Here is a 57,671-nt window from a genome sequence, read left to right on the forward strand (position 1 = left end):
CAACAAAAATTTTAAAATAGGTAATATTAATATTAATTATTTAGAAAATGAAATAATACAATCCATTATTTAAACAAATATAACATACCGCTATATTTAAATTTTGCGGTATGTTTAAAAAAATAAAAAACTTAAAATTTAATAAAATTAAAAAAATATAAAATAATAATAATTATTATACTGATTAAAATCTATTTTTTTATGAAATATATCAATAATTTAACATTGTTTGTAATTACTTTTATATTTATTATTTTTTTAATTATTATACTTTAATTATAATTTAATTTTATTAATATTATTGAAAACCTAAAAATAATAATTATAATTATTATTATATAATCAAAATTTTTATAAAACAACACTTATATAATTCTTATATCAAATTTCTTATTAACTTTATACAATAAAATATTTATAATACAAAATACATTGTTTAAAACAATAATATTTTATATAACGTTTTTAAATAAAATATTATAAACTAAATAATTTTATAATTTTTAAAATATTAAAATTTTTTAAAACATATAAAATATATTTAAAAATTATAAAAAATTTCATAAAATACAAACTAAATTAAGAGCCAACAGAATCATGTTTGAAAAAAACGTAAACTTCAAATTATTAATTAATGCAAATATTGCTTCACAAAACCAAATAACTAAAAAACCACTACGTGATTCAGTTAAACAAGCATTAAAAAACTATTTTTCTCAATCAAGTAATCAAAATATAAAAAATTTATATGAATTAGTTTTAACTGAAATAGAACAACCTTTATTAGATATGGTCATGCAATACTCTAGAGGTAATCAAACAAAAGCAGCATTAATTATGGGTATAAATAGAGGAACATTACGTAAAAAATTAAAAAAATATGGTATGAATTAAAATATTTCTATTAAAAAGTTTTTATATTATACGTTAATAACATTATTAAAAATTAATATTAATTTTTAATAAAAATTATTCACATACAAAACTATCAATTAAATTACACAAAGCATTATATGAGTTAAATAATAAAATAATTATCAAAATTAATAAAACAATCAATTTATAAAAAAATATATTTAATATATTATAACATTAATAAATTAAATTATATATAAAATTAATTATATATTTTAAATAAATTTTTAAAATTTTTTAAAAAACAATAATTTTATATCATAAATATAATAAATGTTTTATTAGACTAAAATAAATTTATATAAAAAAATAAAAAAATAATATAAATTAATAAGTTATCATTGTATTTTATTAATTAATTTTCAAATTATATTATTTTATATTTAGTATAAAATAATATATGACATAAAAAAATAAATGTTATAAAAATATGAAATATTTAACAAATATATGTATAAAATTAAGGAATTAACAAGTGAAAGTAACAATTTTAGGTGCAGCAGGTGGAATAGGTCAAGCATTATCCCTTCTTCTTAAAAATAAATTACCATCAAATTCAGAACTTTCTTTATACGATATATCACCAATAACACCAGGTATTGCAATGGATTTAAACCATATCCCAACTAATATAAAAGTTACTGGTTTTTCTAATGGAAACATAAAAAATGCATTACAAAATAGTAATGTTGTTTTTATATCAGCTGGTATTCCTCGTAAACAAAATATGAATCGTAATGATTTATTATATATCAATTCAAATATTATAAAAAACCTCGTAAAAAAAATTGCTGAAATATCTCCAAAAGCAATAATTTGTATTATAACAAATCCTATAAATATAACAGTAGTTATAGCTGCTGAAACTCTTAAAAAAGCAGGTGTTTATGATAAAAAAAAATTATTAGGAGTAACTACATTAGATATTATGCGTTCAAACACTTTTGTATCTAATTTAAAAAATAAAAACGTAAAAAAAATAGATGTTTTAGTTATAGGAGGACATTCAAGTTCTACTATTTTACCTTTGTTATCACAAATAAATAAAATTAATTTTACTAAAAAAGAAATTATTTTATTAACTAAACAAATAAAAAATGCTGGAAATGAAGTAATAAAAGCAAAAGCTGGCAATTGTTCAGCTACATTATCAATGGGGCAAGCAGCTACACGTCTTTGTTTATCCATTATTCGAGGTTTATATGGTGAAAAAAATATTTCTGAATGTATATATACAGAAAGCGAATTAGGATATTCTCGTTTTTTTGCTCAACCAGTTATTTTTGGTAAAAATGGAATTGAAAAATATTTACCAATTGGAAAATTAAGTTTATTTGAAGAAAAAATATTAGTAGAAATCATTGATTCATTAAAAAATGATATAAAATTAGGCGAAAATTTTTTTAAAAATTAATTTTTTAGTTACATATAAATAATTATATTTATAACATATCTAAACTATTTTATTTTTAAAAAAATCTTTTTAAAAAAGATCTTATATTTTTTTAAATGAACTACAATTATAATAATATAAAAAAAATAAATTAACGAAAATTTAATTTATTAATAAATAATAAATTTTAAAATTCTATTTTTTTACAATTATATATTTTTATCTATTAAATTTTATTATCCAGTAAATAATACAATAAATAGATAATATTTAAAATATTTTAATAGAATTCTTAATAATAATTTTAAATTACAAATAATTAAAAAATTAACATAATATAAATATACTTAATTCTAATTCAAATAATTATATAAAAATATATTTAAAAATAATTAAAATACATTATAAAAAAACAAAAATACTATTCAATAATTAAATCATAAAAAAATATTTGTTTACTAAATAACATATTTATAGAATATAAATTCTTATATTTTATTTTACCTTTTATTTAAAATTTTTATTACTTAATTTAAAAAAATAACTTTTAAAATATTTTCTAATTAAAAATCAACATTTCATAACAATATATGCTAAATCTATTAAAGCTGTTTTATAAATTGAATCATCAATTATATTTAATGATTCTATAGCTTTTTGACTTTCGTTTTTTGCTTTTAAATAAGTATATTCTAAAGAACCATATTTTTTCATAATTTTAAGTATTTTTTTTAAAAAACGACGATTTTTACCATATTTAATTATTTCTCGAATAAATTCAGATTCTTTTTTACTGCTATAATTTAAAGCATGTAATAATGGCAAAGTCATTTTACCTTCATTAAGATCATCACCAATATTTTTACCTATATGTATACAATTAGAACCATAATCTAAAAGATCATCAATTAATTGAAAAGCTGTGCCAATATAACGTCCATAATTTTGTAAAGCTTTTTCTTGTTCTGGTTGAGCATTTGCTAAAATTGCAGAAGAATGAGAAGTAGCTTCAAATAAACACGCCGTTTTATTATAAATAATTTGCATATATTCTTTTTCAGAAATATTAGGATTATTACAACTCATTAATTGTAAAACTTCACCTTTTGCTACTATATTTGCAGCTCCTGACATTAATTTTAAAACTGACATAGAATTAAGATCTATCATCATTTTAAACGATAATGTATAAATAAAATCTCCAACTAAAATACTTGAAGCGTTACCAAAAATTATATTAGCTGTTTTTTTACCACGTCTTATACAAGATTCATCTACAACATCATCATGTAATAAAGTTGCTGTATGAATAAATTCAATTAAAGCAGCAATTTTAATATGCTTATTTCCAGTATATCCTAACGATTTTCCTACTAAAATAGCAATTATTGGACGAATTCGTTTCCCGCCGCTATTAACAATATAATTTCCTAATTGTTTTATTAATAAAATATCAGAATTCAATTTATTGAAAATGATTTTATTTACAGCTAACATATCATCACTTATTAACTTTATAATATAATCTAAATCTTGAAACTTATTCATAAATCAATTTTATTTACTTTTATATATAAAACAAAATAATAAACATAAATTATTGTAATATGATATCATTAATAATAAAATTATTAAACGATATATTAAAATAATATATTTATATTAAAATATTAATATATAAAAAAATTAATTTTTCTAAAATAAAACACATTATATACTTGTATTATTATACTTATCTCGTAATATATTATTTTATTAAAAAAATCTAAATTTATTTTTAATTAAAATATTAAATATACAAAATGGAGTTTTATTATGTATGCAGTTTTTCAAAATGGCGGTAAACAATATAAAATTGAAAAAGAACAAACTATCCGACTGGAAAAACTAAATATCACAGTAGGAACAATTGTTGATTTTAAAAATGTTTTAATGATATACAACGGATCTGAATGTCAATTAGGAACTCCTATAATTAATAATGCAAAAATAAAAGCAGAAATAATAGCACATGGTCGTAATAAAAAAATAAAAATTATTAAATTTAATCGACGTAAACATAGTCGAAAACAACAAGGACATCGACAGTATTTTACTGATGTTAAAATAATTGATATTATTAAAAAATAAAATAGGAAAAACAAATGGCTCATAAAAAAGCAGGTGGGTCTACTCGTAATGGACGTGATTCAAACGCGAAACGTCTTGGTGTTAAACGATTCGGAGGTGAAAAAATATTATCAGGTAATATTATTGTTAGACAACGAGGAACAAAATTTCATGCTGGAAAAAATGTAGGTTGCGGTAGAGACCACACTTTATATGCATTAACTAACGGGATAATAAAATTTAAAACAAAAGGTTTAAAAAAAAGAAAATATGTAATAATTAAAACTTAATAACTATTTAAAAACATATAAAATTTATCATTTTTTTTTATTAAAAAAAATTTTAAAATATAACAAATTAAATAATTATGAAATTTATAGATGAAGCAGAAATATTAGTAATAGCTGGTAATGGCGGAAATGGTTGTATTAGTTTCAGACGTGAGAAATATGTGCCAAAAGGTGGTCCAGACGGTGGAGATGGTGGTGATGGCGGCGATGTTTATTTGCAAGCTAACAAAGATCTTAATACATTAATTGATTGTTGTTTTGAAAAAATATTTCGTGCTGACAATGGACAAAATGGACATAGTTGTAAATGTACTGGAAAACGAGGAAAAGATATTACAATTAAAATTCCTATAGGAACACGTGTAAAAAATATTGATACAAATGAAATAATTTGTGATATGACAAAACATAATCAACATCATATGATAGCAAAAGGTGGTTCTCATGGAATAGGTAATACCCGTTTCAAAACATCTACTAATCAAACTCCAAGAAAATGTACTATTGGAAAAAAAGGTGAAAAAAGAAAAATTTTACTAGAATTAATACTATTAGCTGATGTTGGAACACTTGGAATGCCAAACGCTGGGAAATCCACTTTTGTTAGTTCTATTTCTTCTTCTAAACCAAAAATTGCAGATTATCCATTTACAACATTAACACCTAGTTTAGCTGTAGTATCAGTAAATCATAAACAAAGTTTTGTTATAGCAGATATTCCAGGATTAATAAAAGGAGCGGCAGAAGGTGCTGGTATTGGCATTCGTTTTTTAAAACATTTAGAACGCTGTCATTTATTATTACATTTAGTTGACATTGCACCAATTGATAATTCAATTCCAATTGATAATATAAAAACAATTTTAAAAGAACTAAAAAAATATAATAAAAAATTAACAACTAAAACACAATGGTTAATATTTAATAAAATAGATTTGTTACCTAAAGATGAATATCAAAAACAAATTGAAAAAATAATAAAAGAAATCAACTGGACAAATAAATACTATATGATATCTGCTATTAACAATAAAGGTGTTAAAAAATTATGTGTAGATATAATGAATTTTATTATTAAAAGTAAATCTACAAAATTACAAACAAAAGATGATAATAACGACAAAAACAAAATTGATTTTTTATGGTAAATTATTTAATTTTAAAAACGTAAAATTATCTTATTAAAAATAAATATTTAAAAAACAAAAAAAAATAATTTTGCTTATAAAAAAACATTAATACAAAAAAATAATTTTTATAAATAATCAAATTTCAATTTAAAATATTAATTTTTTAACAAAATTAACTATTAACGATTGTAATCGTATATTAAAAACTAGTATAATATAAAAAAATCAAAAAATATTTTTCATTTTTATTTAAATTACAATATATTTCAATAAAGAACATTATTTTAAATATTTCAAATTTTTAAATATATTATACAAAATAATTTACTCTTTAACATATATATAATTATTTTTAAAAATACAAATTTATAATGTTTATTTTTATCGTAAATATATGTTTTATTTATTAAAAAATAAAGGTATTTATTAATGAAATATATCCCAATGACAATATTAGGTGCTGATAAATTAAAAAAAGAATTAAACTATTTAAAACATATTAAACGTAAGGAAATTATAATATCAATTTCTGAAGCACGCGAACATGGTGATTTAAAAGAAAATGCTGAATATCATGCAGCTCGCGAACAACAAAGTTTTTGTGAAAACAAAATTCAAAACATTGAAAGTAAACTATCAAAAGCTCAAATAATTGATATAACAAAAATTACAAATAATGGACATGTAATTTTTGGTACGACAGTTACAATATTAAATTTAAAAACAAATGAAAAACTAATTTATCGTATTGTTGGTGATGATGAAGCAGATATAAAAATAAATTTAATTTCTATAAATTCACCAATTGCTCGAGGTTTAATAAGAAAAAAAATAAACGATGTAGTATTGATTAAAACTCCTAGAGAAAACATTAAATTTAAAATATTAAATGTTGAACATATATAATTATTTTTTTTGATTAAATATATTAACAGTCTTATGTTAATATTAAAAAAACAATTCGTATTATTTCAATATAAAAATAATTTATGTTATATAAAATTTAATTTAAAAATAAAATAAATACCAATTTATTTTTTAAAAAATTCTATAATTTTTATTTAAAGTATTGAAAATTAATATTTTATCACCAGTTTACTTATAACATATTTGAATAAATGAATAAAAAAAAACATTCAGCAAGTTCAAATCGTTGGCTGAAAAGACATCAAAACGATATATATTTTAAAGAAGCAAAAAAAAAAAATTACGCTCACGTGCATGGTTTAAATTAAAAGAAATTCAACAAAATTACAACATTTTTAAACCAGGAATGACAATTATTGATCTAGGATCTACACCTGGAAGTTGGTCAAAATATGTAATAAACAAATTAAATAATAATTGTAGTATAATTGCGTGTGATCTTTTACCAATGAAACCAATTATTGGAGTCAATTTTTTACAAGGAGATTTTCGTGATAAAATAACTTTAACTAAAATATTATCACTAATAGACAATAAAAAAGCGGACGTAATTATGTCTGATATGTTACCTAATATGAGTGGAATAGCTTCTATTGATATTCCTGCTTCTATACATTTATCAAATTTAGCGCTAAATATGTGTCATATTACTTTAAAACCTAAAGGAAACTTTATAGTAAAAATATTAAATGGCGATGGATTTCAAGAATACTTTAAAAATGTAAATAATGTTTTTATAAAAACATATATTCATAAACCAAAATCTTCTAGAAAACAATCGCGAGAACAATATATTATAGCAACAGGATTAAAAATATAGTTTTTTTAACACTATTCATTACAATTGTAATATGAGGTTAATTCTTTGAATGACATGGCGAAAAACCTGATACTCTGGTTAGTAATCGCGATTATTTTAATGTCATTGTTTCAAAACTTTGGAACTAGCGATTCAAATAATCGAAAAGTAGATTACTCAACATTTATCAATGAGTTATCTCAAGATCAGATACGCGAAGTTCGAATTACTGGTCGTGAATTAAATATAAAAAAAGTTGATAACAGCAAATATATAACTTATCTTCCAATGCATGATGAAAAACTGTTAGATACATTGATAAATAAACGTGTAACTGTAATTGGTGAACCACCAGAAGAACCTAGTTTATTAACATCTATTTTTATTTCTTGGTTTCCAATGCTTTTATTAATTGGTGTATGGATTTTTTTTATGCGACAAATACAAGGAAGTGGAGGAAAAGGTGCAATGTCATTTGGTAAAAGTAAAGCTAAAATGCTTTCAGAAAATCAAATTAAAACAACTTTTGCTGATGTCGCAGGATGTGATGAAGCAAAAGAAGAAGTTATAGAAATTGTAGAATTTTTAAAAGAACCAAATCGCTTTCAAAAACTTGGTGGAAAAATTCCAAAAGGAATTTTAATGATTGGGTTACCTGGCACAGGTAAAACACTATTAGCAAAAGCTATAGCAGGTGAAGCAAAAGTACCATTTTTTACTATTTCAGGTTCTGATTTTGTTGAAATGTTTGTTGGAGTTGGTGCATCTCGTGTTCGAGATATGTTTGAACAAGCAAAAAAATCTGCTCCATGTATAATTTTTATTGATGAAATAGATGCAGTTGGACGTCAACGTGGAATAGGTTTAGGAGGAGGACACGATGAACGCGAACAAACATTAAATCAAATGCTAGTTGAAATGGATGGATTTGAAGGAAATGAAGGTATCATAGTTATTGCAGCAACTAATCGTGCTGATGTACTTGATCCGGCTTTATTACGACCTGGGCGTTTTGATCGCCAAGTTATTGTTAACTTACCAGATGTTCGTGGACGCGAACAAATTCTAAAAGTACATATGCGAAATGTGCCAATAGATCCTAATGTAGACATTTTTATTCTTGCTAGAGCAACTCCAGGTTTTTCAGGTGCAGAATTAGCAAACTTAGTAAATGAAGCTGCATTATTTGCAGCACGTGATAATAAACATACTGTATCAATGATTGAATTAGAAAAAGCCAGAGATAAAGTTTGGATGGGAGCAGAACGACGTTCGCTTATGATGACTGAAGAACAAAAAGAATCAACAGCTTACCATGAAAGCGGCCATATGATAATAGGACATTTAATGCCTGAACATGATCCTGTTCATAAAGTTACTATAGTTCCACGAGGACAAGCACTTGGTGTTGCACTTTTTTTACCTGAAAATGATAATGTTAGTCGTAGTAGATTAAAACTTGAAAGTATTATTGCTACAGCATATGCAGGTAGAATTGCTGAAGAATTAATTTATGGAAAATATAAAATCACTACAGGTGCTTCCTCAGATATTCAATTTGCTACAAATACAGCTCGTAATATGGTTACACAATGGGGGTTTTCTGATCGTTTAGGACCAATGCAATATTCTAAAGAAGAATGCAATGGACTATTAAATCAATCTTCAGGAGCATGTTCAAATATTTCAGATGAAACAGCTCGTATTGTTGATGGAGAAATTAAAATTATTCTTGATCGTTGCTATCAAATTGCATATAAAACTTTAAAAGAAAATATTGATATCTTACATGCAACTAAAGAAGCTTTATTAAAATATGAAACTATTAACATATCGCAAATTGATGATTTGATGAATCGTCGCAAAGTACGAGATCCTATTGGATGGAATAACAATAATAAAAACTAATAATAAAACCTATTATATTTAATACAAAAGAATATTTTTATAAATAAAATATCAAAATTTAATAAATCAAAACAATAGAATAAAAAACAAAGTAATAATATTAATCAATTAACATTAATAAAAATTAAAATAACTTATTTTAAAAACTAAAAAATGCAAATTAATTCCAAAGGACGAATACTTGATTTATCAATACCTCGTGTTATGGGTATTTTAAATATTACACCAGATTCTTTTTCAGACGGCGGGAAATACCTTAATCACAATGCTGCATTAAATCACGCATCCAAAATGATTAATGAAGGAGCTTCTATTATTGACATAGGAGGGGAATCAACAAGACCAGGTTACAAAAAAATTTCTATTAATGAAGAATTAGATAGAATATTACCTATTATTGAATTAATACACAATCGTTTTGACATATGAATTTCTGTAGATACATATAAAGCTAAAGTTATGGAAGAAGCAGCAAAAATTGGTATTCATATGATTAATGATATTTATTCTTTACATGAAAAAAATACACTAAAAACAGCAATTCAAATAAATCTACCTATTTGCATTATGCATATAAATAAATATCAAAAATTTTTTTTAAAAACAAAAAAAAATAAAAATTCAATTTTTGATATTAAATTTTTTTTTAAAAAAGAAATAAAACGTTGTGTTGATTCAGGAATTAAAAAAAATCAATTAATAATAGATCCGGGATTTGGTTTTCAAAAAACATTAAATGATAACTATAATATTTTATCAAATTTAAAAAAACTTCATAAATTTAAATTACCAATTTTAGTAGGAATGTCACGTAAAACTATGATTGGAAATCTATTAAATATTCCACCTAATAAAAGACTTATTGGAAGTATAACTTGTTCAGTAATAGCTGCAATGCAAGGAATACATATAATACGTGCTCATGATGTAAAAGAAACAATAGAAGCTATAAAAATAGTTCAAAAAACACTTATAAAAAAAAACGGAATACAATATGTATAGTAGAAAATTTTTTGGAACTGATGGTATTCGTGGTAAAGTTGGTAAAAAACCAATAACTCCAGAATTTATTTTAAAATTAGGTTGAGCAGCAGGAAAGTTACTTACTAAACATGGTTCACGTAAAATTATTATAGGTAAAGATACACGATTTTCTTGTTATATGTTAGAAACATCACTAGAAGCTGGATTGTTATCTGCTGGTGTATCTACTATATTTACAGGAATAATACCAACTCCTGCTATTGCTTATTTAACACGTGTATTGAATGTTGATGCTGGTATTGTAATTTCTGCTTCTCATAATCCTTATTATGATAATGGAATAAAATTTTTTTCAGTAAATGGAACAAAATTACCAGATAAAATTGAAAAAGCAATTGAATTAGAAATGGAAAAACAAATTACATGTGTTGAATCTTCTGAACTAGGACGTTCAGATCATATTACAGATGCTACTGGTCGATATATAGAATTTTGCAAGAGTACTTTTTCAAATAAATTAAACCTCTCTAATTTAAAACTTGTGATTGATTGTGCGAACGGGGCCACATACAATATAGCCCCAAACGTATTTCGCGAACTAGGAGCTGAAGTTGTAACAATTAACTGCGAACCAAATGGTTTTAATATTAATAAAACAACAGATATTAGTTTATTACAACAAAAAGTTTTAGAAGAAAAAGCAAATGTTGGTCTATCTTTTGATGGTGATGGAGATCGTGTTATAATGGTTGATCATCTATGTAAAAAAATAGATGGAGATCAAATTGCATATATAATTATTCGTGAATCATTACGTCAAAATAAATTAAAAGGAGGTATGGTTGGTACTTTAATGAGTAATATTGGATTAGAAATTGCTTTAAAAAAATTAGGAATTCCTTTTGAACGTTCAAAAGTAGGTGATCGATATATTTTTAAAAAATTACAAGAAAAAAAATGGCGTATAGGAGCTGAAAACTCAGGACATGTAATTTTATTAGATAAAACAACTACTGGAGACGGTATAATAGCTGGGTTACAAGTACTTAATGCTATTGTAAAAAATAATACTAGTTTGAATGAATTATGTAATGAAATAAAATTATTACCACAAATATTAGTTAACGTTAATTTTAAAGGTAAAAATAATCCTTTAAAAAATAATTCAATAATTACAACATGTATTAAAATAGAAAAAGAATTTAACGGAAAAGGTCGTGTTTTATTAAGAAAATCAGGCACTGAACCAGTAATTCGAATAATGGTAGAAGGAGAAAATAAAAGTGTAATATCAGCATTAGCTTATCGTATCGCTAATATGATTGAAAATTTCATATAATATAACAAAAATATTTTTTATTTCTAAAAACATATTTTTTTTAAAAATAAGCTTGATTATTTAATTAGTTTTACTTATTATATAATTAATTTTTGTAAACATTTAGGAAGATTTAAATGTACACATTTTTTTTAATTGCTTACTTATTAATAGCAATTTGTTTAATTAGTTTGATAATGTTACAACAAGGTAAAAATAGCGATATGTGCTCATCTGGAGCAATTTCATCAACAACTTTATTTGGATCATCAGGTTCAGATAATTTTATTACAAAAACAACAGGAATATTAGCAACTATATTTTTTATTATTAATTTAATAATTGTAAATATAACTGCTAACGTTTTTAATGTAAAAAATAAAAAATGGGAAAATATTAGTGAATCAACAAAAAATTTTAAAAATATTAAAACATATGAAAATATTAACGATATACCTAAATAATACTACTTTTATTTAGTGCCGAGGTGGTGAAATTGGTATACACGCTACCTTGAGGTGGTGGTGCCTATAAAATGGCTTACGGGTTCAAATCCCGTTCTCGGCATAATTTTCAAAACCATTTATTTAATATTTATACATTTAATAGCGGGGTGGAGCAGTACGGTAGCTCGTCGGGCTCATAACCCGAAGGTCGTTGGTTCAAATCCAACCCCCGCAACCACTTTTTAAAATACTAGATACCATATATCTAAAAATTGTATCAAAGTATTAAACCCCGAAATTCGGGGTTTTTATTTAATAAATTTTAAAAAATATTTTATAAATATTAAAAAAAATCAAAATTATTCCAATTAAAAACTTAATTAAATTTTAATTAAACACATAGTAAATTATTACTATAAATGTATGCGTTAAAATAATATATTTTATATTAGCGATATCAAAAAGATAAAGTTTCATTTTGTGAAGTTCAATGAGGCAGTCTAAATGAACAAAGATATTATTGCTGTTATAGAATCAGTTTCTAATGAAAAATCTTTACCTCGTGAAAAAATTTTTGAAGTTTTAGAAATTGCTTTAACAACTGCAACTAAAAAAAAATATAATCAAGAAATTGATATACGTGTTAAAATTAATAGAAAATCAGGAGAATTAAACACATTTCGTTACTGGCAAATAGTTAATGAAGTAACAATACCAACTCGTGAAATAACACTTGAAGCTGCAAAATTTGAAAATTTAAATTTTCAACTTGGTGATTATGTAGAAGAAGAAATTGAATCAATTACATCTGATAGAATAACTACGCAAACAGCAAAACAAGTAATTGTTCAAAAAGTTCGAGAAGCTGAACGAGCAATGATTATAGAACAATTTAGAAATCAACGAGGAAAAATAATTACAGCTCAAATAAAAAAAATTAATCGTGAAAATATTATACTAGATCTTGGTAATAATGCTGAAGCATTATTACTTCGAGAAGATACGTTACCAAAAGAAAATTTTCGTATTAATGATAGAATACGAGGAATTTTATATGATATTCGTAACGAATCTCGAATACAACAACTTTTCATTAGTCGTTCAAAAACTGAAATGTTAATTGAATTATTTCGAATTGAAGTTCCAGAAATTGCTGAAGAACTTATTGAAATAAAAGCAGCTGCACGTGATCCAGGATCAAGAGCTAAAATTGCAGTAAAAACTAAAGATAAACGAATTGATCCAGTTGGAGCTTGTGTCGGTATGCGAGGATCTAGAGTTCAAACAATTTCAAGTGAATTATGCGGTGAAAAAATTGATATAGTACTATGGGATGAAAATCCTGCTCAATTTGTAATCAATGCAATGGCACCTGCAGATGTAAGATCTATTATCGTAGATGAAGATAAATATATAATGGATGTTGCTGTTGAAAATAATAATTTAGCTCAAGCAATTGGACGTAATGGACAAAATGTTCGTTTAGCTACTCAATTACTTAAAATACATAGAAATAACGATAAATGGGAATTAAATGTTATGACAACAGAAGAATTAAACTTAAAACAACAAACAGAAATACATTGTTCTATTAAAACTTTTACAAAATACCTTAATATCGATGAAAATTTTGCTAATAAACTTGCTGAAGAAGGATTTTCTACATTAGAAGAACTAGCATATATACCAACTACTGAACTTTTAAAAACTAAAATATTTGATGAAAAAAATGTTAAAATTATACAAGAAAAAGCAAAAGATGCCATTAATACAATAAAATTAACCCAAAAAGAAAATTTAAAAAATAATCAACCAACAAATGATTTATTAAATCTTAACGGTATGAATCATACTATTGCTTATAATTTAGCTAATCATGGAATATATACAATAGAATCTCTTGCTGAACAAAGTATTGATGATTTAACAGATATAAAAAATCTAGATAGTAATAAAGCAGGTGAACTTATCATGACAGCACGTAATATTTGCTGGTTTAGAAATGATACATAGATATTGCAACAGGAAAACGGCATGACAGAAACTATAAAATCATTAGCAACAAAAATTGATATTACAACGGATTGTTTAATAAAACAATTTGATAAAATAGGAATTAAAAAAAATAAAAACGATTCTATTTCTATAATTGAAAAAAAAACATTGTTAAATTACTTAAACAAAAAACAAGACACATCAAAACAACAAATAAAATTAACAATTCAACGAAAAACACGCAGTACATTAAACGTGCCAATTATAGGAGGAAAAAGCAAATTAATAAATATTGAAGTACGTAAAAAACGAACATATATCAATCGCATTACAGATGAAATCAAAACAGAAGAATTTAAAGAATATGAATTAAAAGAATCATCTAAAATCGAAAATGAAATAAAAGAAAAATCAATAGAAAATATAATAAAAAATAAAATAAACATAAATATTAAAGATGAAATAACAAACAAAAAAATTCACTTAGTAAATAAAAAAGAAAAAAACAAAAAAAATGAATATAACCAAAAAATAGAAAAAACACAAAAAAATAACATTCGACATATAAACAACTTAAAAAATAAAACAGAATTAAATCGTATAAATGAAAAAAATACAAAAACATTAGAAGAGCGAAATAATATACGAAATTATAATGACAAAAAACTTAATCATAACCATTATATAAATTATAATTATAATATCTTAAATGAAAATGACAAAAATGAAAAAGAAAAACGTCATCTACGTAATCGCTCTAATAAAATAATTCGTAATAAAAAGAAAAATAATAAATTTTCTGAAAAAATATATAAAAAAGAAGAACACGCTATTAGTCGTTTAATAAACAATCCAAAAGAAAAACAACGAAAAAATAATTTCTTACAACAAGTTTTTACCAAACCAGTTTCTACTATAAATAAAAATGTAATAATTGGCGAAACAATTACTATAAGAGAACTTGCTAATAAAATGGCAATAAAAAGTTCTCAAGTAATAAAAACAATGATAAAAATGGGAGCAATGGCAACTATAAATCAAATAATAGATCAAGAAACTGCACAATTAGTTGTTGAAGAAATGGGACATAATGTTATTTTACGAAAAGAAAACGAACTAGAAGAATCAATATTAAAAGATAGAGATATTGGTGTTGCAATTCAAAAACCACGTGCACCAATCGTAACAATAATGGGTCATGTTGATCATGGCAAAACATCACTTCTTGATTATATTCGTTCAACAAAAATCGCACATAAAGAAGCCGGTGGGATTACACAACATATAGGAGCATATCACGTAAAAACAAAAAAAGGGATAATCACATTTTTAGATACACCTGGACATGCAGCATTTACATCAATGCGTTCACGTGGAACTAAAGTAACAGATATAGTTGTACTAGTTGTCGCTGCTGATGACGGAGTAATGCCTCAGACAATAGAAGCTATACAGCATGCTAAAGCAGCTAATGTACCAATTATTGTAGCTATAAATAAAATTGATAAAGTAAATTCAAATCCAGATCGCATAAAAAACGAACTATCCAAATATGACATTATACCAGAATGTTGGGGTGGAAAAACTCAATTTATTGAAGTATCAGCTAAAAAAGGCATTGGAATAGATATACTACTTGATTCTATTTTAATACAAGCAAAAATATTAGAATTAAAAACAATATATACAGGTATGGCAAGAGGTGTTGTTATTGAATCTTATTTAGATAAAGGACGTGGACCTGTAGCAACAATTCTTGTTCAAGAAGGAACTTTAAATAAAGGAGATATAATTTTATGCGGTTTTGAATATGGACGTATTAGAGCTATGAGAGATGAATTTGGTAAAGATGTTAAATCAGCTGAACCTTCAATTCCAATTGAAATATTTGGATTATCAAACATACCTTCAGCCGGTGATAAAGCTTCTGTAGTACGAGATGAAAAAAAAGCACGTGAAGTAGCTTTATATAGACAAGGAAAATTTCGCGATATTAAACTAGATCGTCAACAAAAATCTAAACTAAAAAATATATTTTCTAACACAAAAGAAAACAAAATTTCCGAATTAAATATCATTTTAAAAACTGACGTTCAAGGTATTTGTGAAGCTATTAAAAATTCTTTAAAAAAATTATCAAATGATAAAGTAAAAATAAAAATAATATTTTCTGGAGTAGGTAATATTACAGAAACAGATGCAACATTAGCTATAGCATCTAATGCAATTATATTAGGATTCAATGTCAAACCTGAAACTTCTGCTAAACGTTTTATTGAAAACGAAAATATTAATTTTCAATACTATTCAGTTATTTACAATTTAATAGATGATATAAAACAATCAATGCTAGGAATGATAAAACCAGAATATAAACATAAAATAATAGGTATAGCTAAAGTAAAAAATATATTTAAATCAACAAAATCTACTACAATTGCAGGCTGCATAGTAATAGAAGGAATAATTAATCGCAATAATTTAATTCATATTTTAAGAAATGATATTATTATTCATGAAGGTGAAATTGAATCACTACGTCGTTTCAAAGATGATGTTAATGAAGTATATAATGGAACAGAATGTGGTATTGGAATAAAAAATTTTAATAATATATGTATCAATGATATTATTAAAGTTTTAAAAGTTATTGAAATAAAACATTCTATAAATAATTAATAATAACTATGGTTGGTGTAATGACAAAAAAATCTATACGTAATAAACAAATTTCACAAGAAATACAAAAAAAAATTGGAATTATTTTACAACGTAAAATAAATGATCAACGTATATATATGACTAATATTTCTAATGTTATATTATCAAAAGATATTGCATACTGCAAAGTTTTTGTGACTTTTTCAAATATTGAAAATAACAAAAACAAAACTAAAATAATTATTGAAAAAATTAAAATTATTAATAAAGCTTCTGGTTTTATACAATATTTATTATGTAAATCTATTAATTTACGTATTACACCAAAAATATTTTTTATATATGATAATTCTTTAGAAAAAATAAAAAAAATATACAATTTAATTTCAAAATCAATAGAAAAAAAATAAATAATAAAATTTATAATAAAAAATGAAAAATAGTAAAAAAAGAAATATAAACGGTACAATACTATTGGATAAACCAATTTGCATTTCTTCAAATAAAGCATTACAAAAAATTAAACAACTATTTAATGCTAAAAAAGCAGGACACACAGGAACATTAGATCCTATAGCAACCGGAATGTTACCTATTTGTTTTGGAGAAGCAACAAAATTTTCACAATTTTTACTAAATTCAAATAAAGAATATATAGTTATCGCTAAATTAGGACAACGTACAGATACATCAGATTCATATGGAAAAATTATCAATGAACGAAAAGTTAATTTCATAAAAGAAGATCTTTATTCAGCTTTAAATTCTTTTAAAGGAAAAACTTTTCAAATACCACCAATGTATTCTGCTTTAAAATATAAAGGGAAACCTATGTATAAATATGCAAAAAAAGGAATTATAATTAATAGATCCCCACGTTTAATTACAATTAATAAAATAAAATACATTCGTTTAGAAAACAATGAATTAGAATTAGAAATACATTGTTTAAAAGGAACATATATTCGTACTATTATTGATGATTTAGGAGAACTTTTAGGTTGTGGAGCACATGTAATTTATCTACGAAGAACAAAAATATATAATTATCAAAATAATCAAATGATAAAAATTGAAAAATTAATATCTTTAAAAACACAAATAAATGAAGGAAATGGTTCTTATGAATCTTTATTAGATACATTGTTATTACCAATTGATTCAGGAATAACACATCTTCCAGTTATAAAATTAAATAAAAATAATGAAAAACGATTTATATATGGCCAGTGTATATATACTAGATTTAAAAATTCATATGCTGAACAAATTATTAGAGTTTTAAATAAAGATCAAAATTTTTTAGGTATTGCTTTGATTAACAAAAACGGTGATATTTTTCCAAAACGTTTAGTAAATTACTATAAACAATAATATACATAACAATTACTTTTATTGCATTATATTTATAATATAAGTAGAATATAAAACTTAATTTTTAAAATAAATATTGGAGTTTTTTATGTCTCTAAATAATGAAGCAAAATCTAAAATTATTTCTGAATTCAGTAGGTATAAAAACGATACAGGTTCAAGTGAAGTTCAAATTGCTTTATTAACTGCAAAAATTAAACATTTAAACAATCATTTTAAAGAACATAAAAAAGATCACCATAGTCGTCGTGGATTACTTAATATGGTTGCAAAAAGACGACGTTTGCAAACTTATTTTAAAAAAAAAAATATTACAAAATACATCAATTTAATTGATCGTCTTGATATACGTCGTTAAATTATTTAATTTTTAAAATGGGGCTAAAGCCCCGTTTTATTCAAATTAATAGACTTAAATAAAATTCAAAATAAATGTTTAATATAATTCTTAATTTATCTCTTTATTACATCTGAGCTACTCATATAATAAAAAATTACATAAACTTAATATTTTTATTTAGTAAAACATATCAAATAATATATCTATATTACTAAATATATAATTATTCTAATAATCTTAATAAAGGGTAATATTGTGTTAAATCCTATTGTTTGTAAATTTAAATATGGACAACATACTGTTTCAATAGAAACAGGTATGATTGCACGTCAATCAACCGCAGCTGTTATGGTTAATATGGATGATACAGCTGTATTTGTTACTATAATGATTCAAAAAAAAATTAAAGAAAATCAAGAATTTTTCCCTTTAACAGTTAATTATCAAGAACGCAGTTATGCTGCAGGTCGAATTCCAGGAAATTTTTTTAGACGTGAAGGACGCCCATCTGAATGTGAAATTCTAACATCTCGTTTAATAGATCGCCCTTTAAGACCATTGTTTCCATCAGGTTTTTTAAATGAAGTACAAATAATTGCAACTGTAGTTTCTGTTAATCCTCAAATTAATCCAGATATTGTTTCCATTATTGGAGCATCGGCTGCATTAACAATATCTGGTATACCATTTAAAGGACCAATAGGAGCAGCACGTGTTGGATTTATAAATGATCAATATATTTTAAATCCAACATTAGATGAATTAAAATCTAGTAATCTAAACCTAATTGTTGCAGGTACAAAAAATGCTATATTGATGGTTGAATCTGAATCTAATTTATTAAGCGAAGAAAAAATTTTGGGTGCAATAATGTTTGGTCAAGAACAACAACAAATCATTATTCAAAATATAAATGAATTATCTAAAAAAATTGAAAAAGAAAAATGGGAATGGCAAGAAAAAACAATTAATAAAAACATACAAAATCGTATTATAGAATTAGCAGAAAAAAGAATAAGTAATGCATATCGTTTAACTAATAAACAAGAACGTTATGCATCAATTAATTTAATAAAAGAAGAAATAATTTCAATTGTAACATTAGAATACGAACATATTAATTTTTTTGAAATCACGGAAATTTTTAATAATTTAGAAAGAAAAATAGTTAGAACTCGTATTATTAAAGGAAAACTTCGAATTGACGGTCGCGAAAAAGATATGGTTAGAGCTCTAGATATACGAACTGGGGTACTACCTCGTACTCATGGATCAGCGTTGTTTACTCGTGGTGAAACACAAGCTTTAGTAACAGTAACTTTAGGAACTGATCGTGATGCACAAGTAATAGATCATTTAATGGGAGAATATACTGATCGATTTTTATTTCATTATAATTTTCCTCCTTATTCTGTTGGAGAAATTGGTATAATAGGTTCACCTAAACGAAGAGAAATTGGTCATGGTCGTCTAGCAAAACGCAGCATATTAGCTGTTATGCCAAAACATAATGATTTTCCATATACTGTTCGTATCGTATCTGAAATTACAGAATCTAATGGATCATCATCTATGGCTTCTGTATGTGGTGCATCATTAGCTCTTATGGATGCAGGTGTTCCAATAAAAACTGCAATTGCAGGTATTGCAATGGGATTAATAAAAGAAGGTAATGATTTCGTTGTTTTATCTGATATATTAGGTGATGAAGATCATTTAGGAGATATCGATTTTAAAGTAGCCGGTGGTCGAGAAGGAATTACCTCTTTACAAATGGATATAAAAATAGAAGGTATAACTCGTGAAATAATACAAATAGCCTTAAATCAAGCAAAAGGAGCTAGATTGCATATATTAAATACAATGGAACAAGCTATTGATAAACCAAGAAAAGAAATTTCTGAATTTGCACCTCGTATTTATACTATAAAAATAAACCCAGATAAAATAAAAGACGTAATAGGCAAAGGTGGTTCAGTAATAAGATCATTAACAGAAGAAACAAACACAATAATTGAAATAGAAGATAATGGAATAGTAAAAATAGCAGCAATTGATAGTTTTAAAGCAAAAGAAGCAATACGTCTAATTGAAAAAATTACAGCAGAAATTGAAGTTGGGCATATTTATCAAGGTAAAATTACACGAATTGTTGATTTTGGTGCTTTTGTTTCAATAAATGGGGGAAAAGAAGGTTTAGTACATATTTCACAAATTATTGATAAAAGAATAGAAAAAATAACTGATCATATAAAAACTGGACAAAATGTATCAGTTAAAGTATTAGAAATAGATCGTCAAGGTCGTATGCGTTTAAGCATAAAAGAAGCTATTACAACAAAATTTAATAATATATAAAATATTTAATAATTTAACTTAGCATAAAATCTAATTTACAATTACTAAAATTAATAATACAAGAGAAATAACACGTTGAACAATATTTATATTAAAAAAATATTTTTTTTTACTCATATTTTATTAACGTTAATTATTTTTAACATCGGCTGTAATAGTAATAAATATGATAAAAAAAAATTTTTGCAATTCCACTTCAACCTACATTACAACAAGAAATAGTATTGACTCGTATAGAACAAATTCTTACGAGTCATTCATTAAGCAATTATGAATATGGACAACTTTTATATGAACGTGGCGTAATATACGATAGTTTAGGTTTAAAAACGTTAGCACGTAATGATTTTTTAAAAGTCTTAAATATACGTCCTGATATACCAGAAATTTTTAATTTTCTTGGTATATATTTTATACAATCTGGTAATTATGAAAATGCTTATGAAGCTTTTGATTCTGCTTTAGAACTTAATCCAAACTACAGATCTGTATTAATGAATCGAGGAATAGCTTTATATTATGGAGGTAGATATAAATTAGCACAAGAAGATCTACTAAATTATTATAAAATAGATCCAAATGATCCATTTAGAAGTTTATGGCTTTATATTATAGAAAATAATATAAATAAAAAAAAAGCTAAAGATAATCTTATTTATAGATTTAATAATGCTAAAAAAGAATCATTTGGATGAAATCTTGTAGAATATTATATTGGTTATATTAATAACAACATACTAATAAACCGTTTAAAAAAAAAAATTACTAATAATGTTTTATTGGCTGAATATCTTAGTAGAATAAATTTCTACTTAGGAAAATATTATTTATATATGGAAGATAAAGATAACGCAATAATTTCATTTAAACTAAGCATAGCAAATAATGTACATTACTTTATAGAACATAGATGTTCATTATTAGAATTATCAATTCTAAATTACGAAAAAAATAATTAAAACTTGTTATATTATAACATAAAATATTTTATATAAACTTACTGATATAAATAAAAAATATGAGGCACTTACATGTCTAATAAAATCAATATTTCTTTCACTGATTTAGGAATACCTATATATATTCTAAAAGCATTGGATGATTTAGGGTATAAAACCCCATCTCCAATTCAAGAACAATGTATTCCATTATTAATGAAAGGAAAAGATGTATTAGGTATAGCGCAAACTGGAAGCGGTAAAACCGCTGCATTTGGTTTACCATTATTAAATAACATCGATATATCTGTAAAAGCTCCACAAATTTTAATTTTAGCACCAACTCGAGAATTAGCTGTACAAATTGCTGAATCAATGAGTAATTTTTCTAAATATATTAATCACATTAACGTTGTAGTATTATACGGAGGTCAAAAATACGATATTCAACTTCGTACTTTACGTCAAAAACCACAAATTGTTGTTGGTACACCAGGACGTCTTTTAGATCACTTAAAACGAGGTACATTAAAACTTGATAAATTAAAATGTATTGTAATAGATGAAGCTGATGAAATGCTTAGAATGGGTTTTATTGAAGATGTTGAAAATATAATGAATCAAATACCAAAAAAACATCAAACAGCATTATTCTCAGCAACTATGCCAGAAGCAATTAAACGTATTACACAACGCTTTATGAAAGAACCAAAAGAAATACGTATTAAATCTAATATTACAACTCGTCCAAATATAAATCAAAGTTATTGGACAGTTTATGCTATGCGTAAAAATGAAGCATTAGTTAGATTTTTAGAAATAGAAGATTTTGATGCAGCTATTATTTTTGTTAAAACTAAAAATGCAACATTAGAAGTAGCTGAATCTCTAGAACGAAATGGTTATAATAGCGCAGCATTAAATGGGGATATGAATCAAACATTACGAGAACAAACATTAGAACGCTTTAAAGACGGTCGTTTAGATATTTTAATTGCAACAGATGTAGCAGCTAGAGGTCTTGATGTTAGTCGTATAAGTTTAGTTGTTAACTATGATATTCCAATGGATGCTGAATCATATGTTCATAGAATAGGACGAACAGGACGTGCAGGACGAACAGGACGTGCATTATTATTTGTTGAAAATCGTGAACGTCGATTATTACGTAATGTTGAACGTACTATTAAAATAACAATACCTGAAGTAAAATTACCAAATGCAGAACTATTAAGCAAACATAGACAAGCAAAATTTATTAAAAAAATTCAACAACAATTAAAAAGTAAAGATTTAGATAAATATCGTAAATTATTAACAAAAATATCTACAGAAAACATTGATTTAGAAACATTAGCAGCAGCATTATTAAAAATAGCTCAAGGAAAACGAAGTTTAATTTTACCACCAGATACTCCGAAAAAAATATATAATGAATTCAATAATCGTAATGTTAGACGATATAATATTAAACGTTCTAATTTTATAGAATCTAATAAAAATAATGAACAATATTCTAATTTTAAAAAAATGGAAAAATATCGTATTGAAGTTGGTCGAGATGATGGAGTAGAAGTTCGTCATATTATTGGAGCAATTGCAAACGAAGGAGATATAAACAGTCGTTATATTGGAAATATAAAACTATTTAATAGTCATTCAATTATAGAATTACCAAAAGGTATAAAAAATCATGTTTTAATGCATTTAAATCGTACTTATATTTTAAACAAACCAATACAAATTCAATTAATTAGTAATAAAAAAACTTTTGAACATAACAAACATAATACAATTACATATAAAAACATAAACAACAAAAATTATTATTTAAATTCTACTAATAATTCTTACCGACGTAATTTTAATAGACGTAGTTCAAGATAAAACTAATAATTATTAATATGATACTTAGTATTCAAAATACTTAATATCATATTAATATCTTAAAAAATTACTTAATAATTCATATCCATATTCAGTTAAAATACTTTCAGGATGAAATTGAATACCTTCAACAGGAAATTTTTTATGACAAATTCCCATGATTTCGTCAATTTTATTATCAACTAAAGACCAAGCAGTTATTAAAAAAGAATCAGGAACAGTATCTTTTTTAATAACTAAAGAATGATATCTAATAACAGTAAATGATTTTTTAATATTTTTAAATACACCGTAATTATTGTGATTAATTAAAGATTTTTTACCATGCATTATTTTTTTTGCTTTTACTATAGTAGCGCCAAATGCTTGTCCTATTGCTTGATGACCAAGACAAATACCTAAAATAGGTATTTTCCCAGCAAAATGTTTTATTACTTCAATAGATATTCCAGCTTTATTTGGAACACATGGTCCTGGTGATATAACAATATGCGTGAATAAATTATGTTCAATATCCTTTATAGTAATATTATCATTACGTTTTACTGTAACAGATGCTCCTAATTCAGAAAAATACTGATAAAGATTATATGTAAATGAATCATAATTATCTATAATTAATAAAAACATAATATACCACTAATTTTATTATTATTTAACAAATAATATTTTATAAAAAATTAATTATTAATATATTTATTAATTATATAAAATATTAAATTTTATTAATTAAAAATTTAACTAATTCTGAATAATCTTTTCCATAATTTGTTAATTCTTCAGTAAAAAAAACATCATTACATATTTTATATTTACCATTAACAAAAAATGAAGGCACACTTTGTAAATTTAAATGTTTCGCTGCATTTTGTTGTTTTTTTATAATTGATTTAACTAAAAAACTATTAACTATATAATTATATTTTTTATTAGATACATTAACTTTAACAAAAGCGTTGATAATATCATTTTTATTTTTTATAGTTTTTGTTTTTATTATTCCTTCAAAAAAAATTGGTATCATCTTATCTTCTATTTTTAATGCAATAGCAACTGCCCATGCCTTTGTAAGCTCTTTACCTAACGGACCAAAAAAATCAACATGATACCTTTCAATTTTTATACTACTTGGCAAATTTTTTTTTATTTCTTGTGGTATTTTATAAAAACATTCAAATTCATAACAGTGAATACAATAAAAAGAAAAAAATTCAAGAATTTTTGGTATGTTATTAACATTTTTAATTTTTATATATTCATTTCCTTCTATATATTCTTTTGAATATATATTTAAAGATATTAAAACAAAAAATACAAATAATATATTCTTTTTCACAAAATAATCTCATTATATATCAAATATTTTTTATTAATTTTTTTATAAAATTAATAATCTAAAATAATTATTACAGTACAATACTTATCTATTAATTTTTTAATTTTTTTAAAAAAATTAAAAAATAATAAAAAAATCATTTATTTAATCTTAGTTAAATAATTATAAAAATTATTTTTTAACGTATTGTAACAAATTCTTCTGCAATTGTTGGATGAATTGCAATTGTATTATCAAAATCTTTTTTAGTAGCACCAATTCTTAATGCAACAACAAAACCTTGTAAAATTTCATCCATACCAAAACCAATACCATGAATACCTATAATTTTTTCATTATCATTAATGCAAACCAATTTTAATCTACAAGGTATATTTTGTAAAGTAATAGAAGTATACATAGAATTAAAGGTAGATGTATATATTTTTACATTATTAAAACCATATTTTTTAATAGCTTGAAATTCAGTAAGACCAACAGCGCAAATAGGTGGGTTAAAAAATACTACAGTTGGAACTGTATTATAATCTAAATACATATTACAACTATTATTAAATAAACGTTTTGATAAATTACGACCAGCTGTAACAGCAACAGGAGCTAGTTTAACAGTATTTGTATTATCACCAACAGCATATATATTTTTAATATTAGTATTTTGATACTTATCTACTTTTATATAACCATATTCATCAAGTTTTACACCAGTAACTTCGATATTTAAATTATTTGTCATAGGTTTTCGACCAACAGCCCAAATTAAAACATCTACTATATATTCATTATTATTTTCTAATTTTAATGTTAAAGAATTATTATCATTTTTTATAATTTCTTTTAAAATAGAATTATTATGTAAAATAATTCCTTTTATATTCATTATTTCTATTAAAGTTTTTTTTATTATTGAATCAAATGAACGCAAAGGTATATTTTTACGAATAAATAAATGAGTTTCAACACCTAATGAATTTAATATCCCAGCTATTTCAATAGCTATATAACCAGCACCAATAATGGCAACACGTTTAGGTAATTTTTTTAATTCAAAAAAACCATCAGATGTTATACCATACTCTGAACCACGTATTTCAGGTACAAATGGATAACTACCAGATGAAATTAAAATATGATCAGCACTATAAAACTCGTTATTAACTTTTAATGTATTTTTATCAATAAAACTCCCAAATCCTTTTATTATAGTTATATTATTCTTTTTAAGAATTTCATAATAACTTTGAGAAACACGATTAATATAATTATTACGTATTTTAATTAATTTTTTTAGATCAAAATTACTTTTTAATATATCAAATCCATAATTAGCAGCATAAAAATTAATAATTTCAGAAATATTTGATGCATACCACATAATTTTTTTTGGAACACATCCTAAATTAACACAAGTTCCTCCTAATTTTTTACCTTCAATTAAAGCACATTTTTTACCATATATTGATGCATATTTTATTGAACTAATACCACCACTACCACCTCCAATTACAATATAATCATAATGTCTATTCATATTTTTTTTAATCCTATATTTTATAAAATTTCTTTATATCTTGTTAAAATAAAAAAATACATTTTAATATTTATTTTTAAAATATATAAAATAAACACTTGTTTATATTTTATAAATAAACATTTTTAATATTAATTAAAATTTAATAATTAAATTTTAATTAATATTAAAAATATAAAATATTATTAAAATATTTAATTAAATTTAAAATATTTTTATATTATACATATAAAAAATATTTTTTTAAAAAAACAATATTAATATTTATTTAAAATTTAAAAAAATTATTTTTTTTAAAAACTAATACTTATTATTTTGTATTTTTATTGTTATATCCTATATTACGATTATAATTCTTTACCAATAAACCAATTTCATCATCTTGATGAAATTTAGATACATAAAGATTTTTTGTACATTTTACTATTTTTAATTCAATTGCAATTTGTCGTAACGGTCTTATAATAATTCTATTAATACACCATGTCATAACAATAACAATAATCAATGTTAATAATAAATATATAGTCATCATCAAAGCAATCATATTTAATATAAAACGATATATACAACTATGATCTATTTGTAATATTAAACAATGTTTTGATTTATTTTGAAAATCTTTAATATTATTTTGATATAATGGGATTGTAATTTCACTTGGAATATCTATAAAATACATAGCCCAATCGGGTATTTGTTTTTTTGAAAAAAAAAACAAATCAATAATATCAACATCATCAATTGTAACAATAACTTTATTTATAAAAGCATATATTTTTAATATACTTAAAAGATTTTTGGTATTGTTTAAATCTGATTTAGATAATGAATCATTTAATGGTTTTTGAATTTGATTTGCAATATTATTTAACTGTTCTATATAACTTTTTTTTTGTTGTTCTAATAAAAAATTAAATTGAATAGATAAAAAAACAGCTAATAAAAACATGGTAATAAGAAAAAAAACATTCATACTTTTTAATGTTAACGAGCGTCGGACTTTTATGTTCATTTTAATGTAACTCATGATTAGGAATATTTAAAACATAGTTGTTATAACAATTACAATTTTTTTAAAAAATATTTTCAAAAAAAATTAATTATATAAAAATATAAAATCACACTAAAATAAAAAATTATAGTTTTTAACCTTATTCAATAAAATATTGACTTATATATACAAAAATAAATATAACTGTATTATTATCTTTATTTTAAAAAATTATTTAATAAATATAAAAATAAATATTTATTAATATTATAAAATATAATACCATTTAAAACTATTTTTATATTTAAAACAATTCTATAAAAATTTTAAAAATACTTATAGTTTTTATACAAAATGAAAACAAAACCAAATTTTATAGAAAAATAAAAAATACTTTTCTATAAAATTTGGTTTTTTATTAATATACTAATTTAAAATTCAAATTTTTTTATAAAATTATATAAAATATTATAATCCATATTATTTATATCAAAAAAAAATTAACTGAGTAACTAGTAATAAAAACTTTAAAATAAAATATATTTAATTAATAATTATTACAATATATAAATATATTTAAATTAATATTAAAAAATAATAATATAAAAATAAATGAAAAATTTTAATAAAAAAACAATTTATATTAATTTAACAATACACTATAAAAACTTAACAAATTTTTTTATAAAATTTATATTTTTTATTAAAAATTTAATTTAAAATAATAAACAAAATCAAATCAGTGTATTTATATTGAATAAATTATTGTTTAAAACAAAAAATATAAAATTATATTTTTTTATAAAATATTGATAATATTTTATTTATATACATTTTATAAAACTATTAATTTTAACAAATATTTATTATGTAAATATTACAAATAAAATATATTTAATAATTTTATATAAAATTATTAAATATAATAAATATACTTATTAATAAAAATATATTTTTAATTTTAAAAAAATAAAATATTTAAAAATAATTATTTTATATGTTTATATATTAAATATATAAAAATAATTATTTTAATAAAGATATATCAGCAATTTTTAAAAATAATTCCTGTAAATAATTAAGTAAAGTTAAACGATTAATACGAATCTCTTTATTTTCATCCAATATTTTTACCTTTTCAAAAAAAATATTAATATTTTTATAAAACGATAAAAGTTCAATTAAAGATTCTTTATAATTTTTGTTTATAAAAACTAAACTTAATTTAATTTGTAATAAAATTATATTAATTGCAAATCTAACTTCTTCAGGAGAGTTCATAATAGAAATTAATATTTTATCTGATAATGATTCTTTTGATTTATTAAGTATATTAGATATACGTTTATTTGTTATAATTAATTGTTGAGAATCTTTTAAAGAACAAAAATAATCAACAGCTTTAATTCTAAGATCAAAATCATAAGGTTGTGTTAAATTACATGCTAATACAGATTGTATAATATTAATTTTATATCCTATATATTTATACCAAAACAATAATCTTGCAAACATAAAATTAATAACATCATTAACAACATTAACATTACTTAATTTATCACCATATAAATAAACAGATTTTTGAACTATTTTCAATAAATCAATAGAATAACAATTTTTAATAATAATACGTAACACACCAATAGCAGCTCTACGTAAAGCAAATGGATCATTGTCACCTTTAAAATTTTTTTTAATACCTAAAATACCAACTAAATTATCAATTTTTTCTGCAATAGAAAGTGAATCAGATACTTTTGTAGATGGCAGTTTATCATCAAAAAAACTAGGTTTATATTGTTCTTTTAAGGCTAATGCAACATCTTTATGTTCACCATCACGTAATGCATAATACATTCCTATTATACCTTGCATATTTGTATATTCAAAAACCATATTAGTTAATAAATCACATTTTGATAATATAGCAGCACGAGATACATGATCTATATTCGCATTTATTTTTTTTGCAATATAAATTGATAATAATTTTAAACGAAACGTTTTATCAAATAATGTACCTAATTTATTATAAAATAAAACAGACTTTAAATTATACAAATTATCTTTTAAATGAATTTTTTTATCCATTTTTAAAAAAAATTCAATATCGGATAAACGAGAATTCATAACTTTTTCATTTCCAATTATAATTTCTTTTGAATTAGAAGATTCAATATTTGAAACAAAAATAAAATTTGGTATTAAATAATTATTTTTGTCATAAATAAAAAAACATCTTTGATTTTTTTTAAGGTTATAAATTAATTCTTCCAAAGGAATTTCTAAAAATTTTTTTTTAAAATTACCAATTAATATAACAGGCCATTCTATTATTGATGTTATTTCATCAATTAAATCATCGTTTTTTAAATATACTTTTCCACCTAATTTTTTTGCTATTCTTTTAATTTCATATATAATAATTCTTTTTCGTTCTTCATAATCAGCAATAACTTTCCCATATTTACGTAAAATATCAGGATATTCATTAGCATCATTAATAATTAATTTAGTTTTACCCATAAAACGATGTCCAAAAATATTACGCTTACTATTAACACCTAAAATTTTACCTTTTATTAAATCTTTACCTAAAATCATAGTTATAGTACGAATAGGACGAATAAACTGAATATCTTTATTTGACCAACGCATTGATTTAACAATATTTAAATTACAAATAGATTTTTTAACAACATTAACTAATAATTCTTTAATATTTTTACTTTTTTCTATATAACGATAAACCAACCATTCTCCTTTTTCTGTAACAATACGTTCAGCTTGATTTATTGAAATATTACAACTATATGCCCAAGCTTTACCAATTTTAGTTGGTATTCCATTTGAATCAAAAGCTTGAAAAACAGCAGGACCACGTTTTTCAATTTTATGATAAAACCGTAACAAAGATAAATTTAAAATTTTTAATGCTAAACGACGAGATGTAGCAAACCATTTTACATCACCATGAATTATATTAACTTTTTTAAGTTCTATTAAAAAATTATTTTTAAAAGATTCTGCTAATATTTTTAATTCTTTAGGAGGTAATTCTTCAGTACCAATTTCTATTAAAAAAGTTTTTTTTATCATAAAATCCTTATTTTTTAAAAAGCATAGGAAAACCGAGCGATTTACGATGAGAAAGATACAATTCACCTATATTTTTGCTTAAATTACGTATTCGCAAAATATAATGTTTACGTTCAGTTATAGAAAAAACTTTACGTGCGTCAAGTAAATTAAAAATATGAGATGCTTTTAATACACGTTCATATGCTGGAAATAGTAAAGGTTTCTTTAAAAAAAGTAAATATTTAACTTCTTTTTCATATTCATCAAAACTTTTAAAAAGAAAATCAACATTTGTATGTTCAAAATTATAACAGGATTGTTCAACTTCATTATGATAATGAATATCACCATAAGTAATTTTACCAAAAACACCATCTGACCAAACAATATCATAGATATTATCAACTTTTTGAATACACATAGCAATACGCTCAAGTCCGTAAGTGATCTCACCAGAAATAGGTTTGCATTCAATACCACACATTTGTTGAAAATAAGTAAATTGAGTTATTTCCATACCATTTAATAATACTTCTCAACCTATCCCCCATGCTCCAAGCGTTGGATTTTCCCAATTATCTTCAAGAAAACATATATCATGAACATTTAAATCAATTCCTATTTTTTTTAATGAATCTATATATAAATTCTGAATGTTATCAAACGATGGTTTTATAACAACTTGAAATTGATAATATTGTTGTAAACGATTTGGATTACCACCATATCTTCCATCACTAGGCCTACGAGATACTTGAACATAAGCAACAGCAATAGGTTCAGGCCCTAAAGAATTTAAACATGTTATAGGATGAGATGTACCTGCTCCTACTTCAATATCTAACGATTGAATAATCGTACAACCTTGCTTTATCCAATAATTTTGTAAAGTTAAAATAAGACCCTGAAATGTTTTTTTATCAAATTTAAACATAACAACCTTAAAATACAAAATTCAACATATTTAATTCTACTATTTTAAAAAAATTAAGTATATTACTTTATTTAAAATTTAAAATATAACTAAAACATATTATTTATACATAAATAACTATTTTTATAACAAAAAAAATATAATGATCAACAATCATTAAAATAATTATTTAAATTTCCAATGAATTTAATTTTTAACTATTATATTTTAAAATATATCATAAATTATTTATAATTTTTATTATTAAGCTAACTTAATAATAAATTATTTAAAATAAATAAAAAATAAATATAATTTTTATTAACATAAAACTATATTTAAAATATAAATTTATTTTATAATTTAAATAAAATATTTACAATTATAAACATAATATTTTAAATAATAAAATTATATAAAATCTAAAAAATATTTATTTTATTCAAATATTAAAAATAAAAAATATTTATAATAAATTATAAATAACAATTACAATACTTTTATTATATTAATCATATAAAAATATTAAATAATATTTTACTATTATAGATAAAATGTATTTTATCTTTTTATATTATATAAAATAATTAAAAAAATTAATAAAATTAAATTACTTTTAAAATTTTTTTTATTAAATTAATCACAATTAATTTTACAAACTTATTTTAAAACAAAACTTGTTATTTTTAATTTAAAACAAATATAATATACACATGAATATAAAAAAAATAAAATATTTAATTTTATTAAATAATAATATAATATATATAAAATAGTTAAAAATAATTTAAATTAAAAAATATTTTTACCAACAATAAAAATATTTTTTAATTTAAACAAATATTTTATAAAATTAAATAATTTTGATTAATAAACAATTAATAATTTTAAACACCTTAAAAATATAACATTATAAAATATAAATTAATATAATATAAAAAATATAATTAAAACATGTAAAAAAATAAATCAAATTATTATAGAATTAATATTATGTAAAAAAATAAAAATATCAAAACAATTTTATATAATTAATAAGCATTTGTTTTAATAAATATAATTTATACATAAAACCACAAAATTTTAATATTTATTAAAATATATTTTATAAAATTTATATAATAAAAAAATTAAAAAATCGTAATTTTACATTTAAAATAAAATAAATATATTTTAAATTATTTTAATTACAAATAAAAATTTATTACAAACTATAAATATTTTATTAATTTTTTTTATTATTTTTATATATAAATATTTTTATAAATACATATTTAAAATTTAAAAAAAACTACTTATTATATTTTATAAATATTATACTAATATATAAAACTAATAAAATTACATTATTTATATTTAGAAAATATTAATATAAATATATAAATAAATAATAAAAATTAATAATTTTAGGAAAGACAATTGATAATACATAAAAATGCAGGAAATATTCCTACTCAAAACGATTTAATAAATATTGCTCAACTTATAGCAAAATATTACACAGAAAAACCAAATCCAAAAAATAAAACTCAAATTATAAAATTCGGTACATCTGGACACAGAGGAATTTCATTAAACAAAAATTTCAATGAAAATCATATTATATCCATTGCGCAATCAATAGTTAATTTAAGAAAAAAATATGGTATAACAGGTCCTTGTTATATAGGAAAAGATACTCATGCATTATCAGAAGCTGCATTTATTAGTATAATTGAAGTATTCGTGGCAAATAAAATTAAAATAATTATACAAAAAATAAATGGCTTTACTCCAACACCTGTTATTTCAAATATGATTTTAAAACACAATGAAAATAATTTAGATATTTCAGATGGTATTATAATAACAGCTTCTCATAATCCTCCTGAATATGGCGGAATAAAATACAATTATAAAAATGGTGGCCCAGCAAATATATATTTAACATCTATAATTGAAAACAACGCTAATAAATTTCTTATTAATAATCTTAATGGTATAAAACGATTAAATTTTAAAAAATCATTAAAAAATAAATATATTATAGAAAAAGACTTTGTTTTACCTTATGTTTCATCACTAAATAAAGTTATAGATATAAAATCTATTTTTGAATCTAAACTTAAAATGGCTGTTGACCCTTTAGGTGGATCTGGTATCGAATATTGGAAATATATATCAAAATATTATCAATTAAATATTGAAATACTTAATGATCAAATAGATCAAACGTTTCGATTTATACCTTTAGACTATGACGGTGTTATTCGTATGGATTGTTCATCTTACTGGACAATGAACAAACTTTTAAAAAAAAGAAATAAATTTGATTTACTATTTGCTAATGATCCTGATCATGATCGCCATGCTATTATTACACCTGAAGGTTTAATGAACCCTAACCATTATTTAACAGTAGCAATCAATTATTTATTCCATCATAGACCTTTATGGAATAAAAACATTTCAGTTGGAAAAACAATAGTATCTAGTTCTATGATAGATTATATAGTTAAAAACATAAATCGCAAACTAATAGAAGTTTCAGTAGGATTTAAATGGTTTGTTAATGGTTTGTTTTGTGGAAAAATAGGTTTTGCTGGAGAAGAAAGCGCAGGTGCTTCATTTCTTAGAATAGATGGAAAACCTTGGTCAACAGATAAAGATGGCATCATATTATGCTTATTAGCAGCTGAAATAACAGCAGTTACTGGTAAATCTCCACAACAACATTATAATGAATTATCAAAAAAATTTGGTTCACCAATATATAAACGTACACAAATAAAAATTAATAATACAAAATTAATAAAATTAAAAAAATTTTTTCTTAAAAGTTCTTTAATTAATAAATTTGCCGGAGATAAAATAATTAAATATTTTAAAATACCTCCTAGTAATAAAACATCTATCGGTGGGTTTAAAATTATTACAAATCATAGTTGGATAGCAATTAGACAATCAGAAACAGATGAAACGTTTAAAATTTATTTTGAAAGTTTCAATGGTAAAGAACATCTTAATATAATGGAAGAAGAATTTATTAATCTTATTAAAGATAATATTAATTAATATATAAAATACTATTTATATTTTTTTAATTTTTAAAATTTAAAATTAATTCATATAAAATATTAAATTAAAATTTAAATATTAATTTTTTACTAAAATAAAATATATTTGAAAATTTAATGGAAAAAAAATGAATAAAATTTATAATTTTAGCGCAGGTCCAGCAATGCTTCCTGTAGATGTTATGAAAGAAGCTAAAAAAGAATTCTGTAATTTTAATGGATTAGGAATTTCTATAATAGAAATAAGCCATCGAGAAAAAATTTTTATTAAAATAGCAACAGAAACAGAAGAAAATTTACGTGAATTATTAAATATTCCAAAAAATTACAAAGTATTATTTTGTCATGGAGGAGCTAGGACACAATTTTCTATTATACCAATGAATTTATTAGAAAAAAAAACAAAAACTGACTATATTATTAGCGGATATTGGTCTGAATATGCTGCAAAAGAAGCAAAAAAATATTGCAATGTTAATATTATAAAAATAATCGAAGAAAAAAATGGAAAACTTAGTTTAAAAAAAATAAACAAATGGAAAATAACTAACGATTCAGCATATATTCACTATTGTCCAAATGAAACAATTAGTGGTTTAAGTATTCATGAAGATCCTTTATTTCTAAAAAATAAAATTATAATAGCAGATTATTCTTCTTCTATTTTATCTAAACCTATTGATGTTAGTCTTTATGGTATTATTTATGCTAGTGCACAAAAAAATATTGGTCCTTCTGGAATAACAATTGTAATAATTCGAGAAGATTTACTTTTAAGAAACTCATCGATAACGCCATCAGTATTTAATTATAATATATTATCAAAACACAAATCTATGTTTAATACACCTCCAACTTTTGCATGGTATCTATCTGGTATGGTATTAAAATGGTTAAAAAAACAAGGTGGTTTACAAGAAATAGCTAAAAAAAATTATGAAAAATCAAAATTACTTTATAACACTATTGATAATAGTGACTTTTACTTTAATAATATCACAAAAAAAAATCGCTCTTTAATGAATATACCATTTAAAACAAAAGAACCTAAATTAGATTTAATCTTTATAAAAGAAGCAAAAAAACAAGGTTTACATTCATTAAAAGGACATAAAATATTAGGTGGTATTAGAGCATCAATCTATAATGCAATGCCAATAGATGGAGTTCAAGCTTTAGTGGATTTTATGAATGATTTTAAATACCGTCATTCATAAAAATTAACTTATTTTTTTATAATTCAAGATTATGAATTTTATAACATTAAAACCAATACATTTAATTAATGGAACAATTAAATTACCAGGTTCAAAAAGTATATCAAATAGAGTATTGCTGTTATCTAGCATGGCAAAAGGAACTACTACACTTATAAATCTATTAAACAGTGATGATATAAAATATATGTTTAATGCTTTAAATAAATTAAATATCGTTTTCAATTTAACTAAAAATAAAACACGTTGTCAAATAAATGGAACAGGAAAATCTTTATACTCAAATAAAAAATTAAAAATCTTTCTTGGTAACTCTGGAACATCAATGAGATTTTTAACAGCTGCCCTTTCTCTATCTAAAAACAACATTATTCTTACTGGAAATAAACGCATGAAAAAACGTCCAATTGGACATTTAGTTGATGCATTAAGATGTTGCGGCGCAAAAATTAATTATTTAAATAAAAAAAATTATCCTCCGATTCATTTAAATGGCGGTTTTATTGGAGGAATAATTTCTTTAGATGGTTCTATTTCAAGTCAATTTTTAAGTGCTTTTTTAATGATAAGCCCATTGGCTAAAAAAGATACAACTATTACAATTAAAAATAAATTAGTTTCTAAACCTTATATAGATATGACTATAACATTAATGAAAACATACGGAGTACTTGTTGAAAACTATAAATATCAAATTTTTTTTATTAAAAGTCAACAACAATATACATCACCTAATAATTATTATATAGAAGGAGATGCTTCGTCTGCATCATATTTTTTAGCAGCAGCAGCAATAAAAGGTGGAAAAGTTCGTGTAATAGGCGTTGGACGTAATAGTTTACAAGGAGATATAAAATTTGCTAATATTTTAAAAAAAATGGGAGCAATAATTCGTTGGAATAATAATTCCATAGAATGTGAAAAATTTATACTTAAAGGTATTAATATAAACATGAACTCAACTCCTGATATAGCAATGACAATTGCTTTAGTAGCTATTTTTGCAAAAGGGAAAACAATTATTAAAAATATATACAATTGAAAAATAAAAGAATCAGATAGATTGCATACTATTTCTACTGAATTACGAAAAATTGGGGCAAAAATAAAAAAAGGAAATGATTATATTCATATTTATCCACCAAAAAAAATTAATTATGCTAGAATAAAAACTTATGACGATCATAGAATTGCTATGTGTTTTTCACTTATAGCTCTATCAGATACCCCAGTAACAATTTTAAATTGTAATTGCGTAAAAAAAACATTTCCTAATTATTTTAATGAATTTATAAAACTAAGTTGAAATAATTCATTTAAATATTTATATTAAATTTTTTTAATTTAAATTTATGTAAAACAAATCATACAATTTATAATTTAAGGAAAATTATGCCAATAATTATACCTGTAATAACAATTGATGGAACAAGTAGTTCAGGTAAAGGAACAGTTTGCAATATATTATCTAATGAACTTAAATGGAATTTTTTAGACTCAGGTATAATTTATCGAACATTAGCATTAGCAGCAATATATAAAAAAATAAATACAAAATCAGAAAATTCATTAGTATCATTAATAATAAATTTAAATGTACGTTTTGTTTTTAATAAACATATTGCTAAAATTTTTTTAGATGGTAAAGATATTACAGATAAAATTAGAAATGAAAATATTAGTATTTTAGCATCAAAAATAGCAACTTTTAAAAAAGTTAGACATGCTTTATTATTTCTTCAACGTTCTTTTAGAAAATTACCTGGACTTATCGCTGATGGTCGTGATATGGGCACTGTAGTTTTTCCTGATGCATCAGTAAAAATTTTTTTAGATGCTTCATTACAAATACGCACTAAACGACGAATGAAACAATTACAAAAAAAAGGATTATATATAAATTTTGAAGATCTTTTAAAAAAAATAAAAGAACGTGATCTACGAGATCACAACAGAGAATTTAATCCTCTTATTGCTGCAAAAAATTCATTAATACTAGATTCTTCTAAAATGTCAATTGAAGAAATTATTAAAGTTATAAAAAATTATATAAAAAAAAAATATAATTATTATTATATATAAAATTTTATAAATTAATATATTATGTAATACATAATTATTTTTAAAAATACATTATACAACTAAGGATTGTTGTATGACACATAAAATAACTACAATTATTGCTGGATGCTAAATGTACGTTTATATAAAATTTTGAAATTATAAAGATGACTGAATCATTTGCTAAACTCTTTGAAGAATCTTTAAAATATATTAAAACACGTCCTGGTTCTATTATTAACGGCACAATTATTTCTATAGATAAAGATGTCGTTATAGTTGATGCTGGGTTAAAATCAGAATCATCGATACCAATAGAACAATTTAAAAATTCTAATAATGAATTAGAAATTAAAATTAATGATAAAATTGATGTAACTTTAGATACAATAGAAGATGGATTTGGTGAAACGATTTTATCTCGTGAAAAAGCAAAACGTCATGAATCATGGTTAAAATTAGAAAAAGCTTATGAAAAATCTGAAATTATAACTGGAATTATTAATAGTAAAGTTAAAGGTGGATTTACTGTAGAATTAAATAATATTCGAGCTTTTTTACCAGGATCATTAGTAGATATACGACCAATTCGTGATACAACTATATTAGAAGGAAAAGAACTTGAACTAAAAGTAATAAAATTAGACAAAAAACGAAATAATGTTGTAGTTTCAAGACGTGCTGTAATTGAATCAGAAAACAGTGTCGAACGAAACCAACTTTTAGAAAAGTTACAAGAAGGAATGGAAATTAAAGGTATTGTTAAAAATCTTACTGATTATGGAGCTTTTGTAGATTTAGGCGGTGTAGATGGGTTATTACATATAACAGATATGGCATGGAAACGTGTTAAACATCCAAACGAAATTGTTAATGTTAGTGATGAAATTAATGTTAAAATTTTAAAATTTGATAAAGAACGTATAAGAGTATCACTAGGACTAAAACAATTAGGAGAAGATCCTTGGGTCTTAATAGCAAAACGTTATCCAGAAGGAAGTAAATTAACTGGACGTGTTACTAACTTAACTGATTATGGATGTTTTGTTGAAATAGAAGAAGGTATTGAAGGTTTAGTACATGTTTCAGAAATGGACTGGACCAATAAAAATATTCATCCTTCCAAAGTTGTTAATATTAATGATATTATTGAAATAATGGTTTTAAATATTGATGAAGAACGAAGAAGAATTTCATTAGGGATAAAACAATGCAATTGTAATCCATGGAAAAAATTTGCAGAAACACATAATAAAGGTGATTCTGTAAAAGGAAAAATAAAATCAATAACTGATTTTGGAATTTTTATTGGTTTAGATGGTAATATAGATGGACTTGTGCACTTATCTGATATTTCTTGGATTACAAATGGTGAAGAAGCAGTTCGTAACTATACAAAAGGTGATGAAATATCTGCAATTGTTTTACAAGTAGATGCAGAACGTGAACGTATATCATTAGGGATAAAACAGTTATATGAAGATCCATTTAATAATTATTTATCAAATATAAAAAAAGGAAATATAATTTCTGGTGAAATAATATCAATAGATAATAAAAACGCAATTGTTAAAATAAGTGAAGGTATAGAAGGTTGTATACGATTACAAGATTTTTCAAAAGATCATATTAATGATTTATCTAAAATATTATCTATTGGTGATAATATAAATGCCAAATATATTGGAGTTGATCGTAAAAATAGAATAATTAATTTATCTATTCGAACTAAAGAAGAAAATGAAGAAAAAAACAACATTGTAACAGCAAATAAAAAAGAAATATCCAATTTTAATCATAATACCATGGTTGAAGCTTTTAAAGCAGCTAAGGAAAATAATTAATATTTTTTAAAATAAAAAAAAGAAAAATGACAAAATCAAAATTAATTGAAAAAATAGCTAATAATCAATCTAAATTTTCATCGAAAATAATAAAAAATACTATTAAAGAGTTACTTGAGTATATAACTAATTCACTAGCTTCTGGTAAACGTATTGAAATCCGTAATTTTGGAAGTTTTTATCTTCACTATCGTAGACCACGTATCGGGCGTAACCCAAAAACAGGAAAACAAATTAAATTAAAAGGTAAATATATACCACATTTTAAAGCAAGCAAAATACTGCGTGAACGTATAAATAATTAAAATAAATAACTATAATTATAAAAATAAAACTTATAAGTTATAATATAAATATAAAAATTAAACAGCACTTACATTTTTATTAGTGCTGCATTAAAAATAAAATTCAATACATAAATATCTTATTAAATATTTTATTATTTAAAAATATATTTTTAAATTTTTTTATATCATATATATCATATAATGCATATATTTATATAAACGTATAATTTTTTATATTATAAATAGAAATATAAAATACTAAATATAAATAATCATAAATTATATAAACAAATATTAAAATTTAATTAAATGAAATATATATAATAAAATGATTATGATAGATTTTATAACAACTAATGGACAAAAAAAAACTTTATATAAAAAAAACATTTCGTAGATTATGGCCAAATATTTCGCCGTTTAAATCAAGATTAATAATTGCATCAATAGCTCTTATGATAAATGCTGCTAGTGATGCTTTTATGATTTCATTATTAAAACCTTTACTAGATGAAAGTTTTCATAAAACAGAAAATAATATTTTCAAATTACTTCCTATAGTAGTATTAGGTTTAATAACGATTCGTGGGATATCAGCATTTATATCTACTTATTGCATCTCCTGGGTAGCAGGAAAAGTTGTTATGAATATGAGAAGAAAATTATTTCAACATATGATAGGTATGCCTGTTAGTTTTTTTGATCAACAACAAACAGGTACATTACTTTCAAGAATAACATATGATTCTGAACAAATCGCCTCATCATCTTCAGGAGCATTAATAACTATAATTCGTGAAAGCACTTATATTGTAGGTCTTTTTATAGTTATGTTTTATTATAATTGGTTATTATCATTAATTTTAATAATAATATCTCCTGCTGTTTTTATTACAATTCATATTGTTTCAAATCGTTTTCGTCAAATTAGCAAAAATATGCAAACTAGTATGGGAAATATTACATCAAGTACTGAACAAATGTTAAAAGGACATAAAGAAATTTTAATTTTTGGAGGGCAAAAAATTGAAACAAAACGATTCAATATGATTAGTAATAATATACGTTGTCAAAATATGAAAATGATAACTGCTTCTGCAATCTCAGATCCAATTATTCAACTAATAGCATCAGTTGCGTTAGCACTTATTTTATATTCTGTAAGTTTTCCAGAAATTCGAAATCAATTAACTCCTGGAACTATTGCTGTAATTTTTTCTACAATGTTTGCATTAATGAGACCTTTAAAGTCATTAACTAATGTTAATTCGCAATTTCAACAAGGAATGGTAGCTTCACAAACTTTATTTAACATTTTAGATAGTGCACAAGAAAAAAATGAAGGAACAAAAATATTAAAAACAATAAAAGGAAATATAGAGTTTGTAAATGTAACATTTACATATGCTACTAAAGATCATCCAACATTAGAAGATATTTCATTTAAATTACCAGCTGGTAAATCTATAGCATTAGTTGGACCTTCAGGCTCAGGAAAATCAACAATAGTAAATTTATTTACACGATTTTATGAAATAGATAAAGGAAGTATACGTATTGATGGTAATGATATTCGTGATTATACATTAGAATCATTACGTAACAAAGTTGCTTTGGTATCACAACATGTTTATTTATTTAATGATACAATTGCTAATAATATTGCATATGCAACAAACATTGATTATAGTAATGAACTAATAGAAAAAGCAGCAAAAGCTGCTTATGCAATGGATTTTGTCTCTAAATTGGATAAAGGGTTAAATACAATAATTGGAGAAAATGGTGTTACGCTTTCCGGCGGTCAACGACAACGGATTGCTATTGCTAGAGCTTTATTACGAGATGCTCCTATCTTAATTTTAGACGAAGCAACATCGTCATTAGATACTGAATCTGAACGTAAAATTCAATCGGCATTAAATAAACTTCAAAAAAATAGAACATCTTTAATTATTGCTCATAGACTTTCAACTATCAAAAATGCAGATGAAATTCTAGTTGTTCAAGAAGGTAAAATTATAGAACGAGGAGATCATATAACATTATTAAAAAAAAATGGAGCTTATGCTCATCTACACAAAATACACTTCAATCAATAATAGAACAAATTTGGTTTAATAAATCATGGTTATATATATTATTAATACCATTATCTTTTTTATACGAGCTCATAATATTCTTAAAAAAAATAAGTTATAAAATAAAATTATTACGTTCATGGAAATCACCTATTCCTGTGATTATTGTTGGTAATATTACAATAGGAGGTAATGGTAAAACTCCTGTAGTTATATGGTTAGTTGAATCATTAAAAAAAGAAGGGTATAAAGTTGGAGTTATATCAAGAGGATATAAAGGAAAAACAAAAAAATATCCATTAATTGTTGACAGCAATACCACAACACAAACTGCTGGAGATGAACCTATATTAATTTTTCAACGTACAAAAGTACCTATAGCTGTTGCTCCAAAACGAAAAAAAGCAATACAAACATTATTAAATAAATTTATTTTAGATGTGATTATAACAGATGATGGGTTACAACATTATGCATTACAACGTGATTATGAAATTATAGTGATTGATGGACAGAGACGTTTTGGAAATGGATTTTTATTACCAGCAGGACCTATGCGTGAACGCAAAAATAGATTAACAAAAGTAAATGCATTAATTATTAATGGTGGTAATTCAATAGAAAAAGAAATAGAAATGTCTCTTGAAGGAAATTTTTGTATAAATCTTTTAACAAAAAAAATATGTAAAATTACAGATTTTAATTCTGTTGTTGCTATAGCAGGAATTGGTTTTCCTTATCGCTTTTTTATGTATTTAAAAAACAAAGGATTAATTTTGATTAATACTTATGCTTTTTCTGATCATAAATATTATAAATTACAAGAACTTATTTCTTTAACAAAACAAAATGAAATTTTATTTATGACAGAAAAAGATGCTGTTAAATGTCAAAATTTTGCTCAAAACAATTGGTGGTACGTACCAATATATGCTAAATTAAATAAACAAAAATCTAAAATAATTTTAAAAGAAATAAAAAAAATTATTTTAAAAAAAAATTTAAAAAACATTAATTATTGATATAATATATCAATATAAACAATTTTTATAAAAAGCCAATGTTTACTATTATTATACCTGCTAGATATTCTTCAACACGTTTACCAGGAAAACCTCTCATAGATATCAACGGTAAACCAATGATTGTTAGAGTAATGGAACAAGCTATAAAATCTAATGCAAAAAGAATAATTATTGCAACAGATCATAAAGATATTGCTAACGTTATAACTAAAAACGGCGGAGAAATTTGTATGACAAATAACTACCATCGTTCTGGTATAGAACGAATAGCAGAAGTAATAAATATTTATAAATTTTCAGATGATGAAATTATTGTTAATGTACAAGGCGATGAACCATTTATTCCACCAGAAAACATTAATAAAATAGCATATGATTTTTTAAATAAAAAAACTAACATGATTACGCTTGCCACTCATATTAAAAAAAGTCAAGATTTTTTAAATTCTAATATAGTAAAAGTTGTTATAGATAAACAAAATTATGCTATTTATTTTTCTAGATCTCCAATACCATGAAATGCAAAATATTTGTTTACAAAAAGTAAAAATACTAATAATTTATTACGTCATATAGGAATTTATGCTTATAATGCTGGATTTATACGTCATTATATCAATTTAGAACCTAGTCCATTAGAAAAAATAGAAAAATTAGAACAAAATAGAGTTTTATGGCATAGAGAAAAAATATATGTTAGTATTGTTAAAAAATATTATAATCATAGTATAGATACTTTAGAAGATCTAAAATCTATTAAAAACTTTAACTAAAAAACTAATAATATTTTAAAAATATTTAAATTTAATATAAAAATAAATATAATTAATTATAACCTTAAAACACATTGATATTAAATAATTATAGCATATATAATATATCTAAAAATCTAATAAGTTTTTTAACAAAAATTATTAATATAACAAAATGTTTTTATTAATATTTTATTATATTAATAATTTAAATATCTTGTTTTTATGAAATATTTTTATAATTTTTAAATACATATATGAAATATACTATCATCCCAGTAACACCATTAATGCAAAATTGCCATATATTTTGGAATATAAATTCAAAAAAAGCTGTAATAGTAGATCCAGGTGGTGATGCAAAAAAAATAATTTCTATTATTAATTTTAATAAATTAAAACCAATAAAAATATTGTTAACCCACGGGCATTTTGATCATATAAGTGCTTCGTCATTTATTTCTAATCATTTTTCAATACCAATTTACGGACCACAAAAAGAAGATTTATTTTTAATAAAAAACTTAACTAAACAAAATACAATGTTTCAAACTGATAATTATAAAGAATTTACTCCAGATTATTGGTTAAATGAAGGAGATAAAATTTTTTGTGATAATCTTATATTTGATGTATTACATTGTCCTGGACATACACCAGGACATATAATTTTTATAAATTTTTTTTACAAAATTATTTCTGTCGGTGATATATTATTTAAAGGAACAATAGGACGAACTGATTTACCAAGAAGTAATTATAAAGATCTCATTAATTCAATTAAGAAAAAAATACTACCGTTAGGAAATAATTACTATTTTATTCCAGGACATGGTGAAATATCAAATATTGGTCATGAAATAAAAACTAATTCATTTTTATTTTAAAATATAAAATATATTTAACAATATATTTTATTATAAATGTAATACCAAAATTTTAATTTATTTTTATTAAATTATTAATAACTTTTATAATATTTCAGTAAATAAATAATATATTAATTTTATTGAATATTAATTTATTTATTTAATAAATTAATATTAATATAAAATATACTATAATACACTCACAAGTGAATTACATAAGTATTCAATATTCTTTAAAGTAATTCCAGCAACATTTATTCGACCAGAATTAATCATATAAATACCAAATTTATCACGAAGACATTTTATTTGTAAATTTGTTAAACCACTTAAAGAAAACATGCCATATTGTTTTTTTATAAAACTAAAATCTACTTTCACATCTTTTTTTTCTAATATTTCAACTAATTTATTACGAATAAATTTAATTCGATTGCGCATAATAGTTAATTCGTTTATCCAATCTTCTCGTAATAATTTATTATTTAAAATAGTAGTTACTATTGCTGCTCCATGTGCTGGAGGTGTAGAATAATGTGAACGAACAATAGATTTTATGTGACTAAGTACATTATTTGCGATATCATTATCTTTTGTAACAAAAGTACAAGCACCAACACGATCATTATATAAACCAAAATTTTTTGAAAACGAACTTGCTATAATTATTTCAGGGTTATTTTTAACAAAAATACGTAAGCCATTAACATCTTCATCTAAACTTTTATAAAAACCTTGATACGCAAAATCAAAAACAGGTAAAATATTTTTTTTCGAACAAAATTCAGAAAGTCTTACCCATTGATCAAAATTTAAATCAACCCCCGTTGGATTATGACAACAACCGTGTAAAACAACAACATCTCCATCGATAGCATGCGATAAATCATTTAACATACAATCAAAATTTATATTATGATTAACATCATCATAATAATTATAAGTCATAACTTTAAAACCAGAAGATTTAAAAATATTTTTATGATTAGGCCAACCTGGATTGCTAATCCATACAAAATTAACTTTAGTTTGTTTAGCAATAAAATCAGCGGCAATACGTAAAGCGCCAGTACCACCTACAGTTTGAACTGTACAAGCACGATTGGATATTATTATTTCATGATTAAACCCAAATAATAATTCTTGAGTTATACGATTAAATTCTTTTATTCCTTCAATAGAAAGATAATTTTTATTATCTTTATCACGTAACAAAAAAGTTTCAGCTTTTTTTACACTATTAAGTATTAATGTTTTCCCATTATTATCTTTATAAATCCCAATACCTAAATTAATTTTATTAATACGTAAATCAGAATTAAAATCATCTAAAACACCTAAAATAGGATCTTCCTTAATAAAAATAATTTTTTCAAACATATTTTTAGTCCAAAATAATTATAACTAAAAAACAAAATTTAAATAAATTACACATAATAATTTAATTATTTAAAACTTATTTAAAAACTTTAAAACCAAAAATAAATATAGCTTATATAATTTTATTAATTCTAATTTAAATTTTATAAGAAAAACCTAAACCAATTAAATTATCAGTATTTATACTCATTTCTTTAATAAAATCTGTGTTTTTCAATAAATTTATTTTATAATCAACAACCATATAAATATTCTTATTAAAAACATAATAAGAACCAATAGAAATATATTTTAAAATATTTTTATTATCATAAATATCTAAATTTTTACATTTTGACTTAATAAATGCAAAAGACGGTTTTAAACCAGAATCAAATAAATATTGTACTACAAATTCAGTATTTTTTGTTTTATTCGCAATATAATTAGTTTTACCAAAATGAGATACATTTAATGCTTCACCGTACATCGCTGCAAAATACAAATTATTTCTATCTAATTTACTACCAATATTCCATGCTTGAGCATTGCTATCGTAAGCAAAATCTTTAATTTTTTGCATCTCAGGACGAATAGAATTAAAATAACTACCACCTAAAGTTAAACCATTACCAATTGAATAAGTACTTGAAATTCCATAGCCTTCACAGTTATCCCTATAATATAAATCAATATTATTATTATTTTCAATATTTTTAGCTTGATATTGTAACGCCAAATTCAAACCTTTTATATAACCAAAACCATTTTTATTTCTATATGTTAATAGATTTCTATTGCGACCAGTCATATAAGTATCAGTTTGAGAAATTGAATCACCGCCCCAAATTGGCAACACATCAGTCCATGATGATATATCATATATTATACCATAATTACGACCATAATCTATAGAACTTAAATCAACAAATTTCAAACCTATATATGATAAACGATTTTTAACAATATTATTATCCTCGCCTTTATTAATTTTAGTTTCATATTCAAAATTAACAAAACCTATTAAATCATCAATAATTTGTTTATCACCTTTAACTCCAAAACGAACACGTGAATTATCAATATCATCTATTTTAATACCAGAATTACCTTTTGCATTAGAAATGGAATGACGTATATTAATTTTAGCATTAATGTCTAATTTATTATTATTTTTATTATAAATTTCAATTGCATTAACTTTATTTATACTAAACAAAAACAACATAAATAATGCGATAATATTATTCTTCATTGTTTTACCTTATTTAAATATTATTTAAAATCCTTAATAAATCTATTTTTTATACTAAAAAATAATAATTTTAATTTACAAAAAAAAAAAAAAAAAAAAAATAAATTTATTTACTAAAAATACTTTTTTTATAAAAAATAAAAATATAAAACCAAAATTTTCAAAAGTACTTTTTTTAATAAAAAATTAATTTTTTATTAATATAAAACTGATTAAAAATCTATATTTTTTGGTGTACGTGGAAAAGGAATTACTTCTCGTAAATTTTTCAAACCAGTAACATATGCTACTAAACGTTCAAAACCAACACCAAAACCAGAATGAGGCACTGTGCCATAAGAACGAAGATCACGATACCATTTATAATTTTCTTTTTTTATATTCATTTCATTTAAACGTATATCTAACATATCTAAACGTTCTTCGCGTTGTGAACCTCCAATTATTTCACCTATATCTTGCATTAAAACATCCATAGATGCTACTGTTTTTTTATCTTTATTAATTCTCATATAAAAAGCTTTTATATCTTTTGGATAATTTTTTACAATTACAGGGATTTTAAAATAACATTCTGTTAAATAACGTTCGTGTTCAGAAGAAAAATCAATTCCCCAACTAATTGGTTTTTTAAAAAAATTCTCATGTTTTTTAAGTATTTTTATAGCATCTGTATATTCAATTTGAATAAAATCAATATCTTTAATTTTTTCAAGACGAGAAATAACATTTTTATTAAAATTATTGACAAAAAAATTTAAATCGTCTAAACATTTATGAAGTACTTCAGAAAAAATATACTTTAACATTTTTTCTGCAATAACAATAATATCACTTAAAGTTGCAAATGCAACTTCAGGTTCTATCATCCAAAATTCGGCTAAATGTCTACTTGTATTTGAATTTTCTGCTCTAAAAACAGGCCCAAAAGTATAAACTTTACTAATAGCTGTAGCATAAGCTTCACAATTTAACTGTCCAGATACACTTAAAAATGCTTCGCGACCAAAAAAATCTTTACTAAAATCAATTTCATTTTTACCATTACGATATAATTCATTGTAATTTAATGTAGAAACTCTAAACATTTCACCTGCTCCTTCAGTATCAGAAGCAGTAATAATAGGTGTTGTAATCCAAAAATAACCTTGATCACTAAAAAAACGATGAATAGATTGAGCTATTACATGACGAATACGAGCAACTGCACCAATTAAACTAGTACGTGGCCGCAAATGAGCAACTTCACGTAAATATTCAACTGTATGATATTTAGCTGATATTGGATATGTATCAGGATTTTTAACCCAACCAACAACATTTACTTTAATAGCTTTTATCTCAAAATTTTGATTTTGAAATGGAGAATTTTTTATAATTCCTGTTATTATAACTGAACAAGCTGTAGTAAGTAATAAAACTTCAGTTTTATAATTAGATAAATTATTATTTACAATAACTTGTATTGATTTATTACAAGATCCATCATAAATAGTAAGAAAAGAAAAACCTGCTTTTGAATCCCTTCTGTTACGTACCCATCCTTGAATAGTAACTTTTGAATTAACAATTATTTTATTTTGTATAATATCAACTACAGAAACAACATTCATAAAAACTCACTCTTAATTTTTGAAAAAATAATATATTTATAAAACATTTAATGTTTTGTTAAACTTTTTAATATTTATTTATTTTTCTATTACATAATATACTATAAAAAACAAACATTTAGTATCAACTTTATTTAATAACATATCCAACTTATTTTTTTATTTAAAATTATATATTTATAAATATCGAAATAATTATAAATTTCAATTAATTTTCAAAATATTTAATAAAATTAATTTTTATATATCAAATAACAATACATCATATTAAAATTTTTTATAAAAAAACTATATGATTTTTATATTTAATTGTTTTAATATAAAATTAATTACATTATAAAAAATAAAATGTTTCTTAAATTAAATATTATACTATTTTAAATTATATAACTATTTTACATATAAAAATACGTTTATATGTACAATAAATAAATTAAAATTTATAATATTATTTATTCAAAAAAAATAATACAATATAAAACATATTACAAATATAAGTTTAATAAATAAATTTTATTTATTGAATTTATATGATTACTAAAAAATTAATTTTTATTAAAAATATATTGTTTTATTTTTCTAAAATAAATCAATATATAAAACAATGTATTTTTTAAGAAAATTTTAAAAAAACAATTTAAAACGATATTCAACAGCATTATTAAGAAGTTTTATAATTTGTTCAGTATCTTCCCATCCAATACACGGATCAGTAATTGATTGTCCATAAACTAAAGATTTTTTTAAAGAAATACTTTGTGAACCTTCAATTAAAAAACTTTCTAACATAACACCGCTAATTATAGTAGAACCGTTTTTAATCTGATTAGCAATATTATAAGCAACTTTTAATTGTTTTCGATAATTTTTTTGACAATTACCATGACTAAAATCAACCAATAAATGTTCTGGTAAATTAAATTTACGCAATTTATTAGAAACATAAGAAAGTTTTTTAAAATCATAATTTGGATTTTTTCCACCACGTACAACTATATGTCCATAAGGATTACCTTTAGTTTTATATGCAACCAATTGTCCATTTTTATCTTGTGATAAAAATATATGTGTTGTTCTTGATGAAAGAATAGCATCAATAGCAATTTTTATGCAACCTTTAGTACTATTTTTAAATCCAATTGGGAACGATAAAGCAGAAGCCATTCCTCGATGAATTTGACTTTCAACTGTACGAGCACCGATTGCCCCCCAACTAATAAGATCTGATATATATTGAACTATAATAGTATCAAGAAATTCTGTGGCAACAGGTAAACCAATTTCATTTATTTTTAAAAGAAGCTTTCTAGCTAACTTAATACCAATATTTATTTTATATGAATTATCTATATTAGGATCAAAAATTAAACCTTTCCAACCAATTACAGTACGTGGTTTTTCAAAATATGTACGCATAATGATTTCAAGATATTTTTTATATCTTTTACGTAATATATTAAGTCTTTTTGCATACTCAATAGCAGAGTTTATATCATGAATAGAACATGGACCTACGATAACCAATAATCGAAAATCATTTTTAAATAATATCTTTCTAATTCGTTTACGTGCATTTATTACATTTTTAAAAATTTTTTCAGAAATAGAAATTTCATTTATAAGATTCTCTGGTGTTATTAATTTATCTATCTTAAATACACGTAATTTATCAATTCTATATAATTTATCTAACATTTTAATATAAAAACATTTTTATTTTTATTTTTAAATAATATCAAACTATAATTTCAATTAAATATACTATATATTGTAAAAAATCAATATTTCAAAAATTCAATTTTGTTAACCAATATCAAACAATAAATTATATATACAATAAAAATATTTTATTAATTCAAATAAAATATTAATGCGCTATATGAAAATATTTTTTTAAATATATAACTAAAAAATTTAAAAAAAATAATAAAATATTAAATAATAATTAAATTAACATAAGTAATATATTTTACTTTAAAAGTAATAATCTAATAAAAACAAAAACATAATAAAATTATAAATAATAATATAAAAACTAAGAATGCTAATACATAATATTCATTATATAGATATTCACAATAAAAAAACAAAACTATTTAATATATTGAATATTAAGAATTTTTTTTACTTTTTATTAATACTTAATAATTACATAAAATAAATTAAAATTATTTTTTTAGTTAAATATTATTTTATTAATAATTTATATAATTCAAATATAAGTTTTAAAAATAAAACATCAAAATTTACTTTTTAATACATCTAAAATAATATAATATGTTAATTTAATAGAAAAAATAACTTTTAAATAACTAAATTATAAAATTTTAATAACAATTTTATTATTAAAAAACACTTGATGTATTACAATTTATACGTATATTATTATTTATAGGTTTTTAAATACATAAAAAATTTACTAGATAGAACTTAAAATGAATATTGTTAATATGTTTAAAATAAACATATTAATTTAAATCAATATGTTTAAAAACTATATCATTTTATATTTAAAAATATCTTAGCAAACATATTTTTATAAAATACATAATTTAAGTAAATTAAACATTATATATAAATATGATTTAAAAACGATTTATGATTTTGTTTTTTTTAAATATTTTATTTTTATATATTAATACAACTAATATATTTTTAACAAAATACAATCTTTTAAAATAATACTAGAAATAAAATAACAATTTTTAACATTATATAATAATAAAATTATTTTTTTTGATAAAATGTTAACAAAATGATAAATTAAGAGGTTAATATGAATGATTGTATAAAAAAAAAACAATATATTAAAAAAAAATGGAAAGGAATTAGTATAACATATAATGCAGCAAAACAAATAAAAAAAATAATGACACAAAATCCAAATGCAAAAGGTATTTTATTTAACATAAAACAATACGGATGTGCAGGTTTTGGATACATTTTTGAAATAATAGAAAAACCAACAAATAATTATTTATCATTTGAACTAGATGGAACATATATTTATTCACCAAAAGAAGCAATGCCATTTATTGATGGCACAATAGTAGATTTTGTTCAAGAAGGACTTAATCAAACGTTCAAATTTAACAACCCAAAAGCTCAACATGCCTGTGGATGCGGACATAGTTTTAGAGTTTAACATATAAAAATAATATTATGTCATATAGCAATATAAAAATTAATAATGACGTTCAAAATTTAATAAATATCAAATATTATAAAGAAGGTTTTTATACTGAAATAGCATCTGATATAATAAAAAAAGGAATTAATGAAAAAATTATTAAAATTATTTCTAAAAAACGAAATGAACCTGAATGGATGTTACAATTTAGAATTGAAGCTTTTAACCAATGGAAAAAAATGAAAGAACCACATTGGTCAAAAGCAAAATATCCAAAATTAAATTACCAAAACTATATTTATTATTCTGCACCATTATGTAATTATTGCAATAATTCTTGTGATTCTAAAAAAAATAAAAATCAAAAAAATAATTTTCTAGAAAAAAATAAATTTTTAAATCCAAAAATAAAAAAAACATTTAATAAATTAGGAATCCCACTTCATGAAAAAAAATCATCTGTAGCAATAGATGCAATTTTTGATTCTGTTTCAGTATCAACAACGTACAGTAAAGAGCTTGCTAAACAAGGTATAATTTTTAGTTCATTTAACGAAGCTATTAAAAATCATCCTGATCTAGTACAAAAATATTTAGGTACTGTTGTTTCAAACAGCGATAATTTTTTTGCAGCATTAAATGCAGCAGTAGCATCAGATGGTACTTTTGTATATATTCCAAAAGGAATTCGTTGCCCAATGGAATTATCAACTTACTTTCGAATTAATTCAGCAAAAACAAATCAATTTGAACGAACAATATTAATTGCTGATGAAGATAGTTATGTGAGCTATATAGAAGGATGTTCAGCACCTGCACACAATAATTATCAACTGCACGCTGCAGTTGTTGAAGTAATTATTCACAAAAATGCTGAAGTAAAATATTCAACTATACAAAATTGGTTTTCTGGATTTAATAATAAAAAAAACGATGGAATATTAAATTTTGTAACAAAACGAGCTTTATGTAAAGGCGAAAATTCTAAAATGTCTTGGACGCAATTTGAAACTGGATCAGCTATAACTTGAAAATATCCAAGTGTTATTTTAAAAGGAGATAATTCAATTGGTGAATTTTTTTCTATAGCATTAACAAATGGAAAACAACAAGCTGATACAGGAACAAAAATGATACATATAGGAAAAAATACAAAATCAACGATAATTTCAAAAGGAATTTCTGCTGGTAATAGTCAAAATACTTACCGTGGACTTGTAAAGATCTTTCCAAGTGCAAATAATGCACGAAATTTTACACGATGTGACTCTATGCTTATAGGATCAAAATGTATTGCTAATACTTTTCCATATATAAAAGTAAAAAATAATACAGTTCAATTAGAACATGAAGCAACAACTTCAAAAATAAGCGAAGATCAACTTTTTTATTGCTTGCAACGTGGAATTAATGAAGATTCTGCTATAACAATGATTATAAATGGATTTTGTAAAGATGTTTTCACAAAACTTCCATTAGAATTTGCTATAGAAGCACAAAAATTACTAGCAATTAACTTGGAATACTCAGTTGGTTAACTATAATGTTAAACAACAAAAGGCATATTAATATGTTAAGTGTTAAAAATTTACACGTTAGTGTAGAAAACAATAAAATTTTAAAAGGATTATCACTAGATGTAAAACATGGTGAAATACATGCTATTATGGGACCTAATGGTTCTGGTAAAAGCACATTTTCATCAACATTAATAGGCAAAGATGAATATAAAATAGAAAAAGGTGAAATTATTTTTAAAGGAAAAAATCTTTTAAAAATGACACCGGAAATACGTGCATGCGAAGGAATATTTTCAGCTTTTCAATATCCAGTTGAAATTCCTGGAATAACTAATTATTTTTTTTTACAAACATCAATCAATTCTATTAGAAAATATAGAAATCAAAAAGTATTAGATCCTTGTGATTTTCAAGATTTTATTAAAAATAAAATAAAATCACTAAATATGTCTGAAAATTTATTAAAACGTTTTGTAAACGTCGGTTTTTCTGGAGGAGAAAAAAAACAAAATGATATTTTACAAATGGCTATACTTGAACCACAATTATGTATTTTAGATGAAACTGATTCAGGATTAGATATAGATGCTTTAAAAAATATCGCTAAAGGAATAAATTCTTTACGAACAAAAACCCGTTCATTTATAATTATAACTCATTACCAAAGAATTTTAAATTATATTCAACCTGATTTCGTTCATATTTTACATAATGGGAGAATAATTAAATCCGGCGATTTTAATTTAGCAAAAACATTAGAGGAGCATGGTTATGATTTATTTATCAATAAATAATAAAAAAGAAAAAAAACGTGCTCAAATAAAAACTATTAATACAAAGATAATAACATTATTTAATACACTCTTAAATGAAAATAAAAAAAGATATTCAAAACATATAAAAAAACACTGAAAAATAGCAAAAAAAATATGTTTTTCAGCAATAAATCATAAAGAATGGTATTATTCAATACTAAATTATATTTCAAGTTCAAAATATCAATTAAATAATTTTAAAAATATCAATAAAAAAAAAATTAAAGAACTCTCTTTACAATTAGATTCTTATAAAATAGTACTAATAAATGGTTGTTTTGATAAAAAATTAAGTTCAACTAATATGGGTCCATTTAAAATTTCAAACACACAACATGTATTACCAAAAGCAATAAAAAGTAATTTTTTTTTACATATCAATGAATGTTTTGTAAATAAACCATTATTTATATATTTATCGGCAAATAATTTTATTGAAAAACCATTATATTTATTAAATATTTCAAGTGGAAGTAATAAACAAGAAATTAGTATAAATCAATATCGTTATCACTTAATTATAGATACAAACAGTAAAGCATATGTAATTGAACATTTTGTTAGCTTAAATAAAAAAAATCATATTACCGGTGGACGTTTAACTGTTGAAATAAAAGATAATTCTGAATACAATCATTTTAAATTAAATGATGAAAACAATCAAGCTAAACATTTTTCTGATAATGATATTTTTATAGGAAAAAATAATAAAATAAAAAGTAATAATTTTTTATTAGGAGGTTTTTTAACTCGTAATAGTATAAATTCTTGCATAAATGGAAAACACTCTGAATTAGAAATAAATAGTTTATTAATACCTAAAAATAATGAAATAATAGATATTCAAACATATGTTGAACATAAAAAAAGTTTATGCAATAGTAATCAATTACATAAAATAATAGGAATGGATAAAAGCAAATCTATATTTAATGGTCTAATAAAAGTAAAACCGATTGCAATAAAAACAAATGCTAAAATGACTAGCAATACATTACTTTTAGGTGAACAAGCAAAAGTTTATAGTAAACCACAATTAGAAATTTATACAGATGACGTTAAATGTAATCATGGTACAACAGTAGATTATATAAATAAAGAACAATTATTTTATATGTGTTCTAGAGGAATTAATAATAAAATTGCAAAAAAAATGATAATATTTTCTGTTGCTACTAAATTAACAGACACAATTAATTTAAAAGAATTAAAACAAGCTGTAATAAAAAAAATACACCAACGTTTAATTGAGATTTAAAAAACTATGATATTTGATGTTAAAAATATAAAAAAAGATTTTCCTTTTTTTTCACAATTTATAAATAATCATCCTATAGTTTATTTAGATAGCGCAGCAAGTGCACAAAAACCTATACAAGTAATAAAAAAACAATCAGATTTTACTTTATATAAATATTCTGCTGTGCATCGTGGAATACACACTCTAAGTGCAAATGCTACTAAAATGATAGAAGATATTCGAAAAAAAGCAGCAAATTTTATAAATGCTTTTTCTAGTGAAGAAATTATATTTGTAAAAGGAACAACAGAAGCTATTAATTTAATAGCAAATAGTTTCGGTCGTAATTTTTTTTTAAAAGGCGATAACATTATTATTACAGAAATGGAACATCATTCCAACATTGTTCCATGGTATATTTTAGCTGAACAAATTAATATTACTATCAAAATAGTACATATTTATAATAATGGGGAATTAAATTTAAATGAATTATATAATTTAATTGATTCTCGTACACGTTTATTAAGTTTAACTCATATTTCAAATGTATTAGGAACTGTAAATCCAATACAAAAAATTATAAAAAAAGCAAAATCAATAGCAAAAAAAAAAGGTGTTTACCTATATGTTTTAATTGATGGTGCACAAGGCATAGTTCATAAAAAAATAAATGTTCAAGAAATAGATTGTGATTTTTATGTATTTTCTGGACATAAATTATATGGGCCAACAGGAATTGGGATATTATATGGAAAAGAAAATATTCTTAAAAAAATGCCACCTTGGGAAGGTGGAGGAGCTATGATTAAAGATGTTAATTTTAATAATAAAATTACATTCATAGATTCACCTTGGCGCTTTGAAGCTGGAACACCAAACATAAGTGCTATTATTGGTTTAGGAGCCGTTTTTGATTATCTTATTAAAATAAATTTAACAAATATTTTTATACATGAAATAAATATAATAAAATATACACTAGCGAAATTAAAAGAAATACCAAATATTATATTATATGGAAATGAAAAATGTGAAGGTGTATTATCATTTAATTTAGGAAGATACCATGCATACGATATAGGTTTATTATTAGATAATTATGGAATCGCAATACGCACAGGTCATCATTGTGCTATACCATTAATGAAACACTTTAATGTTACTTCAATGTGTCGCATATCTATTGGAATGTATACAACAAAAAAAGATATTGATTATTTATTTAAAACACTAAAACATATAATAACTATATTAAATTAATATATAATATTATTATTTTCAGGAAAATTAATATGTTAATATTACCGGATAAAAAAAAATTATTACTAAATTTTTCATCTTGTAATAACTGGGAAGAACGTTATTTATACATAATTAAACTTGGAAAATCTCTTCCTAAAATATCTAATTCACAAAAAAATAACTGTAATTTTATTTTAGGTTGTCAAAGTAATGTTTGGATAGATATAAAAAAACAACAAGACAAAACAATTATATTAACTGGTGATAGTGATGCTATGATAGTAAAAGGATTATTATCTATTGTTATTATATTGTTTCAAGGAAAAACAGCTAGTCAAATATTAAAACAAGATTTTGAATCTTATTTTAAACAACTTGATTTAAAACGACATCTAACAACATCACGTACTCAAGGTTTAAATTCCATAATTCGTAATATATTTACTCGTGTAAATAAATTAATATAAATATTAATATTTATATTAATAAAATTAATTTTTAATGGTGCGTCCAAGCAGATTTGAACTACTGACCCCCACTATGTCAAAGTGGTACTCTACCAAGCTGAGCTATGAACGCATTAAAAAATATTTGTCATAAATACTAATTGTATATAAAAATTATAAAAAATAAAAATATTATTTTTTCAGTTATTTATTTGATTTTAAAAAAATA

Annotated in this window: 46 protein-coding genes, 3 tRNA genes and 2 pseudogenes (2 of these 51 cut by a window edge); 38 read left to right on the forward strand and 13 right to left on the reverse strand. The window is 22.6% G+C overall.

Features of this window, described 5'->3' with window-relative positions; translation table 4 throughout:
• From accC to mdh, 3 genes are all read left to right on the forward strand, one after another.
• A protein-coding gene (accC, locus tag AAGD61_RS02205) for an acetyl-CoA carboxylase biotin carboxylase subunit (protein WP_341764827.1) crosses the window boundary here: on the forward strand, window positions 1-73 show its final stretch. 1,277 nt of this gene lie to the left of the window's left edge; the window shows 73 of its 1,350 coding nt (coding positions 1,278-1,350); its start codon lies off the left edge, out of view; it ends in the stop codon at window positions 71-73.
• A 524-nt stretch (window positions 74-597) separates the two neighbouring features.
• Window positions 598-894: a DNA-binding transcriptional regulator Fis gene (gene fis / locus AAGD61_RS02210; protein WP_341764828.1), complete on the forward strand. Its 297-nt coding sequence runs from the start codon at window positions 598-600 to the stop codon at window positions 892-894.
• Between the two features lie 496 nt (window positions 895-1,390).
• Window positions 1,391-2,329, forward strand: coding sequence for a malate dehydrogenase (gene mdh / locus AAGD61_RS02215; protein ID WP_341764829.1), 939 nt, complete (start codon window positions 1,391-1,393; stop codon window positions 2,327-2,329).
• 486 nt (window positions 2,330-2,815) lie between these two features.
• Here the strand turns inward: mdh and ispB are convergent, their stop codons facing one another.
• Entirely contained in the window at window positions 2,816-3,856 is a 1,041-nt protein-coding gene (ispB, locus tag AAGD61_RS02220) for an octaprenyl diphosphate synthase (RefSeq protein ID WP_341764830.1), read from the reverse strand.
• A gap of 267 nt (window positions 3,857-4,123) precedes the next feature.
• On the opposite strand from ispB, the gene rplU reads away from it, so the two are divergent.
• The 19 genes and pseudogenes from rplU to AAGD61_RS02315 all read left to right on the forward strand — a co-directional run bounded on the left by rplU (window position 4,124) and on the right by AAGD61_RS02315 (window position 23,772).
• Window positions 4,124-4,438, forward strand: coding sequence for a 50S ribosomal protein L21 (gene rplU, locus AAGD61_RS02225; protein ID WP_341764831.1), 315 nt, complete (start codon window positions 4,124-4,126; stop codon window positions 4,436-4,438).
• Between the two features lie 14 nt (window positions 4,439-4,452).
• Window positions 4,453-4,707 carry a 50S ribosomal protein L27 gene (gene rpmA, locus AAGD61_RS02230; protein ID WP_341764832.1) on the forward strand — a complete coding sequence of 85 codons (255 nt, stop codon included), beginning with the start codon at window positions 4,453-4,455 and terminating at the stop codon, window positions 4,705-4,707.
• Window positions 4,708-4,784: 77 nt separating this feature from the next.
• Window positions 4,785-5,855, forward strand: coding sequence for an Obg family GTPase CgtA (cgtA, locus tag AAGD61_RS02235; protein WP_341764833.1), 1,071 nt, complete (start codon window positions 4,785-4,787; stop codon window positions 5,853-5,855).
• A 411-nt stretch (window positions 5,856-6,266) separates the two neighbouring features.
• Window positions 6,267-6,743 (forward strand): transcription elongation factor GreA, encoded by a 477-nt coding sequence (gene greA / locus AAGD61_RS02240; RefSeq protein WP_341764834.1) that lies wholly within the window; start codon window positions 6,267-6,269, stop codon window positions 6,741-6,743.
• Window positions 6,744-6,955: 212 nt separating this feature from the next.
• Window positions 6,956-7,584, forward strand: a pseudogene (gene rlmE / locus AAGD61_RS02245) (23S rRNA (uridine(2552)-2'-O)-methyltransferase RlmE).
• Between the two features lie 54 nt (window positions 7,585-7,638).
• The gene (gene ftsH / locus AAGD61_RS02250; RefSeq protein WP_341764835.1) at window positions 7,639-9,471 is read left to right on the forward strand and encodes an ATP-dependent zinc metalloprotease FtsH; all 1,833 of its coding nucleotides are present in this window, start codon (window positions 7,639-7,641) and stop codon (window positions 9,469-9,471) included.
• A gap of 153 nt (window positions 9,472-9,624) precedes the next feature.
• Entirely contained in the window at window positions 9,625-10,473 is an 849-nt protein-coding gene (folP, locus tag AAGD61_RS02255; RefSeq protein WP_341764836.1) for a dihydropteroate synthase, read from the forward strand.
• On the forward strand, window positions 10,466-11,794 hold the full coding sequence (gene glmM, locus AAGD61_RS02260) for a phosphoglucosamine mutase (RefSeq protein ID WP_341764837.1): 1,329 nt from the start codon (window positions 10,466-10,468) through the stop codon (window positions 11,792-11,794). The genes folP and glmM overlap by 8 nt, the downstream gene beginning before the upstream one ends.
• A gap of 116 nt (window positions 11,795-11,910) precedes the next feature.
• Complete coding sequence (gene secG, locus AAGD61_RS02265; RefSeq protein WP_341764838.1) at window positions 11,911-12,237, forward strand: preprotein translocase subunit SecG; 327 nt, start codon at window positions 11,911-11,913, stop codon at window positions 12,235-12,237.
• Window positions 12,238-12,254: 17 nt separating this feature from the next.
• Window positions 12,255-12,340: transfer RNA gene (locus AAGD61_RS02270), tRNA-Leu, on the forward strand.
• 40 nt (window positions 12,341-12,380) lie between these two features.
• A tRNA-Met gene (locus AAGD61_RS02275) sits at window positions 12,381-12,457 on the forward strand.
• A gap of 266 nt (window positions 12,458-12,723) precedes the next feature.
• The gene (nusA, locus tag AAGD61_RS02280; RefSeq protein ID WP_341764839.1) at window positions 12,724-14,232 is read left to right on the forward strand and encodes a transcription termination factor NusA; all 1,509 of its coding nucleotides are present in this window, start codon (window positions 12,724-12,726) and stop codon (window positions 14,230-14,232) included.
• A gap of 21 nt (window positions 14,233-14,253) precedes the next feature.
• Window positions 14,254-16,893, forward strand: a complete 2,640-nt coding sequence (gene infB / locus AAGD61_RS02285) for a translation initiation factor IF-2 (RefSeq protein WP_341764840.1) — start codon at window positions 14,254-14,256, stop codon at window positions 16,891-16,893.
• A gap of 8 nt (window positions 16,894-16,901) precedes the next feature.
• Entirely contained in the window at window positions 16,902-17,285 is a 384-nt protein-coding gene (gene rbfA, locus AAGD61_RS02290; protein WP_341764841.1) for a 30S ribosome-binding factor RbfA, read from the forward strand.
• A gap of 22 nt (window positions 17,286-17,307) precedes the next feature.
• A complete protein-coding gene (gene truB / locus AAGD61_RS02295; protein ID WP_341764842.1) occupies window positions 17,308-18,249 on the forward strand; it encodes a tRNA pseudouridine(55) synthase TruB in 942 nt (313 codons plus the stop codon).
• A gap of 88 nt (window positions 18,250-18,337) precedes the next feature.
• The gene (gene rpsO, locus AAGD61_RS02300; RefSeq protein WP_341764843.1) at window positions 18,338-18,607 is read left to right on the forward strand and encodes a 30S ribosomal protein S15; all 270 of its coding nucleotides are present in this window, start codon (window positions 18,338-18,340) and stop codon (window positions 18,605-18,607) included.
• A 237-nt stretch (window positions 18,608-18,844) separates the two neighbouring features.
• Complete coding sequence (gene pnp, locus AAGD61_RS02305) at window positions 18,845-20,947, forward strand: polyribonucleotide nucleotidyltransferase (RefSeq protein ID WP_341764844.1); 2,103 nt, start codon at window positions 18,845-18,847, stop codon at window positions 20,945-20,947.
• A 179-nt stretch (window positions 20,948-21,126) separates the two neighbouring features.
• Window positions 21,127-21,906 (forward strand): annotated as a pseudogene (gene nlpI / locus AAGD61_RS02310) (lipoprotein NlpI); the annotation flags it as partial.
• 72 nt (window positions 21,907-21,978) lie between these two features.
• Window positions 21,979-23,772 carry a DEAD/DEAH family ATP-dependent RNA helicase gene (locus AAGD61_RS02315; protein ID WP_341764845.1) on the forward strand — a complete coding sequence of 598 codons (1,794 nt, stop codon included), beginning with the start codon at window positions 21,979-21,981 and terminating at the stop codon, window positions 23,770-23,772.
• Between the two features lie 51 nt (window positions 23,773-23,823).
• Here AAGD61_RS02315 and AAGD61_RS02320 read toward each other — a convergent pair whose 3' ends face one another.
• From AAGD61_RS02320 to glyQ, 6 genes are all read right to left on the reverse strand, one after another.
• Window positions 23,824-24,402 carry an anthranilate synthase component II gene (locus AAGD61_RS02320; RefSeq protein ID WP_341764846.1) on the reverse strand — a complete coding sequence of 193 codons (579 nt, stop codon included), beginning with the start codon at window positions 24,400-24,402 and terminating at the stop codon, window positions 23,824-23,826.
• 85 nt (window positions 24,403-24,487) lie between these two features.
• Window positions 24,488-25,108, reverse strand: coding sequence for a DsbA family protein (locus tag AAGD61_RS02325; protein WP_341764847.1), 621 nt, complete (start codon window positions 25,106-25,108; stop codon window positions 24,488-24,490).
• A gap of 178 nt (window positions 25,109-25,286) precedes the next feature.
• A complete protein-coding gene (gene gorA / locus AAGD61_RS02330) occupies window positions 25,287-26,639 on the reverse strand; it encodes a glutathione-disulfide reductase (protein WP_341764848.1) in 1,353 nt (450 codons plus the stop codon).
• 310 nt (window positions 26,640-26,949) lie between these two features.
• Window positions 26,950-27,654, reverse strand: a complete 705-nt coding sequence (locus tag AAGD61_RS02335) for a HAMP domain-containing protein (protein ID WP_341764849.1) — start codon at window positions 27,652-27,654, stop codon at window positions 26,950-26,952.
• Window positions 27,655-28,659: 1,005 nt separating this feature from the next.
• Window positions 28,660-30,732, reverse strand: coding sequence for a glycine--tRNA ligase subunit beta (glyS, locus tag AAGD61_RS02340; RefSeq protein ID WP_341764850.1), 2,073 nt, complete (start codon window positions 30,730-30,732; stop codon window positions 28,660-28,662).
• Between the two features lie 7 nt (window positions 30,733-30,739).
• A complete protein-coding gene (gene glyQ, locus AAGD61_RS02345; RefSeq protein WP_341764851.1) occupies window positions 30,740-31,648 on the reverse strand; it encodes a glycine--tRNA ligase subunit alpha in 909 nt (302 codons plus the stop codon).
• 1,398 nt (window positions 31,649-33,046) lie between these two features.
• Here glyQ and AAGD61_RS02350 point away from each other — a divergent pair.
• The 10 genes from AAGD61_RS02350 (at window position 33,047) to AAGD61_RS02395 (ending at window position 44,837) form a co-directional block, all read left to right on the forward strand.
• A complete protein-coding gene (locus AAGD61_RS02350) occupies window positions 33,047-34,681 on the forward strand; it encodes a phosphoglucomutase, alpha-D-glucose phosphate-specific (RefSeq protein WP_341764852.1) in 1,635 nt (544 codons plus the stop codon).
• 130 nt (window positions 34,682-34,811) lie between these two features.
• Window positions 34,812-35,900 (forward strand): 3-phosphoserine/phosphohydroxythreonine transaminase, encoded by a 1,089-nt coding sequence (gene serC, locus AAGD61_RS02355; protein WP_341764853.1) that lies wholly within the window; start codon window positions 34,812-34,814, stop codon window positions 35,898-35,900.
• A gap of 31 nt (window positions 35,901-35,931) precedes the next feature.
• Window positions 35,932-37,233 (forward strand): 3-phosphoshikimate 1-carboxyvinyltransferase, encoded by a 1,302-nt coding sequence (gene aroA / locus AAGD61_RS02360; RefSeq protein WP_341764854.1) that lies wholly within the window; start codon window positions 35,932-35,934, stop codon window positions 37,231-37,233.
• Between the two features lie 59 nt (window positions 37,234-37,292).
• Entirely contained in the window at window positions 37,293-37,982 is a 690-nt protein-coding gene (gene cmk / locus AAGD61_RS02365; RefSeq protein ID WP_341764855.1) for a (d)CMP kinase, read from the forward strand.
• Between the two features lie 146 nt (window positions 37,983-38,128).
• Window positions 38,129-39,805, forward strand: a complete 1,677-nt coding sequence (gene rpsA, locus AAGD61_RS02370) for a 30S ribosomal protein S1 (RefSeq protein WP_341764856.1) — start codon at window positions 38,129-38,131, stop codon at window positions 39,803-39,805.
• Between the two features lie 26 nt (window positions 39,806-39,831).
• Entirely contained in the window at window positions 39,832-40,110 is a 279-nt protein-coding gene (ihfB, locus tag AAGD61_RS02375) for an integration host factor subunit beta (protein ID WP_341764857.1), read from the forward strand.
• Window positions 40,111-40,448: 338 nt separating this feature from the next.
• Window positions 40,449-42,194, forward strand: coding sequence for a lipid A ABC transporter ATP-binding protein/permease MsbA (msbA, locus tag AAGD61_RS02380; protein ID WP_341764858.1), 1,746 nt, complete (start codon window positions 40,449-40,451; stop codon window positions 42,192-42,194).
• On the forward strand, window positions 42,191-43,213 hold the full coding sequence (gene lpxK, locus AAGD61_RS02385; protein ID WP_341765301.1) for a tetraacyldisaccharide 4'-kinase: 1,023 nt from the start codon (window positions 42,191-42,193) through the stop codon (window positions 43,211-43,213). Before msbA ends, lpxK begins: the two co-directional genes overlap by 4 nt.
• 20 nt (window positions 43,214-43,233) lie before the next feature.
• Window positions 43,234-43,971: a 3-deoxy-manno-octulosonate cytidylyltransferase gene (kdsB, locus tag AAGD61_RS02390; protein ID WP_341764859.1), complete on the forward strand. Its 738-nt coding sequence runs from the start codon at window positions 43,234-43,236 to the stop codon at window positions 43,969-43,971.
• A 236-nt stretch (window positions 43,972-44,207) separates the two neighbouring features.
• On the forward strand, window positions 44,208-44,837 hold the full coding sequence (locus tag AAGD61_RS02395; protein WP_341764860.1) for an MBL fold metallo-hydrolase: 630 nt from the start codon (window positions 44,208-44,210) through the stop codon (window positions 44,835-44,837).
• 171 nt (window positions 44,838-45,008) lie between these two features.
• On the opposite strand, the gene AAGD61_RS02400 is transcribed toward AAGD61_RS02395, so the two are convergent.
• The 4 genes from AAGD61_RS02400 to AAGD61_RS02415 all read right to left on the reverse strand — a co-directional run bounded on the left by AAGD61_RS02400 (window position 45,009) and on the right by AAGD61_RS02415 (window position 50,729).
• Window positions 45,009-46,199 carry an amino acid aminotransferase gene (locus AAGD61_RS02400; RefSeq protein ID WP_341764861.1) on the reverse strand — a complete coding sequence of 397 codons (1,191 nt, stop codon included), beginning with the start codon at window positions 46,197-46,199 and terminating at the stop codon, window positions 45,009-45,011.
• A 136-nt stretch (window positions 46,200-46,335) separates the two neighbouring features.
• The gene (locus AAGD61_RS02405; protein WP_341764862.1) at window positions 46,336-47,433 is read right to left on the reverse strand and encodes a porin; all 1,098 of its coding nucleotides are present in this window, start codon (window positions 47,431-47,433) and stop codon (window positions 46,336-46,338) included.
• Window positions 47,434-47,645: 212 nt separating this feature from the next.
• On the reverse strand, window positions 47,646-49,046 hold the full coding sequence (gene asnS / locus AAGD61_RS02410; protein WP_341764863.1) for an asparagine--tRNA ligase: 1,401 nt from the start codon (window positions 49,044-49,046) through the stop codon (window positions 47,646-47,648).
• Between the two features lie 624 nt (window positions 49,047-49,670).
• Entirely contained in the window at window positions 49,671-50,729 is a 1,059-nt protein-coding gene (locus AAGD61_RS02415; RefSeq protein ID WP_341765302.1) for a 3-deoxy-7-phosphoheptulonate synthase, read from the reverse strand.
• Between the two features lie 1,093 nt (window positions 50,730-51,822).
• Between AAGD61_RS02415 and AAGD61_RS02420 the strand changes: the two genes are divergently transcribed.
• Genes AAGD61_RS02420 through sufE form a run of 6 tightly spaced genes read left to right on the forward strand, consistent with a single transcriptional unit; the run spans window position 51,823 to window position 57,463 of the window.
• Window positions 51,823-52,191 carry an iron-sulfur cluster assembly accessory protein gene (locus AAGD61_RS02420; RefSeq protein ID WP_341764864.1) on the forward strand — a complete coding sequence of 123 codons (369 nt, stop codon included), beginning with the start codon at window positions 51,823-51,825 and terminating at the stop codon, window positions 52,189-52,191.
• Window positions 52,192-52,208: 17 nt separating this feature from the next.
• Window positions 52,209-53,714: a Fe-S cluster assembly protein SufB gene (gene sufB / locus AAGD61_RS02425; RefSeq protein WP_341764865.1), complete on the forward strand. Its 1,506-nt coding sequence runs from the start codon at window positions 52,209-52,211 to the stop codon at window positions 53,712-53,714.
• Window positions 53,715-53,746: 32 nt separating this feature from the next.
• Window positions 53,747-54,490, forward strand: coding sequence for a Fe-S cluster assembly ATPase SufC (sufC, locus tag AAGD61_RS02430; protein WP_341764866.1), 744 nt, complete (start codon window positions 53,747-53,749; stop codon window positions 54,488-54,490).
• The gene (sufD, locus tag AAGD61_RS02435; protein WP_341764867.1) at window positions 54,468-55,769 is read left to right on the forward strand and encodes a Fe-S cluster assembly protein SufD; all 1,302 of its coding nucleotides are present in this window, start codon (window positions 54,468-54,470) and stop codon (window positions 55,767-55,769) included. The genes sufC and sufD overlap by 23 nt, the downstream gene beginning before the upstream one ends.
• A 6-nt stretch (window positions 55,770-55,775) precedes the next feature.
• Window positions 55,776-57,014, forward strand: coding sequence for a SufS family cysteine desulfurase (locus AAGD61_RS02440; RefSeq protein ID WP_341764868.1), 1,239 nt, complete (start codon window positions 55,776-55,778; stop codon window positions 57,012-57,014).
• Window positions 57,015-57,046: 32 nt separating this feature from the next.
• A complete protein-coding gene (sufE, locus tag AAGD61_RS02445; protein ID WP_341764869.1) occupies window positions 57,047-57,463 on the forward strand; it encodes a cysteine desulfuration protein SufE in 417 nt (138 codons plus the stop codon).
• Between the two features lie 35 nt (window positions 57,464-57,498).
• On the opposite strand, the gene AAGD61_RS02450 is transcribed toward sufE, so the two are convergent.
• Window positions 57,499-57,575, reverse strand: a tRNA-Val gene (locus tag AAGD61_RS02450).
• Between the two features lie 71 nt (window positions 57,576-57,646).
• On the reverse strand, window positions 57,647-57,671 hold the final stretch of the coding sequence (locus AAGD61_RS02455) for an MATE family efflux transporter (protein WP_341764870.1). The gene runs 1,349 nt beyond the window's last position; 25 of the gene's 1,374 nt are visible here — the last part of the coding sequence; its start codon lies beyond the right edge, outside the window — the gene reads right to left on this strand; its stop codon occupies window positions 57,647-57,649.

The sequence above is a fragment of the Candidatus Providencia siddallii genome (assembly GCF_964026685.1).
In the GTDB taxonomy this organism is placed as follows: Bacteria; Pseudomonadota; Gammaproteobacteria; order Enterobacterales; family Enterobacteriaceae; genus Providencia_A; species Providencia_A siddallii_A.